The organism is Achromobacter sp. ACM01, from assembly GCF_014851745.1.
Classification (GTDB): Bacteria; Pseudomonadota; Gammaproteobacteria; order Burkholderiales; family Burkholderiaceae_B; genus Achromobacter; species Achromobacter aegrifaciens.
Genome location: NZ_JACVAF010000003.1, coordinates 626,729 through 684,173, shown reverse-complemented (window position 1 = coordinate 684,173; position 57,445 = coordinate 626,729). Strand labels below are relative to the sequence as shown.

The 57,445-nt window shown below is 67.2% G+C and carries 47 protein-coding genes and 1 pseudogene (2 of these 48 cut by a window edge); 27 read left to right on the top strand and 21 right to left on the bottom strand.

Annotation, left to right across the window (positions count from 1 at the left end; translation table 11 throughout):
* From IB268_RS17875 to IB268_RS17865, 4 genes and pseudogenes are all read left to right on the top strand, one after another.
* Positions 1-408: the 3' end of a CaiB/BaiF CoA-transferase family protein gene (locus IB268_RS17875; RefSeq protein ID WP_175213918.1), read on the top strand. 804 nt of this gene lie to the left of the window's left edge; 408 of the gene's 1,212 nt are visible here — the last part of the coding sequence; its start codon lies beyond the left edge, outside the window; it ends in the stop codon at positions 406-408.
* A pseudogene (locus tag IB268_RS31080) lies at positions 405-1,547 on the top strand (acyl-CoA dehydrogenase family protein); the annotation flags it as partial. The gene IB268_RS17875 and the pseudogene IB268_RS31080, both read left to right, overlap by 4 nt.
* Before the next feature lie 60 nt (positions 1,548-1,607).
* The gene (locus IB268_RS31075; protein ID WP_370528709.1) at positions 1,608-2,615 is read left to right on the top strand and encodes an MDR family oxidoreductase; all 1,008 of its coding nucleotides are present in this window, start codon (positions 1,608-1,610) and stop codon (positions 2,613-2,615) included.
* Between the two features lie 44 nt (positions 2,616-2,659).
* Positions 2,660-3,628, top strand: coding sequence for a tripartite tricarboxylate transporter substrate binding protein (locus IB268_RS17865; protein WP_054450406.1), 969 nt, complete (start codon positions 2,660-2,662; stop codon positions 3,626-3,628).
* Positions 3,629-3,679: 51 nt separating this feature from the next.
* On the opposite strand, the gene norR is transcribed toward IB268_RS17865, so the two are convergent.
* On the bottom strand, positions 3,680-5,203 hold the full coding sequence (norR, locus tag IB268_RS17860) for a nitric oxide reductase transcriptional regulator NorR (protein WP_054450408.1): 1,524 nt from the start codon (positions 5,201-5,203) through the stop codon (positions 3,680-3,682).
* Between the two features lie 152 nt (positions 5,204-5,355).
* Between norR and ytfE the strand changes: the two genes are divergently transcribed.
* Positions 5,356-6,036 carry an iron-sulfur cluster repair protein YtfE gene (gene ytfE / locus IB268_RS17855; protein ID WP_054450410.1) on the top strand — a complete coding sequence of 227 codons (681 nt, stop codon included), beginning with the start codon at positions 5,356-5,358 and terminating at the stop codon, positions 6,034-6,036.
* A 25-nt stretch (positions 6,037-6,061) separates the two neighbouring features.
* Here ytfE and IB268_RS17850 read toward each other — a convergent pair whose 3' ends face one another.
* Positions 6,062-6,370, bottom strand: coding sequence for a DUF1272 domain-containing protein (locus IB268_RS17850; RefSeq protein ID WP_119449037.1), 309 nt, complete (start codon positions 6,368-6,370; stop codon positions 6,062-6,064).
* Between the two features lie 171 nt (positions 6,371-6,541).
* Here IB268_RS17850 and IB268_RS17845 point away from each other — a divergent pair, with 171 nt between their 5' ends.
* From IB268_RS17845 to IB268_RS17815, 7 genes are all read left to right on the top strand, one after another.
* Entirely contained in the window at positions 6,542-7,459 is a 918-nt protein-coding gene (locus IB268_RS17845) for a DUF808 domain-containing protein (RefSeq protein ID WP_175159617.1), read from the top strand.
* Positions 7,460-7,664: 205 nt separating this feature from the next.
* Positions 7,665-8,534 (top strand): hydrolase, encoded by an 870-nt coding sequence (locus IB268_RS17840; RefSeq protein WP_054450417.1) that lies wholly within the window; start codon positions 7,665-7,667, stop codon positions 8,532-8,534.
* Between the two features lie 61 nt (positions 8,535-8,595).
* Positions 8,596-9,540 (top strand): ABC transporter permease, encoded by a 945-nt coding sequence (locus IB268_RS17835; RefSeq protein WP_054450419.1) that lies wholly within the window; start codon positions 8,596-8,598, stop codon positions 9,538-9,540.
* Entirely contained in the window at positions 9,537-10,355 is an 819-nt protein-coding gene (locus IB268_RS17830; protein ID WP_054450421.1) for an ABC transporter permease, read from the top strand. Before IB268_RS17835 ends, IB268_RS17830 begins: the two co-directional genes overlap by 4 nt.
* The gene (locus IB268_RS17825; protein ID WP_175181212.1) at positions 10,355-12,010 is read left to right on the top strand and encodes an ABC transporter ATP-binding protein; all 1,656 of its coding nucleotides are present in this window, start codon (positions 10,355-10,357) and stop codon (positions 12,008-12,010) included. The genes IB268_RS17830 and IB268_RS17825 overlap by 1 nt, the downstream gene beginning before the upstream one ends.
* A gap of 91 nt (positions 12,011-12,101) precedes the next feature.
* On the top strand, positions 12,102-12,722 hold the full coding sequence (locus tag IB268_RS17820) for a GntR family transcriptional regulator (RefSeq protein ID WP_054450425.1): 621 nt from the start codon (positions 12,102-12,104) through the stop codon (positions 12,720-12,722).
* 186 nt (positions 12,723-12,908) lie between these two features.
* Positions 12,909-14,468, top strand: coding sequence for an ABC transporter substrate-binding protein (locus IB268_RS17815; RefSeq protein ID WP_082400659.1), 1,560 nt, complete (start codon positions 12,909-12,911; stop codon positions 14,466-14,468).
* 45 nt (positions 14,469-14,513) lie between these two features.
* Here the strand turns inward: IB268_RS17815 and IB268_RS17810 are convergent, their stop codons facing one another.
* From IB268_RS17810 to IB268_RS17770, 9 genes are all read right to left on the bottom strand, one after another.
* Positions 14,514-15,509, bottom strand: a complete 996-nt coding sequence (locus IB268_RS17810) for a tripartite tricarboxylate transporter substrate binding protein (RefSeq protein WP_119449042.1) — start codon at positions 15,507-15,509, stop codon at positions 14,514-14,516.
* Positions 15,510-15,552: 43 nt separating this feature from the next.
* On the bottom strand, positions 15,553-16,479 hold the full coding sequence (locus tag IB268_RS17805) for an allantoinase PuuE (protein ID WP_192354577.1): 927 nt from the start codon (positions 16,477-16,479) through the stop codon (positions 15,553-15,555).
* Between the two features lie 24 nt (positions 16,480-16,503).
* Entirely contained in the window at positions 16,504-17,001 is a 498-nt protein-coding gene (locus tag IB268_RS17800) for an ureidoglycolate lyase (RefSeq protein ID WP_225588993.1), read from the bottom strand.
* Between the two features lies 1 nt (position 17,002).
* Complete coding sequence (locus IB268_RS17795; protein WP_054450430.1) at positions 17,003-17,641, bottom strand: GntR family transcriptional regulator; 639 nt, start codon at positions 17,639-17,641, stop codon at positions 17,003-17,005.
* Positions 17,642-18,227: 586 nt separating this feature from the next.
* Positions 18,228-19,793, bottom strand: a complete 1,566-nt coding sequence (locus IB268_RS17790) for an ABC transporter substrate-binding protein (RefSeq protein ID WP_192354576.1) — start codon at positions 19,791-19,793, stop codon at positions 18,228-18,230.
* Positions 19,794-19,829: 36 nt separating this feature from the next.
* On the bottom strand, positions 19,830-20,966 hold the full coding sequence (locus IB268_RS17785; RefSeq protein WP_054451307.1) for a C45 family peptidase: 1,137 nt from the start codon (positions 20,964-20,966) through the stop codon (positions 19,830-19,832).
* 126 nt (positions 20,967-21,092) lie between these two features.
* Positions 21,093-21,857: a polysaccharide deacetylase family protein gene (locus IB268_RS17780; RefSeq protein WP_125473042.1), complete on the bottom strand. Its 765-nt coding sequence runs from the start codon at positions 21,855-21,857 to the stop codon at positions 21,093-21,095.
* A complete protein-coding gene (locus IB268_RS17775; protein WP_192329896.1) occupies positions 21,854-22,738 on the bottom strand; it encodes a polysaccharide deacetylase family protein in 885 nt (294 codons plus the stop codon). Before IB268_RS17775 ends, IB268_RS17780 begins: the two co-directional genes overlap by 4 nt.
* Positions 22,738-23,751, bottom strand: a complete 1,014-nt coding sequence (locus IB268_RS17770; RefSeq protein WP_054450434.1) for a tripartite tricarboxylate transporter substrate binding protein — start codon at positions 23,749-23,751, stop codon at positions 22,738-22,740. Before IB268_RS17770 ends, IB268_RS17775 begins: the two co-directional genes overlap by 1 nt.
* A gap of 259 nt (positions 23,752-24,010) precedes the next feature.
* Between IB268_RS17770 and IB268_RS17765 the strand changes: the two genes are divergently transcribed.
* Entirely contained in the window at positions 24,011-24,781 is a 771-nt protein-coding gene (locus IB268_RS17765; RefSeq protein ID WP_082400661.1) for an IclR family transcriptional regulator, read from the top strand.
* Positions 24,782-24,848: 67 nt separating this feature from the next.
* Here the strand turns inward: IB268_RS17765 and IB268_RS17760 are convergent, their stop codons facing one another.
* The 3 genes from IB268_RS17760 to IB268_RS17750 are packed head-to-tail and all read right to left on the bottom strand — an operon-like array spanning position 24,849 to position 30,561.
* Positions 24,849-26,294 carry an efflux transporter outer membrane subunit gene (locus IB268_RS17760; protein WP_192354727.1) on the bottom strand — a complete coding sequence of 482 codons (1,446 nt, stop codon included), beginning with the start codon at positions 26,292-26,294 and terminating at the stop codon, positions 24,849-24,851.
* 2 nt (positions 26,295-26,296) lie between these two features.
* Positions 26,297-29,470: an efflux RND transporter permease subunit gene (locus tag IB268_RS17755; RefSeq protein ID WP_175159630.1), complete on the bottom strand. Its 3,174-nt coding sequence runs from the start codon at positions 29,468-29,470 to the stop codon at positions 26,297-26,299.
* The gene (locus tag IB268_RS17750; protein WP_082400744.1) at positions 29,467-30,561 is read right to left on the bottom strand and encodes an efflux RND transporter periplasmic adaptor subunit; all 1,095 of its coding nucleotides are present in this window, start codon (positions 30,559-30,561) and stop codon (positions 29,467-29,469) included. Before IB268_RS17750 ends, IB268_RS17755 begins: the two co-directional genes overlap by 4 nt.
* Positions 30,562-30,793: 232 nt before the next feature.
* On the opposite strand from IB268_RS17750, the gene IB268_RS17745 reads away from it, so the two are divergent.
* Positions 30,794-31,417, top strand: a complete 624-nt coding sequence (locus IB268_RS17745) for a TetR/AcrR family transcriptional regulator (RefSeq protein WP_119449046.1) — start codon at positions 30,794-30,796, stop codon at positions 31,415-31,417.
* Positions 31,418-31,435: 18 nt separating this feature from the next.
* On the opposite strand, the gene IB268_RS17740 is transcribed toward IB268_RS17745, so the two are convergent.
* Positions 31,436-31,816, bottom strand: coding sequence for a VOC family protein (locus tag IB268_RS17740; RefSeq protein WP_054450441.1), 381 nt, complete (start codon positions 31,814-31,816; stop codon positions 31,436-31,438).
* A 146-nt stretch (positions 31,817-31,962) separates the two neighbouring features.
* On the opposite strand from IB268_RS17740, the gene IB268_RS17735 reads away from it, so the two are divergent.
* The 5 genes from IB268_RS17735 to IB268_RS17715 all read left to right on the top strand — a co-directional run bounded on the left by IB268_RS17735 (position 31,963) and on the right by IB268_RS17715 (position 40,530).
* Complete coding sequence (locus IB268_RS17735; protein WP_054450443.1) at positions 31,963-33,933, top strand: choline BCCT transporter BetT; 1,971 nt, start codon at positions 31,963-31,965, stop codon at positions 33,931-33,933.
* Between the two features lie 177 nt (positions 33,934-34,110).
* Positions 34,111-35,238 (top strand): efflux RND transporter periplasmic adaptor subunit, encoded by a 1,128-nt coding sequence (locus tag IB268_RS17730; RefSeq protein ID WP_192352580.1) that lies wholly within the window; start codon positions 34,111-34,113, stop codon positions 35,236-35,238.
* Between the two features lie 16 nt (positions 35,239-35,254).
* Positions 35,255-38,359: a MexW/MexI family multidrug efflux RND transporter permease subunit gene (locus tag IB268_RS17725; RefSeq protein WP_125473049.1), complete on the top strand. Its 3,105-nt coding sequence runs from the start codon at positions 35,255-35,257 to the stop codon at positions 38,357-38,359.
* Positions 38,360-38,374: 15 nt separating this feature from the next.
* Positions 38,375-39,820: an efflux transporter outer membrane subunit gene (locus IB268_RS17720; RefSeq protein ID WP_119449048.1), complete on the top strand. Its 1,446-nt coding sequence runs from the start codon at positions 38,375-38,377 to the stop codon at positions 39,818-39,820.
* Between the two features lie 53 nt (positions 39,821-39,873).
* Positions 39,874-40,530 (top strand): metalloregulator ArsR/SmtB family transcription factor, encoded by a 657-nt coding sequence (locus IB268_RS17715; RefSeq protein WP_054450450.1) that lies wholly within the window; start codon positions 39,874-39,876, stop codon positions 40,528-40,530.
* Positions 40,531-40,534: 4 nt separating this feature from the next.
* Here IB268_RS17715 and oprZ read toward each other — a convergent pair whose 3' ends face one another.
* From oprZ to IB268_RS17700, 3 genes are read right to left on the bottom strand one after another with little or no spacing between them, the layout of a single operon-like run.
* Positions 40,535-41,917: a multidrug efflux RND transporter outer membrane subunit OprZ gene (gene oprZ, locus IB268_RS17710; RefSeq protein WP_192354575.1), complete on the bottom strand. Its 1,383-nt coding sequence runs from the start codon at positions 41,915-41,917 to the stop codon at positions 40,535-40,537.
* The gene (locus tag IB268_RS17705; protein ID WP_192354574.1) at positions 41,914-45,051 is read right to left on the bottom strand and encodes a multidrug efflux RND transporter permease subunit; all 3,138 of its coding nucleotides are present in this window, start codon (positions 45,049-45,051) and stop codon (positions 41,914-41,916) included. Before IB268_RS17705 ends, oprZ begins: the two co-directional genes overlap by 4 nt.
* Before the next feature lie 6 nt (positions 45,052-45,057).
* Positions 45,058-46,269, bottom strand: coding sequence for a MexX/AxyX family multidrug efflux RND transporter periplasmic adaptor subunit (locus IB268_RS17700; protein WP_192354573.1), 1,212 nt, complete (start codon positions 46,267-46,269; stop codon positions 45,058-45,060).
* A gap of 223 nt (positions 46,270-46,492) precedes the next feature.
* Here IB268_RS17700 and axyZ point away from each other — a divergent pair, with 223 nt between their 5' ends.
* From axyZ to IB268_RS17665, 7 genes are all read left to right on the top strand, one after another.
* Positions 46,493-47,131, top strand: a complete 639-nt coding sequence (gene axyZ / locus IB268_RS17695) for a multidrug efflux transcriptional repressor AxyZ (RefSeq protein ID WP_119449053.1) — start codon at positions 46,493-46,495, stop codon at positions 47,129-47,131.
* Positions 47,132-47,206: 75 nt separating this feature from the next.
* Positions 47,207-48,103 carry a LysR family transcriptional regulator gene (locus IB268_RS17690; RefSeq protein ID WP_054450464.1) on the top strand — a complete coding sequence of 299 codons (897 nt, stop codon included), beginning with the start codon at positions 47,207-47,209 and terminating at the stop codon, positions 48,101-48,103.
* Between the two features lie 210 nt (positions 48,104-48,313).
* Positions 48,314-49,816 (top strand): ABC transporter substrate-binding protein, encoded by a 1,503-nt coding sequence (locus IB268_RS17685; RefSeq protein ID WP_119449055.1) that lies wholly within the window; start codon positions 48,314-48,316, stop codon positions 49,814-49,816.
* A gap of 185 nt (positions 49,817-50,001) precedes the next feature.
* Positions 50,002-51,801, top strand: a complete 1,800-nt coding sequence (locus IB268_RS17680) for a gamma-glutamyltransferase family protein (protein ID WP_125472573.1) — start codon at positions 50,002-50,004, stop codon at positions 51,799-51,801.
* 79 nt (positions 51,802-51,880) lie between these two features.
* Positions 51,881-52,855, top strand: a complete 975-nt coding sequence (locus IB268_RS17675) for a diacylglycerol kinase family protein (protein WP_054450469.1) — start codon at positions 51,881-51,883, stop codon at positions 52,853-52,855.
* Positions 52,852-53,634, top strand: a complete 783-nt coding sequence (locus tag IB268_RS17670) for a metallophosphoesterase (protein ID WP_192354572.1) — start codon at positions 52,852-52,854, stop codon at positions 53,632-53,634. Before IB268_RS17675 ends, IB268_RS17670 begins: the two co-directional genes overlap by 4 nt.
* Positions 53,635-53,675: 41 nt before the next feature.
* A complete protein-coding gene (locus IB268_RS17665) occupies positions 53,676-54,443 on the top strand; it encodes a phosphatase PAP2 family protein (protein ID WP_054450473.1) in 768 nt (255 codons plus the stop codon).
* On the opposite strand, the gene IB268_RS17660 is transcribed toward IB268_RS17665, so the two are convergent.
* Genes IB268_RS17660 through IB268_RS17650 form a run of 3 tightly spaced genes read right to left on the bottom strand, consistent with a single transcriptional unit; the run spans position 54,414 to position 55,902 of the window.
* Positions 54,414-54,851, bottom strand: coding sequence for an NAD(P)-binding domain-containing protein (locus IB268_RS17660; RefSeq protein WP_054450475.1), 438 nt, complete (start codon positions 54,849-54,851; stop codon positions 54,414-54,416). The genes IB268_RS17665 and IB268_RS17660 overlap by 30 nt on opposite strands.
* Positions 54,848-55,291 (bottom strand): PaaI family thioesterase, encoded by a 444-nt coding sequence (locus IB268_RS17655; RefSeq protein ID WP_054450477.1) that lies wholly within the window; start codon positions 55,289-55,291, stop codon positions 54,848-54,850. Before IB268_RS17655 ends, IB268_RS17660 begins: the two co-directional genes overlap by 4 nt.
* Positions 55,288-55,902, bottom strand: a complete 615-nt coding sequence (locus tag IB268_RS17650) for a TetR/AcrR family transcriptional regulator (protein WP_054450479.1) — start codon at positions 55,900-55,902, stop codon at positions 55,288-55,290. The genes IB268_RS17655 and IB268_RS17650 overlap by 4 nt, the downstream gene beginning before the upstream one ends.
* Before the next feature lie 478 nt (positions 55,903-56,380).
* On the opposite strand from IB268_RS17650, the gene IB268_RS17645 reads away from it, so the two are divergent.
* Positions 56,381-57,445, top strand: partial view of a porin gene (locus tag IB268_RS17645; RefSeq protein WP_125472577.1) — the 5' portion only. 45 nt of this gene lie beyond the right edge of the window; only the first 1,065 of its 1,110 coding nucleotides appear in the window; the start codon lies at positions 56,381-56,383; its stop codon lies off the right edge, out of view.

The following is a 57,445-nucleotide window of genomic DNA, read 5'->3' as shown; positions in this document are numbered from 1 at the left end:
CGCTACGCCACGCCCGCGGCGCGCGTGGCCAACGTGGATGCGCTGACCGAGGCCTTGTCAGGCGCCATCGGCGCGCGCAGCGCGCAGGAATGGCTGGATATCTTCGAGGCGCGGCGCGTGCCCGCCGCGCTGGTGTTGGGCGTGGACGAGGCGCTGGCGCATCCGTTGGCGGCGTCGCGCGGCATGGTGGAAGAGGTGGCCAGGCCGCAAGGCGGCGAGCCCGTTCGCATGCTCGGCAATCCCTTCAAGTTCGCAGGCCAGCCGCGGCTGGACTATCCGCCGGCCCTGGGGCAGGACACCGAGGCGTTGCTGCGCGCCATGGCGGGTTATGACGACGCCAGCCTGGCCGCCTTGCAGGCGGCGGGCGTGATCCGGACTGGCGCCGCGACAGCGGGAGCAATGCAATGACCGCCGCCGCGGACGAGCGCGACGCAGGCTTGCGCGAGGACGAGCGCGCGCTGCTGCGCGGCCTGGCGTCGTTTGCGCAGGAGGCGGTAGCGCCGCTGGCCGTGGCGGGCAGCGGCGCGCAGGATTGGGCCGGCGTCCAGATCCGCGACGCATGCCGGCGCGGATATGGCGGCATCGAGATCCCGGCGCGGGACGGCGGGCTGGGACTGTCCTACCGCATGCGGGCCCGGGCGGCGGAGACGCTGGCGGCGACGGATTTTGCCTTCGCCTTCGCGTTCATCAATCAGCACAACGTGGCCTTGCGCATTGCCGAACATGGCAGCGCCGCGGCGCGCGAGCGTTACCTGCCGGGGCTGCTGGCGGGCGACCTGATCGGGGGCACCGCCATGTCGGAGCCGCGCGCGGGCAGCGATTTCGCCGCCATCGCCACGCGGGCGCGGCGGCAGGATGGCGGCGGGTGGATCCTGGACGGCGAAAAGGCCTGGGTGGCCAATGCCGCGGGCGGCGAGCTGGCGCTGGTGTTCGCGCAGACCGATCCGGCGCGCGGGCCGGCCGGCATCGCCTGCTTCATCGTCGACCTGCGTGCGCCGCAATGTCTGCGTCTGACGGGCGCGGCGCTGGAAGGCCTGGGGGCGGCCGGCATCGCCGGCATCCGCCTGGAAGGCTATCGGGCCGAGGACAGCGACATGCTGTATGCGCCGGGCCAGGGTTTCCAAATGGCGCTGGCCGGCGTGAACAAGGCGCGCACGCACATCGCGGCGATGGCGGCGGGCCTGCTGGACAGCGCGTTGAGGCTGGCGGTGCGCCACGCGTCCGCGCGCCAGGCTTTCGGCCGCCCCATCATCGAACAGCAGGGTTTGCGCTGGTCGCTGGCGGACGTGTCGATGCGGCTGCAGATCCTGCGCATGTTGACGGACCGCGCCGCGGGCCTGATCGATGCCGGTTCGGACGAGGCGGTCCCGGCCGCGGCCATGGCCAAGAAATACGCCGGCGAGGAATGCCTGGACGGCGTTTCCGCCTGCATCCAGGCGCTGGGCGCAACGGGCTTGCTGCCGGCGCAGGGCATGGGACGGCGGCTGTTGGCGGCCAAGGCATTGTGTTTTGCCGACGGCACCACCGAAATGATGAACGAGCGTATCGCGGCCGGCCTGGCCTTGCGGTTCGCAGGGACGGCGCCTGCCACGGTGGCTGGCGCAACGATGCACAGGGAGGAAGGAATGTCGTATCAGGCCTTGAAGCTGACGCGAGGCGAGGACGGCGGCACGCAGGCGCGCCTGACACAGATCGCGCAAGACGAGCTGCCTGAGGGCGAAGTGCTGGTGGAGGTGGCGTACTCGTCGCTGAACTACAAGGACGCCCTGGCGATCACCGGCAAGTCGCCGGTGGTGCGCAGTTTTCCCATGGTGCCTGGCATCGATTTCGCCGGTACCGTGCGCCGCAGCGCCGATCCGCGCTTCAAGCCGGGCGACGCGGTGCTGCTCAATGGCTGGGGCCTGGGCGAGACGCGCTGGGGCGGATTGGCGCAAGCCGCGCGCGTGCCAGCCGACTGGCTGCTGCCCTTGCCGGCGGGCCTGGATGCCCGCCAGGCCATGGCCATCGGCACGGCGGGCTACACGGCCATGTTGTGCGTGATGGCGCTGGAACGCCACAACGCCACGCCCGAAGGCGGGCCGGTGCTGGTGACAGGCGCCAACGGCGGCGTCGGCACCGTCGCCATCGCGCTGCTGGCGGGCAAGGGATACACGGTCACGGCGAGCACCGGACGTCCGCAGGAAGCGGACTACCTGCGGAGCCTGGGCGCCAGCGGCATCCTGGACCGCGCCGCGTTGTCGGCGCCGGGCAAGCCGCTGCAGAAAGAGGCTTGGGCGGCGGCGGTCGATTGCGTCGGCAGTCACACGCTGGCCAACGTGCTGGCCGGCATGCGGTACGGCGCGCCCGTGGCGGCCTGCGGACTCGCCCAGGGCATGGACCTGCCGGCCACCGTGGCGCCGTTCATCCTGCGCGGGGTGACGCTGATCGGCGTGGACAGCGTGTATGCGCCCATGGCGCTGCGCGCGGAGGCTTGGCGCAGGCTGGCCGATGAATTGCCGCGCGGCATGCTGGAGGCCAATACGCAGGAGCTGGGCCTGTCGGAAATCGCGGCCGCCGCCGCGCCGTTGCTGGAGGGCAGGATACGCGGCCGCATCGTCGTCGACGTGAATCGATAAGGGCCGCAGCATAGCGACCCGCATACCACCAAAGGAGACTGGGCATGATGAAGCAACGATGGCGTTCCGTCATCGCTGCGGCGGCGCTTTGCGCCACCGCTGGCGCGGCATGGGGACAGGGGTATCCGGACAGGCCGGTGCGGCTGATCGTGCCGTTTCCGCCTGGCGGTTCGGTGGATTACGTGGCGCGCAACATCGCGCCCGTGTTGTCGCAGAAGCTGGGCCAGACCGTGGTGGTGGACAACAAGGGCGGCGCGTCCGGCACCATCGGCACCGCCGAGCTGGCGCGCGCGCCGGCCGACGGCTACACGCTGATGCTGGCTTTCGACTCGCACGCGGTTAACGGTTCGCTGTACAAGAATCTGTCGTACGACACGATCAAGTCCTTCGACTACATCAGCCTGATCGGCACCATGCCCGCAGTGCTGCTGACTGCCAAGAAGACCGGCATCACCACCCTGCAGCAGTTCCTGGACTATGCGCGCGCGCATCCGGGGCAGGTGAACTACGGTTCTTCAGGCGTGGGCGGCTCCAATCACCTGAACCTGGCCGCCCTGGCGGCGCGCACGGGCATCAAGGTGACGCACGTGCCTTATCGCGGGGGCGGCCCGATGTTCAACGCGGTGCTGGGCGGCGAGGTGGACGTGGTCATCGCCAGCCTGCCGACCATCGTTGGCTTCGTGCAGGGCGGGCGCCTGAACGCGCTGGCCATCGGCACGGCGCAGCCCGCGCCCGCGCTGCCGGACGTGCCGCCCATCGCCACGCTGGTGCCCGGCTTCGAAGCCTATTCCTGGGTTGGCATGCTGGCGCCGGCGGGCCTGCCGCCCGAGGTGCGCAAGCGTGTGCAGCAGGCGCTGCGCGACACGCTGGCGACCCCGCAGGTCAAAGACAGCATGGAGCAGGGCGGCTTCAACATCGTGTCCAGCTCGCCGGAGGAATTTCAACAGCGCGTGCAGGCCGAATCGCAGCGTTGGGGCAAGCTGATACAGGACACCGGCATAAAGATCGAATAGCGGCCTGGCATGGGCAGGGCTGCGGGGGCTGCCGGCGCCCCACGCCGCGCCTCAGCCCTTCAGCCCGATGCGTCGCGCCAGCTTGTGCAGATTGCTGGAGTCCACGCCCAGCGCGCGCGCCGCATGGGCCCAGTTGCCCTGGTGCGTTTCCAGCGCCCGGCGGATGGCCTGGCGCTGGCAGGCGTCCACCGCCTCGCGCAGCGTCTGGCCTGGACCGGCGGGCGCGTCGGCATCCTCCTGCGGCGCGGCCAGCGGCATGTCGCCGTCGGACAGGTCCAGCAGCTTGGCGCCCAGCGTCACGATTTCATTGCGCGTGGCGCCGTGGCTGACGGCCTTGATCGCGGCGCGGCTGATGACGTGCTCAAGTTCGCGCACATTGCCGGGCCAGCGGTAGCGGCGCAGCATGTCCTCGGCCTCGGGCGACAGCCGCAGGCTGCGCAGGCCCAGCCGCGCGCGGTTCAGTTCCAGGTAGCGGCCCGCCAGCAGCAGCACGTCATTGCCGCGGTCGCGCAGCGGCGGAATGGGGATGGGATAGACCGACAGCCGGTGATAGAGGTCGGCGCGGAAATCACCGGCGCGCACCAGGTCGCGCAGGCTGCGGTTGGTGGCAGCCAGGATGCGCACGTCGACGCGGCGCGGACGGTCGTCGCCCAGGCGCTGGATTTCGCCGTTCTGCAAGGTGCGCAGCAGCTTGGCTTGCACCAGCAGCGGCAGTTCGCCCACTTCGTCCAGGAACAGCGTGCCGCCGTTGGCGGCCTCGAAGCGGCCGGGGCGGTCGGCCACGGCGCCCGAGAAGGCGCCCTTGGCGTGGCCGAACAGTTCGCTCTCGGCCAGCGATTCGGGCAGGGCCGCGCAATTCACGTGCACCAGCGGCTTGTCGCGACGGCGGGAGAGCCGGTGCACGCGATGCGCGAACAGTTCCTTGCCGACGCCAGTCTCGCCTAGAAGCAGGATGGGCAGCTCCGAGTCCGCCACCACCTGGATCTCATGCAGCAGTCGGCCGATGGCTTCGCTTTGTCCCAGGATCTCGTTGTTGTCGGCGACGGCGCTGTCGGCCGGTTCGGCGCCGCGCGCCACGCGCAGCGCGCGGATTTCCGCTTCCAGGCGCGTGGTGCGCAAGGCGGCTTCCAGCAGCACGATGTAGTCGCGCAAGTCCGACTGGGCCTCGGCGTCGAAAGTGCCGACTTCCAGCGCGTCCAGCGTCAGCACACCCCAGGGGCGGCCCTCGATGTGCAGGCTGGTGCCCATGCAGTCGTGCACCGGCAGCGGTTCCCCGGCCATGCCGTTGATCAGGCCGTCATAGGGATCGGGCAGGGTGCTGTCGTGGTGGAAACAGGTGACGCCGCGCCGCGCCAGGATGGCCGCCAGCCGCGGGTGCTGCTGCACGGCGAAGCGGCGGCCCAGGGCATCTTGCGTCAGGCCGTCCACCGCGATGGGGCGCAGATGGTCTTCCTCCAGTTGCAGCAGCGCCACCGCGCCGCAACGGAAATGCGTGCGCAGGCTGGACACCAGCCGCTGCAGGCGGACGGCGGGGGGCAGGTCGGCGACCAGATCGGCAAGCAGGAGGTTTTGCATGGGGTGAATTTTACCGTTCGGGGTGGTTTAAACCTCACGTTTGCAGGGTGATATTCACCCTTTAATTTGCAGTTCATTGATAAATAGCAAGTTTTTCCTGGCACGGATTTCGCATTGCTTTCTGTACCCGTCACGAACTATGGAGAGACGCGATGAGCATGGTTGAGCAATCCCTGGGGCAGTTGGCCCGCAGCATCCCTGGCGCCACGCAGGTGTTTCATGAGTACCAGCTGGACTTCTGCTGTGGCGGCAAGAAGAGCCTGGCCGAGGCGGCGGCCCAGCGCTCGCTGGACGCGGCACAGATCGAGGCGCGCCTGATGGAGCTGGCGCGCAGCCCGTCCCACGAGACGGATTGGGGGCTGGCCTCGCCGGCCGAACTGGTCGATCACATCCTGGCGCGCTACCACGAGGTGCATCGCCAGCAACTGCCCGAGCTGATCCGGCTGGCGCTGAAGGTGGAGCAGGTGCACGCCGACAGCCCGGACTGCCCGACCGGCCTGGCCGATCACCTGCGCGTGATGCAGCAGGAACTGGAAAGCCATATGCAGAAGGAGGAACAGGTGCTGTTCCCGATGCTGGCGCGCGGCCATGGCGCCATGGCCGGCATGCCCATCATGGTCATGCGCGCCGAGCACGACGACCACGGCGTGGCGCTGGAACGGCTGCTGGCGCTGACCCACGACATCACGCTGCCGCGCGCCGCCTGCAACACCTGGCGGGCGCTGTACCTGGGGCTGCGCACCTTCAAGGAAGACCTGATGGCGCACATCCACCTGGAAAACAACATCCTGTTCGAGAACGCGGCCAGTCCGGCGGCGCACGCGCGCAGCTAGTGTCCGCGTCCGGGCGCCGCAACAGCTAGCGGCGTTCCGGCGGAATGCCGTCCAGGCTGCGCCGCAGGGCCTCGTGCGCGGCCAGATCGACCGGGCGGTGCTTGCGCTCGGCGCTGGCTGGGTACTTGCCCAGGAAATTCCCGCCTTTGCGGTCGCTGGCCGGGCGCACGGGCCGGGACGCGAAGCCGCCGCCGCAATTGGGGCAGACATTGCCCAGCAATCCTTCGGCGCAGGCAGCGCAGAAGGTGCATTCAAAGCTGCATATCCGGGCGGCGGTGGAGTCTGGCGGCAGCGCCGCATCGCAGTGTTCGCAGCTGGGTCGCAAGGCAAGCATGTGGCCTCCTGGGGCGAGTGTCGGGTTCTGGCGCCAGGGTAGGCCGGGATGGCCGGCGGCGCCATTGGCATTACGGACAGAAAAGAAGTGAAAACGGCCAGGCTGGTTACGCTTGGCGGGCGGCTGCCGCCTGTACACTCGAAAATCCTTTCGAGGCACAGGGGGTTCTTGATGGCTGGAAGCAGCTTCTTTGCACTGTTCGACGATATCGCGACCATCCTGGACGACGTGTCCGTGATGACCAAGGTCGCGGCCAAGAAGACGGCCGGGGTGCTGGGCGACGACCTGGCATTGAACGCCCAGCAGGTCACGGGCGTGCCGGTCAACCGGGAACTGCCGGTCGTCTGGGCGGTGGCCAAGGGCTCCTTCATCAACAAGCTGATCCTGGTGCCGGCGGCGCTGCTGATCAGCGCCTTCGCGCCCTGGGCCGTGACGCCCCTGCTGATGGTGGGCGGGGCCTTTCTCTGCTACGAAGGCGTGGAGAAGCTGGCGCACAAGTTCCTGCCGCACGGCGATTCGGACGAAGGCAATCACGCCGCGCGGGCCGAAGCCCTGCAGGACGACTCGGTCGATATGGTGGCGTTCGAGCGCGACAAGATCAAAGGCGCAATACGCACGGACTTCATCCTGTCGGCGGAAATCATCGTCATCAGCCTGGGGGCGGTGGCGGATGCGGACTTCACCCGTCAGGTGCTGGTGCTGTCGGTCATCGCCATCGCGATGACGGTCGGGGTCTACGGCCTGGTGGCCGGCATCGTCAAGCTCGACGACCTGGGCCTCTACCTCAGCCAGAAGTCGTCCCAGGCCATGGCCTGGCTGGGCCGGCGCATCGTGGGCGCGGCGCCCTATCTGATGAAGACGCTGTCGGTGGTTGGCACCGCCGCCATGTTCATGGTGGGCGGCGCCATCCTGACTCACGGCATCCCGCCGGTGCAGGCCGCGGTCGATCAGGCCGCCGCAGCGGTCGGCGGGGGCGGGGTGGTGCAGGCGCTTACGGCCACCTTGCTCAACGCCTTGTTCGGCATCGTGGCCGGAGCCGTGGTGCTGGGGGCGGTCAGCCTCGCCAAGCGGTTGTTCAAGAAAGGTTGAAGCGGGCAGGCGTCGTCCCGCCCGGCGGGACGCGCCCCGAGCCATCCAGGGGAGCGCCGCGGCGCTCCCTTTTTACGTTCCTAGGGAATCCCCTGCCTTGTTGGGCCGGAATACGTGCGCCTAAAATTGGCGCCAATTTATGTGATCATTATTTTGACCACCGGCACAGACCATCGGCCTCTGCGGCCATGGAAACGAGGAAATCATGCAGTCCAACGCAGCACTTGCCATCCAGCCCGACGCCGCCCGCGCGCGGGCCATGTACGACCTGGGCCACAGCACCGTCTTCGCCGCCCGCTCCGATCCGCGCTTTTCCTATTGCACCTATGTCCCGCCGCACATCGACAGCGCCAGGCATCCGATGCAGCTGGTGGTGATCATGCACGGCACCGGCCGCGCCTTCGTGGAATACCGCGACGCGTTCGCCGAGTTCGCCCGCTGGAACGACTGCATCGTGCTGTGCCCGCTGTTCCCCGTGAGCCCGCTGGGCGACGGCAATCGCGACGGCTTCAAGCAATTGCGCGAAGGCAACATCCGCTACGACGAGATCCTGCTGGACATGGTGGCGGAAGTGGGCGAGAAGTTCGGCTGCGACTTCAAGAAGTTCGGCCTGTTCGGCTACTCCGGCGGCGGCCAGTTCGTGAATCGATTCGCCTACCTGCACCCGGAAAGCCTGTGGGCCGTGTCGATCGGCGCGCCGGGCTCGGTCACGCTGCTGGATCCCAGCCAGGATTGGTGGGTGGGCGTGCGCGATGCCGAGACCCGTTTCGGCAAGCGCATCGACATCGAAGCGCTCAAGCAGGTGGCGGTCCACATGATCGTGGGCAAGGCCGACCTGGAAACCTGGGAAATCACTCACCGCGAAGGCGGAAAGTTCTTCATGCCCGGCGCCAACTCGGCCGGCAATACCCGCCCGGAGCGCCTGGAGTCGCTGCGCCGTTCGTTCGAGGCGCAAGGCGTGAACGCGGTGCTGGACGTGGTGGAAAACGTGCCGCATGACGGCTTGAAGTGTGTGGGCCAGGTGCAGGACTTCCTGGCCTCCGCCCTGCGCAAGCTGCGACATGAAGACAACTGAGACCGGCGGACGCGGCGCTTGCGGGCATCCGCGAGTCCGTGACCAGGAATAGGAGAGGGGCATGCTGCGTTTCGCGCTATCCCGGATCGTCATGGCCATACCGACGCTGCTGATCGTGGCGGTGGCGGTATTCGTGATGATCCGGCTCATCCCGGGCGACCCCGCCCAACTGCTGCTGGGTGACCTGGCGACGCCAGCCGCGCTGGCTGACCTGCGGGAGCGGCTGGGGCTGGACCAGACCTGGCTTACCCAGTTCGGCATCTGGTTCGGCAACATGCTGCACGGGGACCTGGGGTCGTCCATCAATACCGGCCAGCCGGTGCTGCCGCTGGTGTGGGACCGCTTCCTGATCAGCGGCCGCGTGGTGGTGGTGGCGGTGCTGTTCGCCGCGCTGGTGGCGGTGCCGGCCGGCATGATCGCCGCCTGGAAGCAGAACAAGGCGCCTGACCTGTTCCTGGTCGGCACGGCCACGCTGCTGGTGTCGATTCCGACCTTCTGGCTGGGTTTGCTGCTGCTGATCTTCTTCGGCCTCAAGCTGCAGTGGCTGCCAGTGGTGGGCTACGTGTCCATCGGCGAGGACTGGAAGGCCGGCCTGCTGTACCTGGCCATGCCCATCCTGACGCTGTTCCTGCATGAGATCGGCGTGCTGATGCGCATGGCGCGGGCCAGCACGCTGGAAGTGCTGCGGCTGGACTACATCACCCATGCGCGCGCCAAGGGGCTGTCGGAATCCGCGGTGTTGATGCGCCACGCGTTCCGCAATGCCTTCGGACCCACCTGGACGCTGATCGGCCTGGTGCTGGGCAACCTGCTGGGCGGCATCGCGGTGGTGGAAACGGTATTCACCATCCCCGGCCTGGGGCGCCTGCTGGTGGACTCCATCTTCGCCCGCGACTACCCCGTGATCCAGGGCTGTCTGCTGTTCGTGGGCGTGGTCTACGTGATCGTGAACCTGTTCATCGACCTTTGCTATCCCCTCTTTGACCCGAGAGTGACCGCCGAATGAAAAAGCGAATTGCAGCCAACGCGCTACTGGGCGGCGTCATCGTGGCGCTGATGCTGGTGGCGGCCGTCATGGGCGCCTTCTGGACGCCGCATGACCCGCTCAAGATCAACTTCGTGGCGCGCCTGAAGCCGCCTGGCGGCGAGTTCCTGCTGGGCACGGACGAATTCGGCCGCGACGAGCTGTCGCGCCTGCTGGCGGGGGCTTCCAGCAGCGTCTGGATCAGCCTGCTGACGGTAAGCTTCGCCATCGTCGCGGGCACGATCATCGGCACCCTGACCGGCTTTGTGCGAGGCTGGACCGACCGCATCATCATGGCCTTCAACAATGCCTTGCTGGCCTTTCCCGGCCTGCTGCTGGCGCTGGGCCTGCTGGCCGTGGTGGGCGCCAACAAATACGGCATCATCCTGGCGCTGGGCCTGGCCTACACGCCCTCGGTGACGCGCATCGTGCGCGGCACGGTGCTGTCGCTGCGCGAGAAGGAGTTCATCGAATCCTCGCGCGTGCTGGGCAACTCCGAGCTCTACACCATGTTCCGCCATGTGCTGCCCAATTGCGTGGCGCCGCTGACGGTGCTGGCGACCTCGATGTTCGGCTGGGTGATCCTGGCGGAAAGCGCGCTGTCCTTCCTGGGCCTGGGCGTACCGCCTCCCGCGCCCACCTGGGGCAACATGCTGGCCGCTGCCCGACCGTTCATGGCGCAGGCTTCCTATCTATCCATACTTCCCGGCCTGGCCATCGCGCTCGCGCTGCTGGGAATCAATCTGCTGGGCGACGCGGTGCGTGACCGCCTCGATCCCCGCATGAGGGGCGTGTAATGAGCGCATTGGTATCGGTATCGAATCTGTCGCTGACCGTCGGCCCCGGCGGGCGCGAGATCGTCAGCGGAGTGTCCTTCGAGGTGGCGCCCGGCGAGATGGTCGGCATCGTCGGCGAATCCGGCAGCGGCAAGACGCAGGCCGCGCGCGCCATCATGGGCCTGACGCCGTCGCCGCTGGTGGTGGCTGGCGGCTCCATCAAGTTCGAAGGCGTGGACGTGACGCAGGCGTCGCCGGCTGCGCTGCGCAAGCTGCGCGGCGCGCGCATCGGCATGGTGTTCCAGGAGCCGATGACCTCGCTGAATCCGTCCATGCCAATCGGCCGCCAGCTGGATGAGGGCCTGCGCCTGCATCGCAAGGACCTGTCCGCCGCCGCGCGCCGCGAACGCATCCTGGAAATGCTGCGACGGGTCGGCATCCGCGATCCCAAGGGAGCGATGGAAGCCTGGCCGCACGAGTTCTCCGGCGGCATGCGCCAGCGCATGATGCTGGCATCGGTGATGCTGCTGGAGCCAGCGCTGCTGATCGCCGACGAGCCCACCACCGCGCTGGACGCGGTGGTGCAGCGCGACGTGCTGGAACTGATGGTGGACCTGACCCGCGAACACCATACGGCGGTGCTGATGATCAGCCACGACCTGCCAATGGTCGCGCGCTACACCGAGCGCATGGTGGTGATGCAGCATGGCAAGGTGCTGGAGACCGGCGCCACCGCCAGCATCCTGGAGCGGCCGCAGCATCCCTACACGCGCAAGCTGCTGGACGCCATGCCGCGCCGGCTGCCGGCGCGCCAACTGGGCAAGGAGCCGCCCATCGTCGAGGTCAAGAACCTGGTGGTCGATTACGCCGGCCACCAGCGGCTGTTCTCGCGCACCGGCGCCAAGCGCGCGCTCAACGGCATCGACCTGCATGTCAAGCCGCGCGAAGTGGTGGCGGTGGTGGGCGGCTCGGGTTCAGGCAAGACCACGCTGGGCCGGGCCATTGCCGGACTGCTGGCGCCCACTTCGGGCCAGATCCTGTTCCGTGGCCAACCGGTGAACCGCCGGTCGGCGTCCTGGCGCGACTACCGGCTGAACTGCCAGATGGTGTTCCAGGATCCGTATTCCTCGCTGGACCCGCGCATGACCATCGGCCAACTGGTGGGCGAGGGCCTGCGCATGCTGGACGACATGCCCGCGGCGGAAAAGCGACGCCGGGTGGACGAAGTGCTGGCCGAAGTGGGCCTGGGCTCCGAGTACGCCAAGCGCTATCCGCACGAGATGTCGGGCGGGCAGCGTCAGCGCGTGGCGATCGCCCGCGCCATCGTGCGCCGTCCGGCCTTCGTCATCGCCGATGAGCCGGTGTCCGCGCTGGACGTGACCGTGCGCGCGCAGGTGCTGGACCTGTTTGCCGACCTGCAGGAACGCCACGGCTTTTCCTGCCTGTTCATCAGCCACGACCTGGGCGTGGTGGAGCAGGTGGCCGACCGCGTGGTGGTGATGCGCGACGGCGGCATCGTCGAGCAGGGCTCGCGCGACGCCGTGTTCGACCAGCCGCAAGAGGAATACACCCGCAGCCTGCTGTCGGCGATTCCGGCGTTGGAATCCACCGATACCGGCGGCGTGCGCCTGCGCTGGCGGCTGGACCAACAGGAGCCGTTGCGGGCCAGCGCCTGAGGGCCGGGTATCCCAGGGGGCGACGGCGCCGTACCCCAGGGATACTTACGCATAAAATACGCGCTTCGGATTTGATAGACGGGAGTGGTCCATGCCGAAAGCGGCAACGGCGCAACCCGGCCTGGTTGATCGCATCGCCCACGATATACAGGCGGGCGTTTACGGTCCCGGCGCCTGGCTGAAACAGATCGACCTGCAGGAACGCTACGACGCCAAGCGTCTGGACGTCCGGCGGGCGCTAGACCAATTGGCCGCCAAGCGGCTGATCGCGCACATCCCGAACCGGGGCTATCACGTCTATGCCATGGATCCGGACCAGCATCTGCAGATCCGCGACATCCGCATCCTGCTGGAAACGGGCGCGGCGGCGGACCTGATGCCCAACGTCACCGCGGGCAAAGTCAAGGCACTGCGCACCCTGGCCGAACGCTTCGCCAAGCTGTTGCAGGACGGCACGCTGCTGGAACAGTACGAGGTCAACCTGGCTTTCCACGCGGGCATGTACGACATGTGCCGCAATCGCGAACTGGTCGCGCTGATCCACGAAACGCGCGCCCGCGGCCCGGCGGCGCCAGCCAAGGAATGGGTGACGCGTTCGCGCATCGAGATCTCCGCGCGCGAGCATTTCGACATGGTGGACGCGCTGGAAGCCCGCGACGTCAAGCGTCTGCAAAAAATCATTGCCCAGCACGTGGGGCAGGACATCTCCTGACGCTGCCAGCGTGTCCCGCGCTGCACGCATGCGGCGGCCTTCGGAAAGAAGGCCGCCGTTTTTCATTCCGGCGGCGTCTTCAGGGATACCCCCGATAGCGGAGCGGCGCATTCCGCTCATAATGGGCAGCTAATTTTGGCGCCAATATATGCGTGAATTTTGCGCCGCACGCCGGGGAGTTTTTGCATGCACCACGTTTTCGTACCCAGAGCGCTCGCGCTCAGCCTGGCGCTGGCCGCCGCCGGTTCGGCCCAGGCCGCGCTGCTGACCATCGCCCAGCCCGCCGACATCCGCTCGACCAACCCCGGCGTCAACCGCGACAACACTACTGACGGCGTGGTGCTCAACATCGTGGAAGGTCTGGTCGGCTACCGCGAGAACGGCACTGTGGGCCCTCTGCTGGCGAAGTCGGTGGACCTGTCGGAAGACGGCCTGACCTACACCTTCAAGCTGCGCGACGGCGTCAAGTTTCACAACGGCGCCGCACTGACCTCGGCCGACGTGATCTGGAGCTGGCAGCGCTACATGGATCCCAAGACGGACTGGCGCTGCCGCAGCGACTTCGACGGCCGCAACGGCCTGAAAGTGACGGACGTGTCCGCGCCCGACGCGCAGACCGTGGTGATGAAGGTGGACCGCAAGTCGGCCGTGTTCCTGGATTCGCTGGCCCGCACCGATTGCGGCATGACCGCCATCATCTCCAAGGATTCGGTCGCGGCCGACGGTTCCTGGATCAAGCCGGTGGGCACCGGCCCCTACATGTTCAAGGACTGGAAGCGCGGCGAATACACCTTGCTGACGGCCTACAAGGACTACGTCTCGCCCGCCGGCGACAAACCGGACGGCTACGTGGGGTCCAAGCGTCCGCTGGCCGACGAGGTCAAATTCCTGGTGGTGCCGGATCCTTCCACTTCGAAGGCAGGCCTGCTGTCGGGCGCGATCGACGCCGCGCAGATCACCAACACCGACGTGGGCGAACTGAAGAACGCCAAGAACCTGACGGTGTTCAGCCCGCATGACGCGGTCAAGCACGTGCTGCTGTTCCAGACCGAGGATCCGGTCCTGAAGAATGTGAAGATCCGCCAGGCCATCGCCGCCTCGCTGGATATTCCGCAGGTCGTGGCCGCCGCCTCAGAAGGCCTGGGCCAGCTGAACAATTCCGCCGTCTACGCGGGGTCGGCTTATTACAAGGACGCGGAAAAGCGCGGCTACAAATACGATCCGGCCCGGGCGCAGCAATTGCTGAAGGAAGCCGGCTACAAGGGCGAGCCCGTGGTCATCTACGCCAACAAGCGCGCCCACGTACCGAGCTATCAAGTCGCGGTGATCGCCCAGGCCATGATGCAGGCGGTGGGCATCAACGCCAAGATCGAGGTGCTGGAATGGGCCACGCAGCTGGACCGCTACAACACCGGCAAGTACCAGATCAGCTCGTTCTCGTTCTCTTCGCGCCTGGATCCGTCGCTGAGCTTCGAGCAATTTTCGGGCGACAAGGCCAAGCAGCCGCGCAAGGTCTGGGATGATCCGGCGGCGCAGAAGCTGATCGATGAGAGCTTTCTCGAATCCGATCCGGCCAGGCGCCAGGCGCTGTTCGACCAGCTGCACGCCCTGATGCTGGAACAGACCCCCATGCTGATGCTGTACAACGGCGCGGACGCATGGGCATCCAGCAAGCGCGTGGAAGGATTCTCGGTCTGGGAAGGCAAGCCGCGGGCCTGGGAAACCAAGGTCCGCGACGGCAAGTAAGACGCTTGACGGCGCCGGGCCGCCAGTGCGGCCCGGCCTGAATCGCTAGTCGAGCTTCACGCCCGCCTGCTTGATCACCGCGGCCCAATCGCGCACTTCATTGCCCAGGAACGCACTCAGCTCGGCCTGCGTGGACGGCGCCAGGATCAGGCCCTCGTCGGCAAAACGCTTGCGCAGCTCGGCGTTGGTCAGCACCTTCTCCAGCGCCGGTTGCAGGCGCTGCACCACTTCCGCCGGCACGCCGGCGGGCGCCATCAGGCTGTACCAAGTGGTGGCTTCCAGTCCCTTCACGCCTTGCGATGCGGCGGTCGTGACTTCGGGCAGGGCGGGCGACTTCTCGATACCCGTCACCGCCGCGGCGCCGACCCGGCCGCCCTTGTACTGCGGCAGCATCTCCACCACCTGCGTCACGCCCATGCTCAACTCGCCCGAGGCCACCGCCAGCAGCACGGGCGCGCTGCCCTTGTAAGGCACGTGCACCAGTTTCCCGCCCGTGGCCAGGTTCAGTACTTCGCCGGTCAGGTGGGTGATGCTGCCCGCGCCGGAAGAGCCGAAGGTCAGCTTGCCCGGATCCTTGTTCGCCAGGGCGATCAGCTCGGGCAGGTTCTTCGCCTGCAGGCCCGGATTGACCGCGAATACCAGCGGGCTCTTGCCCACCAGCGTGATCGGCGTGAAGTCCTTGACCGGGTCGTAGTTCAGGTTCGGATACAGGCTGGGCGCGATGGCCAGCGTGGACACGTTGCCCAGCAGCAGCGTGTAGCCGTCGGGCTCCGCTCGCGCCACCGCATTGGTGCCGATGGTGCCGCCCGCGCCGGCGCGGTTTTCCACGATGACCTGCTTGCCCAGCGTGTCGTTCAACTGCTGCGACAGAGCACGCGCCAGGGTGTCGGCCGCGCCGCCGGGCGGGAAGGGCACGACGATGCGGATCGGTTTGCTGGGATAGGCCTCGGCTTGCGCCGCCGGGCTCAGGCCCAGCGCCAGCAACCCGGCCAGGGCCGTGGCCAGCAGGCCGCGGCGATTGATTTTCTGGTACTTCGACATGCTGCTCTCCTGATGAGAAAACGTGGGCGATGCAGAAAATGAATCAGCGCGCGGCGTCCTGGGCGGCCGGATGGTGCGCATGCCAGTGGCGCGCGATGTCGGCGCGCCGGCAGACCCAGACGTCGCCGTGCGCCGCCACGTGGTCCAGGAAGCGCGCCAGGCCCGCCGCGCGGCCCGGCTGGCCGACCAGGCGCAGATGCAGCCCCACGGACATCATCTTGGGAGCCGTGGCGCCTTCCTCGTACAGCATGTCGAACGCGTCGCACAGGTACTCGAACAGGTCCTGCCCCGTGGCCATGCCGCCGCGGATGAACTTGGCGTCGTTGTTGGCCAGGCCGTAGGGCACCAGCAGATGAGGCTTGCCGGCAACTTCGGTCCAGTAGGGCAGCTCGTCGTTGTAGGTGTCGGAGTCGTAGAGAAATCCGCCTTCCTCGGCCAGCAGGGCGCGGGTGTTCAGGCTGGGGCCGTAGCGGCAATACCAGCCCAGCGGCCGCGAGCCCACCGTGCGGGTGATCGATTCCACGGTGCGGCGGATGCGCTCGCGTTCCTCTTCCAGCGTCAGGTTCTGGTGCCGTTCCCAGCGCCAGCCGTGCGCGCACACGTCATAGCCCGCCGCCTTGATGGCCTCGCAGACTTCCGGATTGCGTTCCAGCGCCAGGCCGCAGCCCAGTATCGTGGCCGCCATGCCGCGCTCCTGCAGCAGCCGGTGCACGCGCCAGAAGCCGATCCGGCTGCCATACTCGAACATCGACTCTGCCGCCAGGTCGCGCCCGGCGAAGCCGCCCGCGCCGCCCTCGGTCAGTCCGGTTTCGGATTCAGCGTCGCCGTCCGGCACCGAAGGCTCGCCGCCTTCCTCGTAGTTGATGCAGAGATTCAACGCCAGGCGCGCGCCGCCCGGCCAACGGGGATCGGGCGGGTTGGCGCCGTAGCCGACGAAATCGCGGCGCAAGTGGGGATGATCGGTAGTCATAGCGGGCTAGCCATCGGGATAGAGTCAATCGGAAATCGAAACCAGGGCGTGCGGAGCCGGAGCCTGCCAGAACTCGTCGTCATCGCCGCGGCCGGTCTGGCCCATCAGGACCAGGAACTCCGCCGGCCCCCGCAGCACGGTCAGGCCGTGATGCCAGGCGCCCACGCGGTAGCACACGCCCTGGCTGCCGGTTGCGAGAAACGCTTCCAGCCGCGCCATGTCGGGCAGGTCGTCGGCCCCGGTAGGCGCCACCACCACCAGATAGGGCGAGTCCGTCAGCGGCACGAAACTCTGCGCCGCATAGCGGTGGCGCTCCATCAGCCGGATCTCCACCGGCCCGGGCGGCGCCGCCTGCACCCGGCTGACCCAGCTGGCGTGCCGCACAACTTCGGGGCTGTGCCGCATGGGCTCGGTCAGATGGTGACGGCGCTCCGCGCCCTGGTGCGCGATCACTTCGCCATAAGGCGCGAAGGCCTCCGGCGTGAGCGGCCGCGGGCGGATCACGAGCGGGGAGACATCCATGTCACGCGCCATGGCTCAGATACCCCAGCGAATTCACGTAGCTGCGCCGCACGTTCTCCAGATGCGCCGCCATCGCCTGACGCGCCCGGGTCGATTCCCCCGACAGCAGCGCTTCCACAATCGCCAGATGTTCTTCCCGCGCCTGCACCTGCCGCTGCGGCAGCCGCTCCACATCGCACATCCGCACCTGCCGCCGCGTCGCCGTGATCATCGTCGCCAGATTCCGGTTGCCGCAATACGCCGCCACCAGATCGTGCAGCGCGTTGTCGACCTCCCAATCCGACTTCTCGTCCGGCGTCTTCGCATCCAGCAAAGCCTGCAGCCGCGCCCGCAGCCCTTCCAACGGCTCCGCCGGAATCCGCCCGGTCGCCATCGCCGCGGCTTCGCTCTCCAGCAGGCTGCGGATCTGTAGCAGCTCCAGCAGGTCCGTCACGCCAAACGAGCGCACCACGATGGACCCGTTGGACAGCCGCTCCAGCATCCCTTCACCCAACAACCGGTTCATGGCCGCGCGCAAAGGCGTGCGCGACACCTCCAGCTCATCCGCCAGTCGGCGTTCCTCCAACACTTCCCCCGCCGGAATCCGGCGCGAAACGATCTGGTCCAGCAGGGTTTGATAGGTGCGTTGCGTAGCGTTCATGTGTATTGCAGCGTAAGAAAAAGGCGCGGACGGCAGAGACTCCGAGTTGCCGTCCGGCGCAATGGACGAGAAGGTACCCCACTGGTATCCCAAAGAGATACCAGTAGTATCCCTAATAGGCCGGACTGATGCTGCCAGCCAATCTGAGAGGAGTGAGACGGGGAGAAGAAGAAAAAAGCGGAGGGAAAACTGCGGGGAGAGGAAACTGCGAGTAGAGAAAAAACAAGACCCACGCCAGCGCGCCAGCGCACACCGCCCCGACGCCCCACCACCACGTAAGCTGCTTGCGGCCGCCTGCGCGGCCGCAAGCGGCGGGCCCCGCAAACCTCGCCACTACCCACGGGTCTAACCGCGCAGCGAACCAAGAAACTCGTAGCCCGGCGGCGCGGGCCCTGAGGCTGCGAGCAACCTCGATGCGCCCGAGGGAATCGGAAGGAGCCGCCGCAGGCGGTGACGACGATGACGACGGGGCAGTCCGGAGCGAACGCTCCGGACCGCAATCGTGGGCGCGAGCAGCCTCAGGGCCCGCGCCGCCGGGCGACCTACGAAGACAACGAAGGCACCAACAAAGACAACAAAACCAACATCAAGGCGCCGAAACCCGCTCCACCTCCCAAGCCCGCGGCTTCTTGACCGCCCAAGGCTGATACCCCCTGATATCCGCCCGATAAGCCCCAATATCCAACCCGTTATACAAAGGAATACTAGGCACATCCGCCAGGAACAGCCTATGCAGCTGATCAAACGAAGCCTGCCGCTTCGCATGATCCGTATCCGACGACGCCGCCTCGATCAGCTTCAGCGCCTGCGGATTGTCCCAGACCTTGCGCGGCTGCTTCGCCTTGTCCCCCGTCACCATCTCGTAGTTCAGCGCCGCATCCAGCCGCGCCGAATAGGGGAACGTCATCATCTGGTAAGTGCCCGCGTTATAGCGGTCCAGCTGCGTCGCCCATTCCACCACCGACAACTGCGTCTTGATCCCCACCGCCTGCAGCATCGCCTGGATGATCACCGCCGAGTTGTACGACTGCGGATAGCGCTTGGTCGTCAGGATCGTCAGATCCTGCCCCTTGTAGCCCGCTTCGCCCAGCAGCTTCTGCGCCAGCGCCGGATCGTAGTTCCAGCCCTGCTTCTGCGCCGCGTCATAGTAGGGCGACACCAGCGGAACGATCGAATTGTTGGGCTGAGCCAGGCCTTCCGTCACCGCCGCCGCCAGTTGCTGGTAATCGATCGCGTGCGCCAGCGCCTGCCGCATTTTCGGATTGGCCAGCACCGGATCCTTGGTCTGCATCAGCAATGCCGTCATGCTCATCACCGGCGCATGCGCCACCTTGACGTTCGGCGTGCCTTGCAGCACCGGCACGTCGCTATTGGACACGTCCTCGATGATGTCGATGTTGCCGCGCTGCAGGGCCGCCTTGGCGGTGGAATCGTCCGGCACGATCAGGAAGCGCACCTCGTCCACCAGCGGCCGTTTCGATCCCGTATAACCGTCACGCTTGCCGTCCAGGTTCGAATAGCCCGCGAACTTCGTCAGCCGCACGTACTCGCCGCGCTTCCATTCCGCCAATTCGAACGGCCCGGTGCCGATGGGCTTGTCCCAGGAACCGTCCGCCCGCACCGAATCCTTGGACAGGATGCCAGTGCCGCCGCAGTCGGCGCGCGCCAGCGTCGCCAGGAACAGGCTGCTGGGCTTTTCGATGTGGTAGACCACGGTCTGCGCGTCCGGCGCTTCCACGCCCGTCACCTTGACCGTGCCGCGCCCGTCGAACTCGCTGGCGCAACGCCAGCCCGAATTGGCCGCGGTGTAATGCTGCCAGGTCCACAGCACGTCGGCCGACGTCATCGGCTTGCCGTTGTGGAACTTGATGCCTTCGCGCAGCTTGAAGGTATAGGTCTTGCCGTCCGCGCTGATATCCACCGACTTGGCCAGCAGCGGCCGCACCTCGGCGTCCTCTCCGTAGGCCACCAGGCCCTCGACGATGTGCAGCACCACCGCGTCGCTGTTGCTGTCGCGGTTCACGCCGGGTTCGGTGGAGCGGATATCGGCCGTGAACGAAATGCGCAGCGGCGGGGCGGATTGCGCCCAGGCCGCGCCGGCCATGGAGCCCAGCGCCAGCGCAACCGCGGCGCTCAACAAATGGTTTTTCATCGATACGTTTTCCTGGGGTTGCGCGGGCGCGCCGCTTCAGGCGGCAGCCAGCAGTTCGGGTTCGGCGGTCAGGCTGTAGCGGGTGAAACTGCGGTTCAGCGCCGGCAGCGGCGCCACTTCCATCAGGCCGGCCTCGGGCTCCATGATCACCATCGCCACCGTGGCCGACAGATTGTCGTGGCTGCCGGGGCGCGGCGGACGGCACACGGAATAGGGCGCGCCGAAGTCATCGAACAGCGCGCGCTTCAAGTCTTCGCGCGTCAGCTTGGATTCCTCGTTCAGCAGGCGGCGCACGCGCCAGTCGCGGTAAGCGCTTTCCGGCGTGCTGGCGCGGCCCGTGTCGCGCAGCTTGCTCAGGGCCACTTCGCTGACCCAGTGGTTGGCGTGGACGATGAGATCGTCGCTGCCCGGGTAGATGGGGAAGGCTTCATCGGTGGTGCATTCGTAGTCGACGCCGAAGCCCGCCGCCATGCCGATCATGATGTTGTTCGAGCAGGACTTGGGCGTGGTCGCCACCGCCTTGATCGCCAGCGCGAAGTGTTCCTGTTCCAGCACCTTGCGGCGGATCAACGAAAGCGGCACGCCCAGCTGGCGGAAGTCGCGGTCGGACTCCAGGTAGTTGGCGGTGATCGAGACGCCGGCGCTGTTCAGGCCGCTGCGCGCCAGTCCGCCCGCTTCGACGAAGGTCAGCATGTCGGGGCCGTTGTCGTTGCGCACGCGCAGCACGATGGCGGTCTCGGCGCATTCCGCGCGCCAGTCCCAGTTCTGGCCATGGATCAGGCGGCCGTTGGCCGAGCGGGTCGGCAGGATCAGCGCGCCGGTGCAGCCGTCGCCCGGCTCCAGCTCGGCGGCCTTCTTCTTCTCGGCGCGGGCCTTGGCGATGACTTCGGTGCGCGCGTTCACCATCACGATGTCTTCGAAAGGCACGTCGGCGCCCGCGGCGATGCCGCGCATTTCTTCCAGGTAGTGCGGCGCGAAGTTCTCGATCTCGCGGGCGAAGCCATTGATCAGCTGGGTGCGCGCCATGGCGTCATAGCCCAGGTCGACCAGGGTCTGGCCGTACATCTTGGCGCTCTTGCGCACGCGGTCGGCGGCTTGCTGGCCATACGAGCGGCCGCGGGCCTCGGGCGCGCCCGAAACCGATACGAAGGGAAATTGGGTGATCTGGGTCATGGACTTGGGCGGCGCGCCGCGCCGCAATCTGGGGGTGGGAATTGGATGGCGAAAAAATGTTAGCTTATTTTGGCGCCAATATTGCTCAGGGTTTACCAGTGCAAGCACGCCATGGGCGTCTTGCGTTCAGCGCGTATGGGGGGAGGCGGCCAGCTCGGAGCAGGTCTTGAAGCTGGCGCCTGCGGCGCGGAAGCGCTCCAGCAATTGCTCGACTTTCACCAACCTGGCCGCGCGGCCGACGCCGTTGTCGGCGCGCGGATGCAGGGTCAGGCAGGCATAACCATCGGTCGCCAGCAGCGCATCGCCTTGCTCCACCCAGTGCGCATAGGCACGGTCCTGCGTCACGCGGCGGCTGAAATGGGTGGCGTCGCACAGGCCTTCGCTCCAGGGCAGCTCCACCATGCCGGGGCCGCCGTCCGCGTCCAGCGCGTAGGGGGCGTCGTCGTCGATGGCGCTGCTGTCGTAGCGATAGCCGAGCTGGTGCAGCAGCGGCACGGTATTGGCGGTAAACGCGCTGGCATAGCGAAAGCCTTGCGGGGCGGAGCCGGTCAGTTCGGCCAGCCGGTCGCGGGCCCGTTCCAGCACTTCGCCTTCGCGCTCGCCCAGCGCGGGCAGGTCTTCGTAGGCATTGCCGTGCGAGGCGGCCTCGTGGCCGTCGCGCAGGCTCTGCTCCAGCAGGCCGCGGCAGCGTTCGGCTTCGAATACCGGCCAGAACAGCGTGGCGCGGATGTCCTGGCGGCGCAGCATGTCCAGCACGCGCGCCAGCCCGCCGCCGTAGGTGTAGCGGCCATGCGCGTCGCGCCCGTGCAGCGAGGTTTCGGGCTGGGTCGCGGCTTCGGGGCCGATGCCCTGCACATTGATGGTGACCAGTACGGTTTTGTCGGCGCTCATGCGCTTCTCCAGGCGTCGGGGCGGGCCAGGCAGTGCCGCGCCAGCGCTTCCAGCGTCATGACATGCACATCGGGTTGTGCGGCCAGATAGGCCAGGAAGCGGTCCAGCGCCGCGGCGCGGGCCGGCGTGCCGGAGCCGCCGGCGGCCTTGGGGTGTACGGTCAGGTGCACATAGCCTTCGGCTGCGCGCAGCGCCTCGAATTCCTGCACCCAGTTGTCACAGGCTTCCGCGGCGAGGCTGTGTCCCGAGAAGTAGAACGGATAGTCGTCCAGCGAGACCGTGTTGTTCGGCAGCATGATGAAGTCCGTCGTGTCCGCCGGCAGGTAGGGACGGTCCTGGTCCTTTTCGCTGGCGTCGTAGCAGTAACCCAGCCGCCGCAGCGCGGGCAGGGTGCGATGGCTCTTGCGGCCCGAGGGCGAGCACCAGCCCGCGGGCGTTACGCCCAGCTCGCGCTGGATGATGCGGTGGGTCTTTTCCAGCAGCGCGGGCTCGTCATCGCCCAGGTCCCAGGCTTCATGCAGATAGCCGTGGGCGGCGATCTCGTGGCCCGCGTCCAGGATGTCGTGGAAGGTCGCCGGATAGTGCTCGACGTCATAGCCGCAGGCAAAGAACGTGGCCGGCATGCCGTGGCGCGCCAGGATCTCCAGATGCCGCGCCACGCCGCGGCGGATGGCATAGCGGCCCGCGGTGTGGGGACCGGCCGGGAACTGCTTGCGGCCGACCTCGACGGCGGGGCCGTCGACGTGGACGGTGACGCAGACCACCGCGCGCACCGGCGCGGCGCCCGCGGCGCGCAGGCCCTGCGCGCGCAGCTCGCGGTCCAGCGCCAGCCAGGGATTGGAGTGGGCGTCCACGGGGACGCCATAGGGTATGCGTTGCATCAGGTGGCCTTGATGTTGGCGCTCTTGATCAGCGTGCGCCACTTTTCGCTTTCGGTGGCGACGAAACGGCTCAGTTCTTGCGGGGTGCTGCCGTGCAGCTCCAGCCCGTTCTGCGTCAATTGCTCCAGGGCGGGCTGCTTGAGCGCGCTTTGCACGGCGCCATTGAGCGTCTGGATGATGGCGGCGGACGTGCCCGCGGGCGCGAACACGCCGTTCCAGCCTATGGCCTGATAGCCGGGAAAGCCCGATTCCGCCACGGTCGGCACGTCGGGCAGCGCCTGCGCGCGCTGCGCCGAGGTCACGGCCAGCGGGCGCGACTTGCCGCCGCGGATAAATTGCTGCTGGTTGATCACCACATCCATCAGGATCGGGAACTGTCCGCCCAGGAAGTCGTTGACCGCGGCTGCCGCGCCCTTGTACGGCACGCCGGGCAGGTCCAGGCCGGCCGTGGCCTTGAGCAGTTCCATGGCCAGGTGCGCAGAGCTGCCGTTCTGCGTGATGCCATAGAAGTACTTGCCCGGATTGGCCTTGATGATGGCGACCAGCTCCTGCAGCGTGCGCGCCGGAAACGACGGATGCACCACCAGCACGTTGTTGTAGTAGCAGACCATGGACACCGGTTCGAAGTCCTTGACCGGGTCATAGCCGATGTTCTCGTACAGGCTCTGGTTCACCGTGTGCGTACCGGTGGAGCCCAGCGCGATGGTGTAGCCGTCCGGCGCCGAACGCGCGGCCTGCTGGGTACCGATGTTGCCTGCGGCGCCACCCTTGTTGATGACGACCACGCTTTGTTTGAGCGCTTCGCCGATGCCCTGGGCCAGCGGACGCGCCACCAGGTCGGTGCCGCCGCCAGCGGGGAAGGGCACGATGAACTGGATGGCGCGTTCGGCCGGATAACCGGCCGCCCAGGCGCGGCCGGGCCGCGCCAGCGCCGCGCTGGCCAAGGTGGCGGCCGAAGCCCCCAGGAAATGCCGGCGGCTGATGCCGCCCTTGGTGCCGCAAGACTGCTTCATGGATTTTCCCCTGATGTTTTCCGCAGGTGCAGTGGCGTGTTGGACGTCAATCTGCCCATTGCTTGAATATCATTATTCGATAAAAAATTATCTAATCCAATTAGTTTTTATCTATAAATGATAAAAAATAGAAAAACGATAGTTTGCGTCTGGAGGGGAGTCAGGATCTGGTAGTCAGCGCCTATGGCCCAGGCGCGCCGCGGGCATCCCTGTGATACGCTGCGCCCGATCCCGCGTTGTTCCCCGTCCCACGACCGCCATGTCCACCCTGAAGCGAGCCCTAGCGATACTTGACCTCTTCAGCCTGGAAACCCCGGTGCTGTCGGCGGAAGAGATCATTTCGCGCCTGTCGTATTCGGCGCCCACGGGCTACCGCTACATCCGCGACCTGACGGACCTGGGCTATCTGCTGCGCGTGACCGGCGAAGGCTACAAGCTGGGGCCGCGCATCATCGAACTGGACCACCTCATCATCGACGGCGATCCGGTGCTGGGCGTGGCGCGTCCGATCATGCGCGAGGTGGTGGATCAGGTGGGCGGCGACGTATTGCTCAGCGTGATCCACGGCCTGCGCATCCTCAACATCCACCACGAGCGCGGACCCGACGAACTGGGCATTCCGCACGGCCGCGGCCGCGCCCATCCGCTGTTCCGCGGCGCCACGGCCAAGACCATCGTGGCTTTCCTGCCGCGCAAGGATCAGCGCCGCCTGTACGAGGCCCATGCGGACGAGATCCGCGACCTGGGCCTGGGGGCGACGCAGGCCGAATTCACCGGCAAGCTGGACCGGATCCGGGTGCAGGGTTTTTATCTGGGAGTGGGCGAGATCTCGCCAGAACGGGCGGGCATCGCGGTGCCGGTGTTCCAGGAAGACCGGCGCGTGTTCGGCGCGCTGACCGTCACCTTTCTTGCGGCTCGGCTCAACACTATCGCGCAGGACAAGACCACGGCCTTGCTGCAGTCGGCCGCCCGCCGCATCGAATCGCTGGCGCTGGCCACGCGCATGAAGGAACAAGCCCCCGCGCCGTGAGCGCGAGGGTTTGCTTGCCGATCCGCCGCGGCCATGGCCGCGTGTCGCCGGATGTGGCCGGATGCGCCTATTGCTGCGCGGCGCGGGCCGGCGACCCCATGGCCTGGAACAGCGCCGCCGTTTCGGTCAGGCGCGCATTGGCGTATTCGATCTCGCGCAGGCGGGCCGCCACGTAGTACTGCTCGGCGGCGTACTCGGTATATGGCGCCAGCGCGCCCAGCCGCACGCGGCTGGCGGTGTTGCGGTAGGACTGCTCCGCGGCGCGGCGCGACGCTTCGGCGGAGGCCAGCGCCTGCCCGTCGGCGTCCAGCCGCGACAGCGTGTCGGCCACGTCGCGGAAGGCGGTCAGCACGGTCTGCTTGTATTGCAGCAACGCGGCTTCGTAGCGTTCCTTGGCCGCGCTGCGCTCGGCCAGTAGCGCCCCGCCATGGAAGATAGGCTGCGTGAGCGAAGCGCCGATGGCCCAGACGGCGCCGGCGCCCGACATCGCAGCGGGCCAATTGAAGCCGCTCTTGCCCATGGACGCGGACAAGGACAGGCTGGGGAACAGCTGCGCGGTGGCCAAGCCCACGTCGGCCGCCGCGGCCTGCACCACCGCATCGGCGAACAGGATGTCCGGGCGCGCGGCCAGCAGTTCGGACGGCACCACCACCGGCACTTGTTGCGGCACGGCCAGCATGCTGAAGGCGAGATCGGGCGGAGCCTGGTCCGGATTGCGGCCCAGCAGCACCGCCAGCGCATGGCGCGTCGCATGCCAGCGCGCGCGCAGGCCGGGTAGCGACGCTTCCAGCGTGGCGGCGTCCTGGTCCGCGTCCAGCGCGTCGTTCTGCGAGGCCGAGCCCAGTTCGTAGCGGCGCTGCGTGTCGCGCGCGACCTGCCGCGCCAGCACCACCTGCTTCTCCGTCAACGCCACGCGTTCGGCCAGCGCCGCAGCAGTGATGGCGCCTGTGACGATGTTGCTGGCGAGCGAACGGCGGGCCGACTCCAGCTGAAAGGCCTGCTGCTCGACCTGGGCCGCGAGCGAGGCGTTGGCAAAACGCGCCGCGCCGAACAGGTCCAGGTCGTACTTGGCGTGGACCTGGCCGGTGAAGACGTTGTATTGCGCCGTCGGTTCGGGCAGGTTCGGCATGGTCAGCGCGCGCCGGCGGGAGGCATCGGCGCCCGCGTCCACCGAAGGCAGTAACGATGAATTCACCTGGCCGCGCAGCTGTTCGCGCGCGCCGGCCAGGTTGCGTTCGGCGGCGGCAAGGTCCGGGCTGTTGGCGAGACCTTCGGCCACCAGCGCGTTCAGCGCCTCCGATTCATAGCGCTTCCACCATTCGGGCACGGGCCGCGCGCCTTGCTCGAAGCGCTGCGCAACGCCCTGGGCGGCGGCGCTCGCGGGGGGCGTGGCTTCGACGCCGTACTGCGTCGGTTGCGCGACTGCGGGCGGCTTGCTGCTGGGCGCGAAGGCGCAGGCGCCCAGCGCCAGCATCAAGGGCAGGGCGGCCACGCGCAAGGAAAGTTGGGTCATCGTCATGCTCCCCGTTCCACCGTGTCGCCGGCGTTGGCGCCCGGCGGCACGCCTTCGGGTTCGTCGCGCTCGTCGTGGCGGACGCGGAACCACGCGGCATACAGGGCCGGCAGGAAGAACAGCGTCAGCACGGTGGCGATGGTGATGCCGCCCATCAGGGCGGTGGCCATGGGGCCGAAGAAGTTGCTGCGCAACAGCGGAATCAGCGCCAGCACGGCGGCCGCGGCCGTCAGCGTGATCGGGCGGAAACGCCGCACCGTGGCGCCGACGATGGCGTCCACGCGCTTGTGGCCGGCGCCGATGTCCTGTTCGATCTGATCCACCAGGATGACCGAATTGCGCATGATGATGCCGAACATGGCGATCACGCCCAGCATGGCCACGAAGCCGAAGGGCTTGCCGAACAGCAGCAACGCCGCGACCACGCCTATCAGCCCCAGCGGCGCGGTCAGCACCACCATCAGCACGCGGGCGAAGCTTTGCAGCTGCAGCATCAGCAGGGTCAGCACGGCCACCGCCATCAGCGGCATCTGGGCATTGATCGAGGACTGGCCTTTTGCGCTTTCCTCCACCGGGCCGCCCACCTCGATGCGGTAGCCGACGGGCAACCCGGCGCGCAGGGTGTTGAGCTTGGCATCGATGGCGCGGGTGACGTCTATGCCTTGCGCGCCCGCCGCGACGTCCGCCTGCACCGTGATGGTGGGCTGGCGGTCGCGTTCCCAGATGACGCCATACTCCAGGTCATAGCGCACGTGGCCCAGGCTGCCCAGCGGCACCGCGCCGTTGGGCGTGGGCATGGCCAGGGTGGCCAGGCGCGCGGGATCGATCCGCTCCTCTTGCGGCGCGCGCAGGCTCACGGTGATCAGCTTGTCGCGTTCGCGGTATTGCGTGACCGCGTAGCCCGACAGGGTCATGGCCAGGAAGTCCGAGATATCGCTGGAACTGACGCCCAGCTCGCGCGCCTTTTGCTGGTCGATCTCGAAGCGCACCGAACGTTCGGACGGTTCGTCCCAGTCGAACTGCACATTGGTCGAGCGCGGATCGGCGCGGACCTCGGCGGCCACTTGCTCGGCCACGGCGCGCACGTCGGCGATCCTGTCGCCGCTCACGCGGAACTGCACCTGGAAGCCCACGGGCGGGCCGTTCTCCAGGCGCGACAGGCGGCTGCGTATGGCCGGGAACTGCTCGCGCAGCACCGGCTGCAACCATTGCGCGAGCTTCTCGCGGTCCTCCACCGAATGCGTGGTGATGACCAGCTGGGCAAAGTTCGGGGTGGCGAGCTGCTGGTCCAGCGGCAGGTAGAAGCGCGGTGCGCCGGTGCCAACGAAGCTGACCGAGTGATCGATTTCCGGACGGCCCTCCAGCGCCTTTTCCAGCCGCTCGACCTGGCGCAGCGTAGCCGCGAACGAGGCGCCTTCCTGCAGGCGCACGTCCACCAGCAGTTCGCTGCGGTCGGAACTGGGGAAGAACTGTTGTGGCACGAAGCGGAAGCAGGCCATGGACACGACGAAGATCAGCGCCGTGGCGCCCAGCACCAGGTAGCGGCGGTCCACGCACCAGCCCACCCAGCCGCGCAGGCGCTGATAAAAGCGGGTGTTGTAGATGTCGTGTTCGTGGTCGTCGGGCAGATGGGCTTCGCGCTTGCGTTCCGGCAGCATGCGGTAGCCCAGCAAAGGGATCAGCACCACGGCGGCGAACCACGAGGTGATCAGCGCGATGGCGGACACCTGGAAGATGGAACGGGTGTATTCGCCCGTGCTGGACTTGGCCAGCGCGATCGGCAGGAAGCCCGCCACCGTGACCAGCGTGCCGGTCAGCATGGGAAAGGCAGTGCTGGTGTAGGCGAATGCGGCGGCGCGCGCGCGGCTCCAGCCCTGTTCAAGCTTTACCGCCATCATCTCGACCGCGATGATGGCGTCGTCCACCAGCAGGCCCAGCGCCAGCACCAGCGTGCCCAGCGATACCTTGTGCAGGCCGATGCCGAACATGTCCATGAACAGCGCCGTGACCGCCAGCACCACCGGGATCGAGATGACCACCACCATGCCGGTGCGCAGGCCCAGGGACACCAGGCTCACCGCCAGCACGATGGCCACGGCTTCGGCCACGGAGCGCAGGAAGTCGTCGACCGAATGCGATACCGCCTTGGGCATGCTGGAGACTTCCTTCAGCGTCAGCCCGGCGGGCAACTGGGCCTGGAGTTCCTCGAACTTGGCGCTCAAAGCCTTGCCCAGATGGACCACGTCGCGCCCCGGCTGCATGGTGATGCCTATGCCCAGTACGGCGTTGCCGCCCAGCCGCATCTGCTCGATGGCCGGATCCTGGTAGCCGCGGCGGATGGTGGCGATGTCGCCCAGCCGGATCGATTTGCCGTTGACCCGGATCAGCGTGTCGGCCAGGACGCGGCTGTTGGCGTACTGGCCGCTGGGCCGCACGAAGATGCGGTCGTCGGCGGTGGTCAGCGTGCCCGCGCTCGTCACGGCGTTCTGGCTGTTGATGGCCTGGGCGATCTGCTGCGGCGACACGCCCAGCCGCGTGAGCTGGGTGTTGGAGATCTCGACGTAGATGTGCTCAGGCTGATCGCCGAAGTAGTCCACCTTGGCCACGCCCGGCACGCGCAGCAGCACGGTGCGCAGCCGGTCGGCGTAGTCATGCAGCTGCGCGGGCGAAAAGCCGTCGCCCTGCAGCGTGTAGATGTTGGTATAGACGTCGCCGAATTCGTCGTTGAAGAAGGGGCCTTGCACGCCCGGTGGCAGCGTGGCTGCGATGTCGCCGACCTTCTTGCGCACCTGGTACCACTGTTCGGCCACGGTGCTGGCGGGCGCGGAGTCCTTCATGGTGTAGAAGATCAGCGATTCGCCCGGCCGCGAGTAGCTGCGCATGAAGTCCGTGTTGGGGGCTTCCTGCAGCTTCTTGGCGATGCGGTCGGTGACCTGCTCCTGCACCTGCTGCGCAGTGGCGCCGGGCCATAGCGTCTTGATGACCATGACGCGGAAGGTGAAAGGCGGATCTTCCGATTGCGCCAGCTTCGAGTACGACAGGACGCCGAACAGCGTGATCAGCGTGATGATGAAGATGACCAGCGGCTGGTGCCGCAGCGCCCATGCCGACAGGTTGAACCGGCCTTCCTCGTGGCGATGCGCCTGCACGGAAGCGTCATGCTGCGGGCCGCTCATGAGGCGAAATCCTCGGGATGCAGCGGCGGCACGGCGCGGACTTTCTCGCCGGCGGCCACCGCATGCACGCCTTGCCAGACCACGCGTTCGCCCGCCTGCAGGCCCTTGGACAGGGTGACGGTGCGGGCGTCGTAGCGCAGCACCTCGACGCGGCGCAGCTCCAGCGTGTCGGCGTCCGGCTTGACGATCCACACGGCGGGCGCGGGGCCGTCATGGAACAGCGCGGTGGCCGGCACGGTGTAGGTCGTCAGGTTTTCGCCAGAGCGGTTGTCGAAGCTGATATTGGCCGTCATGCCCAGGCGCACGTCCGGGGTCGGGGATTCCAGCGTGAGCTTGGCGCGATAGGTGCGGCTTTGCGGATCCGCGGCCGGCGCGATCTCGCGCAGCACCGCGGAGAACGTCTGGCCGGGCAGCGGGCCGAGCGTGACGCTGGCGCGTTGGCCGATGGCCAGGCCCGCCAGCACGCTTTCCGGCACGTCGCAGATGGCGTCGATGTCGCCGGACCAGGCCAGGCTGTAGACCGGTTCGCCGGCGGCCACGTTCTGTCCGGTGTCCGCCTGCTCCGCGGTGATGACGCCAGCATGGTCGGCCTGCAACGTGGTGTATTTGAGCTGGTCGGCCGCCAACGCCGCCTGCTGTTGAGCTTGGTCGCGTTGCGCCAATGCCGCGGCGTAGGCGTTGCGGGTCTGTTCCAGCTGGGTCGCGGCGATCAGGTTTTCGCGGGCTTGGGCGCGGTCGCGGTCCAGCTGCTGGCGCGCGTAGTCCAGCTGGTGCTGGGCCGCCGACAGCTGCGCGCGGGCGCTGGCCGCGTTCTTGGCGGCGTCGGCCGGATCCAGTTTGGCGACGATCTGCCCGGGGGTGACGGCATCGCCCAGCCGGACCTGGCGCTCGATGATCTTGCCATTGACCCGGAACGACAGCGGGGTGCTGTAGCGCGCCTGCACTTCGCCAGGCAGCGTCCAGGCCGGCAGGCGTTCATCGGCCTGGGCGGGCATGGCGACCACAGGGCGCGGCGCGGGCGGCGGCGCTTCATTGCGGCCGCAGGCAGCGAGCAGCAGAGCGAGTGACGCGGCGGCAGGCAGCGACCACAGGCGCGGCCAATGGCGGGAGCGGTTGGAGGGTGAAAGCGGCGCCGCAGAGGCGGCCGCGGCGGCGCGCGCGGCAAAGCGCGCGGCAGGGCCAGGGCAAGTCACGGAACACCTCGCGGCGCGGAGATTCGGGAATAAGGGCCGGTTTCGACCCGATACGGCCTGGATTCTAATACAGGTATGAATTCGAATTCAATATTGAATCTGAAATGCTCCCCAGTGCTAAACTCCCGCCATGTCAAAAGTCCGCCTTACGCGAGAGCAAAGCCGTGACCAGACGCGCCAGCGTCTGCTCGACGCTGCGCAATCGATCTTTCTTGCCAAGGGATTCGTGGCTGCCAGCGTGGAGGACATCGCCGAGCAGGCGGGGTACACGCGCGGGGCCTTTTATTCCAACTTCACCAGCAAGTCTGAACTGTTCCTGCAACTGCTCAGGCGCGATCACGAGAGCGTGATGAGCGACATGCGCGCCATCTTCGAGGACGGCGAATCGCGTCCGCAGATGGAAGCCCGCGTGCTGGAGTACTACTCCACGCATTACCGCGAGAACGACTGTTTCCTGCTGTGGATGGAAGGCAAGTTGCAGGCGGCGCGCGATCCGGATTTCCGGGCTGGCTTCGTGGCTTGCATGCGGGAATTGCGCGAAGCCACCACGGAATACATCCGCCAGTTTTCCGCGCGGGTCGGCACGCCGCTACGCATGCCGCCGGAACAGATGGCACTGGGCCTGCTGGCCCTGTCGGACGGCATGCAGTTCAGCTATGCCTTCGACCCGCAGGCCGTCACGCCGGAAATGACCGAGGCCGTGCTGGCCGGTTTCTTCCGCAGCGTGGTCTTCGGCGAACCGAAGACCGACTAAGGCGGCCGGTTCCCGGCCTCAGGCCAGCAATTCCGAGATTTCGATGAGATTCAGGTCCGGGTCGCGCAGGTAGACCGAGCGGATCTTGCCGGTGGCGCCAGTGCGCGGCACGGGGCCTTCGATGATCCGGGCGCCTTCGCGGTTCAGATGCGCGATCACGTCTTCCAGCGGGCGATCGGCGATGAAGCACAGGTCCAGCGCGCCCGGTACGGGCAGGTGGGCCTTGGGTTCGAACTCATGGCCGCGCACGTGCAGGTTGATCTTCTGGTTGCCGAAGCGCAGCGCCTGGCGGCCTTCGCCAAAGGTTTCCAGGCGCATGCCCAGGATCCGGGTATAGAAGTCCACCGTGGCGTCGGGGTCGGTACAGGTCAGGACCAGATGGTCCAGGTGATCGATCATGGGATATCTCTCCTCTGGCCGGCCCGGCTTGCGGTTTCAGATTGTCAGACGGCCTTAGGCCGTGATAGTAATACTTGCGGCGCGCGGCCGGACTGAGGGGGGACGCGCGCTGGAATTTCCAACCCTCGGGCGAAAGGAGCGGCAGCATGACTTCAGAAACCCGACCATCCACCATCAATCGCCCAGTGTTCTTTCCGGCGGCCGTGTTCACGCTGCTGCTGGTGGGGTTCGCGATCCTGGCGCCCAAGGTCGCGCAAAGCCTGTTCGAGTCCGTGCAGGGCTGGATATTGGGCAACGCCAGCTGGTTCTATATCCTGGTCGTGGCCATCATCCTGATCGCGGTGGTATTCCTGGCGGTCAGCCGGTATGGCGACATCAAGCTGGGACCCGACCACAGTGAACCCGATTACCGCAACTTCACCTGGTTCGCGATGCTGTTCTCCGCGGGCATGGGGATCGGCCTGATGTTCTTCGGCGTGGCCGAGCCCGTGATGCACTTCATCGCGCCGCCCGTGGGCGAGGGGGGCACCGCCCTTGCGGCCCGTGAAGCCATGAAGATCACCTTCTTCCACTGGGGCCTGCATGCCTGGGCCATCTACGCGGTGGTGGCGCTGATCCTGGCATTCTTCAGCTATCGGCACGGGCTGCCGCTGACCCTGCGTTCGGCGCTGTATCCGCTGATCGGCAACCGCATCCACGGGCCCATCGGGCATGCCGTCGACATCTTTGCCATCATCGGCACGGTGCTGGGCGTGGCGACTTCGCTGGGCCTGGGCGTGGCGCAGATCAACAGCGGCCTGAACCATCTGTTCGGCATTCCGGTGGGCGTGACCACGCAGATCATCCTGGTCATCGTCACCTGCGGCCTGGCGACCTTATCGGTGGCCAGCGGCCTGGACAAGGGGATCCGCATCCTGTCCGAGACCAATCTGGTGCTGGCGGCGGTGCTGCTGCTGTTCGTGCTGGTGGTCGGCCCGACGGTGTTCCTGTTTCAGACCTTTGTTCAGAACACCGGCGCCTACCTGTCTGACATCGTCAACAAGACCTTCAACCTGTATGCCTACGAACCCACCGACTGGATCGGCGGCTGGACGCTGTTCTACTGGGGCTGGTGGATTGCGTGGTCGCCCTTTGTGGGCCTGTTCATCGCGCGCATCTCGCGCGGCCGCACCATCCGCGAATTCGTCACCGGCGTGCTGCTGGTGCCGGCCGGCTTCACGCTGTTCTGGATGACGGTGTTCGGCGATACCGCCATCCACATGATCCTGGTCGACAAGGTGCAGGGCCTGGCGGAAGTGGTGCAGGCCGATTCTTCCTTGGCGCTGTTCGCCTTCCTGGAACAATTGCCCTGGAGCGGGGTGCTGTCCGTCGTCGCGATCGCGATGGTGGCGGTGTTCTTCGTGACCTCGGCCGACTCGGGCGCGCTGGTGGTCGACCTGCTGGCCTCCGGCGGTTCGGACCGCACGCCCGTGTGGCAACGCATCTTCTGGTCGGTGCTGATGGGGGCGGTGGCGATCGCGCTGCTGCTGGCCGATGGCCTCACGGCCCTGCAAACCGCGACCATCGCCAGCGCGCTGCCTTTCTCCATCATTCTGCTGCTGTCGCTGTGGGGCCTGTTCAAGGCGCTCAAGCTGGACGCGACCAAGCGCGGCATCCGCTACCAGTCGCTGACCTTGTCACGCCCCGCGCGCGGCGGACAGTCATGGGAGCGGCGCCTGCGCAACATGGTCATGATGCCGCGCCGCGCCCATGTGCAGCGCTTCATCAGCGACGTGGTGCGGCCCGCCATGGAAGACGTGGCGGACGAACTGCGCAAGCAGGGCTACCAAGTGGAAGTGCGCGAACACGGCAACGACGAGGGCGTGATCATGGAAGTCTCCCATGGCGAGCACCTGGACTTTTCCTACGCGGTGCAGCCCGAGGCTTTCGTGCGTCCCAGCCTCACGCCCGAGGAAGCGGCCGACGAGGACGAGCGCAAGTACTTCCGCGCCGAGGTCCACCTGCGCGAAGGCGGGCAGGATTACGACATCATGGGCTGGAGCCGCGACGCCGTCATCGGCGACATTCTGGACCAGTACGAACGGCATCGCCACTATCTGCACATGGTGCGGACCTAGCCGCGTTGCGCTCCACGAAACCGCCAGCCTGCTGGCGGTTTTTTTTTGCCCACACGGCCCGCAGGGGCTTGCGCGCCATAGTCCGCCGCTATGCAGGGGATTGGATTAACCCTTTTGACGAAATGCCCGATATCGTGGATTATCCAAGAACATTCTTTGATAAATAGCGAGTCAATCATGAAGGCGAAATCAGGAGCGTGGGCGGCCGGGGTCGTGGCGCTGGCGCTGGCGGGCGGCGGACTGTACTGGAAGTACGGCGGCGCGCAGCAAAAGGGCGGCTGGGCCATGGCGCCGGCCAAGGTCGCGGTGGCCGCCGCGCGGCAGGCGGACTTCCCTGTCACGCTGAGCGGCATCGGCTCGCTGGAGGCGGCGCGCCAGGTGCAGGTGGCGGCCGAAGTGGACGGCCGGGTCGACCGTATCCTGTTCGCCTCGGGCGCGCAGGTCCAGGCCGGCCAGTTGCTGGTGCAATTGAACGACGCGCCCGAGCAGGGCGAACTGGCCCGGCTGCAGGCCCAGGCGCGCAATGCGCGCGCCTTGCTGGACCGCACCCGCCGCCTGCTGCCGCAACAGGCCGCCACGCGCGAACAACTGGACCAGGCGCAGGCCGACTACGACCAGGCCGCGGGCGACATCAAGCGGGTGCAGGCGCTGATCGAGCAAAAGCGCGTCAAGGCGCCGTTTGACGGCGTGCTGGGCGTGCGCCGCGTGAACCTGGGGCAATTCGCCCGCGCCGGCGATCCGCTGGTATCGCTGACCGACGCTTCCGCCATGTACGCCAACATCACCCTGCCCGAGCAGGCCATGGGCGCGTTGCGCGCGGGCCAGCCGGTGGCGGTGACCGTGGACGCCCATGCGGGACGCGTCTTCGAAGGTCAGATCACCACCGTGGAGCCGCAAGTGGACGCAGGGTCGCGCACCGTGCGCGTGCAGGCGACCCTGCCTAACGCCGACGGCGCGCTCGCGGCCGGCATGTATGCCCAGGGCCAGATCGGCCTGCCCGCGCGTCCCGGCGTGATCACCGTGCCGGAAACCGCGGTCAGTTACAGCGCCTATGGCGATTCCGTCTACGTGCTGAACCCGCCCAAGGCGGGCGAGGCGTCCGCCGGCCCGACGGTCCGCCAGGCCTATGTGAAGACGGCCGAGCGCGTGCGCGGCCGCGTGGTCGTGACCGAAGGCTTGCAGGCGGGCGACCAGGTCGTGACCTCAGGCCAGCTGCGCCTGCACAACGGCGCGGCGGTCGAGGTTGGCGCCGAGGACACCGTGGCGTTGGACGCCGCGCAGCAGACCGTGGCGCAAGTCCGGTAAGGGCGCGGAGCAGAACATGAAATTCACCGATCTCTTCGTGCGCCGGCCAGTGCTGGCGCTGGTGGTCAGCACGCTGATCCTGCTGCTGGGCATCAAGGCCCTGAGCGGCCTGCCGGTGCGGCAGTATCCGCTGACCGAAAGTACCACCATCACCATCACCACCCAGTATCCGGGCGCTTCGCCCGACCTCATGCAAGGCTTCGTCACCCAGCCCATCGCGCAGTCCGTGGCCACGGTGGAAGGCATCGACTACCTGTCGTCTTCCTCCACGCAAGGCCGTAGCGTGATCACGGTGCGGATGAAGCTGAACGCCGACTCCAACAAGGCCATGACGGAGGTGATGGCCAAGGTCAACGAGGTCAAGTACCGCCTGCCGCAGGACGTCTACGACCCCGTGCTGGTCAAGTCCGCCGGCGAGGCGACCGCCGTGGCCTATGTCGGCTTTTCCAGCAGCACCTTGTCGCTGGCGTCCCTGACGGATTATCTGTCGCGCGTGGTGCAGCCGCAGCTCTCGTCCATCGACGGCGTGGCCAGCGTGGAACTCTACGGCGGGCAAAAACTGGCCATGAGGGTGTGGCTGGACCCGAACCGGATGGCGGCGCGCGGCATTTCCGCGGGCGAACTGGCCGACGCGCTGCGCGACAACAACGTGCAGGCGGCGCCGGGGCAGGCCAAGGGCCTGTACGTGGTGTCCAACATCCAGGTCAACACGGACCTGGTCAACGTCGCGGAATTCCGCGACATGGTGGTCAAGCGCGAGGGCGACGCGATCGTGCGCCTGGGCGACGTGGCCACGGTGGAACTGGGCGCGGCATCCACCGATTCCAGCGGCCTGATGGACGGCGAGCCGGCGGTGTACTTCGGCCTTAACGCCACGCCGGTGGGCAATCCGCTGGTGATCGTCAAACGCCTGAACGAGTTGCTGCCCAACATCAAGCAGAACCTGCCGCCCGGCACCAGCGTACAGGTGCCGTTCGAGCTGGCCCGCTTCATCAGCGCTTCCATCGATGGCGTGGTGCATACGCTGATCGAGGCCATCGCCATCGTGGTGGTGGTGATCTTCCTGTGCCTGGGTTCCTTGCGCGCCGTGCTGATTCCGGTGCTGACCATTCCCCTGTCCATGCTGGGCGGGGCTGCCATCATGGCGCTGTTCGGCTTCAGCGTGAACCTGCTGACCTTGCTGGCCATGGTGCTGGCTATCGGCCTGGTGGTGGACGACGCCATCGTGGTCGTGGAAAACGTGCACCGCCACATCGAAGAGGGCAAGTCGCCGGTGCGCGCGGCCCTCATCGGCGCGCGCGAAGTGGCGGGGCCTGTGATCGCGATGACCATCACGCTGGCCGCGGTCTACGCGCCGATCGGCCTGATGGGCGGGCTTACTGGTTCGCTCTTCAAGGAGTTCGCCTTCACCCTGGCCGGGTCCGTGGTCGTGTCGGGCGTCATTGCGCTGACCTTGTCGCCCGTGATGAGCTCGTTCCTGCTCAACAGCCGGGTCTCCGAGGGCTGGATGGCGCGCCGCGCCGAGCATTTCTTCGGACGCCTGGGCGATGCCTATGGCCGCGTGCTGGACGTCTCGCTGCATCACCGATGGGTGACCGGGCTGATTGCCGTGGCGGTACTGGCGAGCCTGCCGTTCCTCTACAACGCCGCGCAGCGCGAGCTGGCGCCGGTCGAAGACCAGTCGACAGTGCTGACCGCGATCAAGTCGCCGCAGCACGCCAATATCGACTACGTGGAGAAATTCGGCCGCAAGTGGGACGACGTCATGAAGACCCTGCCGGAACAGCAGGGGCGCTGGCTGATCAACGGTTCCGACGGCGTCTCCAACAGCATCGGCGGCGTGGACTTCGTGCCTTGGGAAAAGCGCGAGCGTTCGGCCGACCAGATCCAGGCCGACATGCAGGCCATGGTGAACCAGGTCGAGGGCAGCAATATCTTCGCCTTCCAGCTGCCGTCCCTGCCGGGCTCCACCGGCGGGCTGCCGGTACAGATGGTCATCATGAGCGCGTCCGACTATCCGGTGGTCTATGAGGCCATGGAGGGCCTGAAGAAGGCGGCGCGTGAAAGCGGCTTGTTCATGGTGGTCGACAGCGACCTGGACTACAACAATCCGGTGGTGCAACTGAAGGTGGACCGCGCCAAGGCCAACAGCCTGGGTGTCACCATGAAGGCCATCGGCGACACGCTGGCCGTGCTGGTGGGCGAGAACTACGTGAACCGCTTCGGCATGGACGGCCGTTCCTACGACGTTATTCCGCAGAGCCTGCGCGAACAGCGTATTTCGCCGGAGTCGCTGGCGCGCTACTACGTCAAGAGCGCCAGCGGCGCGCAGGTGCCGCTGTCCAACCTTGTGACCGTGTCCATGGGGGTGGAGCCCAACAAGCTGACGCAGTTCAACCAGCTCAACGCGGCCACCTTCCAGGCCATTCCGATGCCGGGTGTGACCATGGGCGATGCGGTGCAGTTCCTGACCCGGCAAGCCCAGTTCCTGCCTGCGGGCTTCAGCTACGACTGGCAGTCGGACGCGCGCCAGTACAGCCAGGAAGGCTCGGCGCTGATGATCACCTTCATCTTCGCCATCATCGTGATCTACCTGGTGCTGGCGGCGCAATACGAGAGCCTGCGCGACCCCTTCATCATCCTGGTGAGCGTGCCCATGTCGATCTGCGGCGCGCTGATACCGCTGGCGCTGGGCATGGCTACCGTCAACATCTATACCCAGATCGGGCTGGTGACGCTGATCGGCCTGATCAGCAAGCACGGCATCCTGATGGTGGAGTTCGCCAATGAAATGCAGGTCAGCCACGGGCTGGACCGGCGCACCGCGATGGAGCAGGCCGCCCGCATCCGGCTGCGTCCCATCCTGATGACGACCGCCGCCATGGTCATGGGCCTGATCCCGTTGCTGTTCGCCAGCGGCGCGGGCGCGCACAGCCGCTACAGCCTGGGCCTGGTCATCGTGGTGGGCCTGCTGGTGGGCACGCTGTTTACGTTGTTCGTGCTGCCCACCGTCTACACCGTATTCGCCCGCGACCACCGCGCAGCGCACGACACGCCGCGCGCCCGGGAACTGGCGCTGGCCCAGGCCGAGGACGCCGCGGCGCCCGGCGCCTCCGCCTAGCCGAAGGAAACCATCATGAAGCACTCACAACTTTCCATACGCATGCGCCGCGGCGCGGCCGTGCTGCTGGCCGCGCTGGCCACGGCCGGCTGCGCCGTCGGACCCGACTACCAGAAACCCCAGGCTGCTCCGGTGGCGTTGGCCAGCCCTGAACAGGCCCTGTTCTCAACCGATCAATTGCAGCGCGACTGGTGGAAGCAATTGCAGGACCCCCAGCTGGACCGGCTGATCGATCTGGCGCTGTCGCGCAATCTGGATATCCGCATGGCGCAGGCGCGCCTGGCCGAGTCGCGCGCGGTGCTGGACGAGAAGGAACTGGACCAGTTGCCGGCGGTCACGCTGGGCGGCGGCTATGAACGCAGTCTGTCGCAGGCCAATGCCGGCGTCGCGGGCCAGCGCAATCTGGCCGAGAGCTACCGGGCGGGCTTTGACGCCACCTGGGAGCTGGACCTGTTCGGCCGGCTGCGCCGGGCGGCCGAGGGCGCGGCCGCGCGCAGCGAGGCGCAGGCCGCGGACCTGGCCCAGACCCGCATCGTCGTGGCCGCCGAAGTGGCGCGCAATTACTTCGAGCTGCGCGGCGCGGAACAGCGCCTGGCCGTGGCGCGCGCCAACCTGGAAAGCCAGCGCGACAGCCTGCGCGTGATCCAGGCCATGGTGTCGGCCGGCCGCGGCGACGAAGGCGACCTGGCCAGCGCCCGCGCCGAACTGGAGACCGTGCAGGCCAGCGTGCCGTTGCAGATCGCGGCCCGACGGCTGGCGCAGTACCGGATCGCGGTGTTGGCGGGCCTGCGGCCGGTGGAGCTGGGCGAGCTCGATGCGGGCAAGGCGCTGGCGCCCCTGGATACCCGCCTGCCGATCGGAGACGTGAGCGCCTTGCTGTCGCGCCGCCCGGACGTGCTGGCGGCCGAACGCGGCATGGCTGCGGCCAACGCCGATGTGGGCGTGGCGACTGCGGAGCTCTATCCGCGCATCGACCTGGGCGGGTTCCTGGGTTTCGTCGCCCTGCGCGGCGCGGATTTCGGCTCATCGGCCAGCCGCGCGTTCAGCGTGGCGGCCACGGCCAACTGGCCTGCCTTCCATCTGCCCACGGCGCTGGCGCGCAAGCGTGGCGCGGTGGCGCGCGCGGACGGCGCCGTCGCCAGCTACGAGCTGACCGTGCTGCGCGCGGTCGAGGAACTGGAATCGGCGCTGACGGAGTACGGCCAGACCCAGCAGCGCCTGGGCAGCCTGGCGCAGGCGGCCGCGCATAGCGGCAGGGCGGCGGAACTGGCGCAGCTGCGCTACCGCGAGGGCAGTACGCCGTATTTGACGGTGCTGGACGCGCAGCGTACGCTTTTGCGCGCCCAGGACGCCGTGGCCGTGGCCGAAACCGAGTCCTACACCCGTCTGATCGCGCTGTACAAAGCCTTGGGGGGCGGATGGGAGGCGCCCTCGATGGATCCGCCGGCCGCTTCGGGCTGACCGGCAGGCCAGGTTCATGGCACCATAGGCAAACAACCGGAGTATGCACATCCATGTCTGACAGTCCGTCCCATCCCGTGGTCTGGGAGCATCAGCCCGCCGATCGCGTGCTCATGACCCTGAAGACGCGGGGCCCGCAATCCGTCGCCGTCATTGCCAAGGCCCTGGACGTGACGGCCGAGGCCGTGCGTCAGCAGATGACGCGCCTGCATGCGGAAGGACTGGTGGATTCCGAAAGCCACAGCGCGGGCCGGGGCCGGCCCACGCAGATCTGGTTCCTGACCGATGCCGGAAACGGGCGCTTCCCGGACACGCATGCCGAAATGACGGTGCAGATGCTGGGCGCGGTGCGCCAGGTGTTTGGCGAAGAGGGCATCGAAAAGCTGATCCAGGCGCGCGAAGCCGCCATGCTCAGCAGCTACCGCCAGGCCATGCAGGGCGCCCGCAGCCTGAAGGAAAGGCTGGAGCGGCTGGTGGAAGTCCGCTCTGCCGAAGGCTACATGGCCGAGCTGCGCAAGGATGGCGCGGACTTCCTGTTCATCGAGAACCACTGCCCGATCTGCTCCGCGGCCAAAGCCTGTATGGGCTTTTGCCGCAGCGAGCTGGAGCTCTTCCACAAGGTGCTAGGAGCAGAAGTCCGGGTGCGCCGCGAAGAACACATCCTCGCGGGCGCCCGCCGCTGCGCCTACCGCATCGACAAGGCTGGCTGACCAGTCATGAGCGGGGCTGCTCCCAGCCGCCCAGCGCCTTGTACAACTCCACCGCATTGACCAGCCGGCGCTGCTGCAGCCGGATGAACTCCTGTTCGGATTCGAACAGGCTGCGCTGCGCTTCCAGCATTTCCAGGTAGCTCGCCACGCCGCGTTCGTAGCGCCTTTCGGTCAGCCGCTGGCGGTCGCGGTCGGCGTCGCGGACCTTGCGCTGGGCGTCGATCTGGGCGCGCAGCGTGTCGCGCGCGGACAGCGCGTCGGCCACTTCGCGGAAGGCCTGCTGGATGCTGCCCTCGTACTGGGCCACCGCGATGTCCTTGCGCGCTTCCGCCAGCGACAGGTTGGCGCTGTTGCGTCCGGCGTTGAAGATGGGCAGCGTCAGCTTGGGCGCGAAGGTCCAGGTGCCCGTGCCCGAACCGAACAGGTCCGAGAAGCTGCCCGCCGTGGTGCCGATGTCGGTCGTCAGCTGCACCGACGGGAAGAACGCCGCGCGCGCCGCGCCGATGTCGGCGTTGGCGGCCCGCAGCATGTCCTCGGCCTGGCGCAAGTCCGGGCGACGGACCAGCAGGGTTGAAGGCAGGCCCGCGGCCAGCGGTGTCAGGCTCTGGCTTTCCAGCGTGACGGCATCGGTGTCGGGCGGCAGCGAAAAATCGCCCGCCAGCAGGCCCAGCGTGTGCACCGACTGCCGGTATTCCCGGCTCAGTTCGGCATGCGTGGCGCGCGAGGATTCCACCAGCATCTGCGCGGTACGCAGCCCCACGGCCGTTTCCAGCCCGGCGTCGTAACGGCGCTGGGTCAGTTTGAGCGAGGCCTCGCGTAGCGCCAGCGTGCTTTCGGTCAGGCGCAGCTGTTCGGCCAGTGAGCGCTGGTTGAAGTAGGCCGTGGCCGTTTCTGACACCAGCGACAGCGTGGCAGCGCGGTGCGCTTCCTCGCTGGCCAGGTAGCGCGACAGCGCCGCGTCGCTCAGGCTCTTCACGCGGCCGAAGAAATCCAGTTCGAACGCGGCGATGCCGACCGCGGCGCGGTAGCGGTCGGCCACCGGCATGCGCGGCTGGCCGGGCTCCGCGCCGCGTCCGCGGCTGAACTCGCCCGTGCCGTCGATGGACGGCAGGCGGTCGGCCTGCTGTACGCCGTACAGCGCCCGCGCTTCCTGGATGCGCAGCGCCGCCACCCGCAGGTTGCGGTTGTTCTCGAGCGCGGCGGCGATCCAGGCCTGCAGCGCCGGGTCGTTGAAGTAATCGCGCCAGTCCTGCGGCATCGCCGCCAGTCCGTCCGCGGCGACCGTGTCATAGGCCAGGGGGACCGGCGCTGCCGGTCGCTCATAGGTGGGGGCCAGCGAGCAGCCGGCCAGGGCCAGCGCAAGCAGGGTCATTGCCATAGCCTTCATGGCGTGGTCTCCAGCGTTTCGCGGCCTTGCGGACGCGAGGGGCGCACGCGCATGCCCAGCGCGCGGCCCACGATCAAAAAGAAGAGCGGCACCAGGAAGATGGCCAGCACCGTCGCCGTGACGATGCCGCCCAGCACGCCCGTGCCGATCGCGGCCTGGGCGCCCGAGGCCGCGCCGGTGGCCAGCGCCAGGGGCAGCACGCCCACGCCGAAGGCCAGCGAGGTCATCACGATGGGCCGCAGCCGCAGCCTGGCGGCCTCCAGCGTGGCGGACACGATGCCCTGGCCGTCGCGCACCAGGTCCTTGGCCACTTCCACGATCAGGATCGCGTTCTTGGCCGACAGCCCGATGGTGGCGATGAGGCCGACCTTGAAGTAGATGTCGTTGGGCATGCCGCGCAGCGTCACGCCCAGCACCGCGCCGATCACGCCCAGCGGCACCACCAGGATCACCGCCAGCGGTATCGACCAGCTTTCATACAGCGCGGCCAGGGCCAGGAACACGACCAGCACCGACAGCGCGAACAGCACGGGCGCCTGGTTGCCGGACAGCCGTTCCTCGTAGGACTGCCCCGACCAGTCGAAGCCGATGCCGCGCGGCAGTTCGGCCGCCAGCGCCTCCATGGCGCGCATGGCCTCGCCGCTGCTGTGCCCGGGCGCGGCCGAGCCGTTGATGGTGAACGACGGGAAGCCGTTGTAGCGGTTGAGCTGCGGCGGTCCCATCGACCATTTCAGGGTGGCGAAGGCCGACAGCGGCACCATCTGGCCCTGCAGGTTGCGTACATGCAGGCGCGACACGTCTTCCATGTCGACACGGCTCTTGCCGTCGGCCTGCACGGTCACGCGCCGCACCTGGCCATTGAGCATGAAGTCGCCGATATAGTCCGAACCGTACATTACCGCCAGGGCGGTGTTGATCTCGTCCAGTGGCACGCCCATGGCCTGCGCCTTGTCGCGGTCGACGCGCAGCTCCAGCTGCGGCGCTTCTTCCTGGCCGGCGAAGACAACCTCCGTCAGCGCGGGATGCTTGGCCGCCGCTGCCAGCAATTGCCGGCGTGCCTGCTCCAGGGCCTCGTAGCCCAGGCCGCCCCGGTCCTGCAGGCGGAAGTCGAAGCCCGAGGTGGAGCCCAGGTCCGGCAACGGCGGGGAGTTCAGCGCGTGCACCATGACGTTCTTGCGGCCGGCGAAGGCGGCGTTGATGCGTTCCACCACCGCGTTCACGTGCAGGTCGGCGCCGCCGCGCTGCTTCCAGTCCTTTAGCGTGACGAAGAACATGGCCGAGTTCGGTCCGCTGCCGTAGTTGCTGAAGCCGTTGACCGAATACACATATTCGACGGGCTCATGCTCCATCATGTAGCGCTCGACCTCTTTCACCATCGCCATGGTTTCGGCTTGCGGCGAGCCCTGGGGCAGGATGACCATGGCCATGAAGCTGCCCTGGTCTTCGTCCGGCAGGAAGGAAGAGGGCAGCCGGGCGAACAGCAGCGCCACCGCGGCGATCACCGCCAGATAGGCCAGGCCGAAGCGCACCGGACGGGCCAGCACGCCCGACACCCGGGCGGTGTAGCGCGCCGTCAGGCGCGCGAAGGCCCGGTTGAACCAGCCGAAGAAGCCGCGCTTCTCGTGGTGGCCGGCGGCGATCGGCTTGAGCATGCTGGCGCACAGCGCCGGCGTCAGCGACAGCGCCAGGAAGGCCGAGAAGGCAATCGACACGGCCAGCGTCACGGCGAACTGGCGGTAGATGTTGCCCACCGCGCCGTCAAAGAAGGCCATCGGCACGAACACCGACACCAGCACCACCGTGATGCCCACGATGGCGCCGCTGATCTGGCCCATGGCCTTGACCGTGGCCTCGCGCGGCGACAAGCCTTCCTCGGCCATGATGCGCTCGACGTTTTCCACCACCACGATGGCGTCGTCGACCAGGATGCCGATGGCCAGCACCATGCCGAACATCGTCAGCACGTTGATGGAATAGCCCAGCCCCAGCATCACGCCCAGCGTGCCCAGCAGCGCCACCGGCACGACCAGCGTCGGAATCAGCGTGGCGCGGAAGTTCTGCATGAACAGGTACATCACGCAGAACACCAGGGCTACGGCTTCCAGCAGGGTCATCAGCACCTTCTTGATCGAGATTTCGACGAAGGTGGATGTCTCGTACGGAATGTCCCAGGTCACGCCCGGCGGGAAATACTGGGCCAGCTCCTGCATGGTCGCGCGGATGCGCTTGGTGGTTTCGACCGCGTTCGAACCCGGCGCCAGCTTGATGCCCAGGCCTGTGCCGGTCATGCCGTTCACGCGCGACAGGTACATGTAGTCGGTGCCGCCCAACTCGACCCGCGCCACATCCTTCAGGCGCAAAGTGGCACCGTCCGGCTGCGCGCGCAGCGGAATGTTGCCGAATTGCTCGGGCGTGCGCAGGGACTCGCCCGCGACGATGCTGGCGTTCAGCGGGGCGTCCTTGGGCACGGCCTGGTTGCCCAGCTCGCCGATGGTGACGCGGGCGTTGTGGCTGCGCAGGGCCGAGACGATGTCGCCCGGGGTCAGGGACATGGCCGTCAGCTTGGCCGGATCCGGCCAGATGCGCATGGCGGCTTCCGCGCCGAACGACTGCACCTTGCCCACGCCTTCCACGCGGCGCAACGCCTGCAGCACGTTGGAGGCTGCCAGTTCGCCCAGCTGGATGTCATCCAGCCCGCCATCCGACTTCAGCGACACCACCAGCTGGATGTTGTCGGCCGCCTTCTCCACGCGCACGCCGTCGCGGCGCACCGATTCCGGCAGGCGCGGCTCCACCGCCTTCAGGCGGTTCTGCACTTCCACGGCCGCCAGGTCCGGGTTGGTGCCTTGCTTGAAAGTCAGGTTGATGCTGGCCCAGCCCGTCGAGTCGCTGCTGGACGAGGTGTACATCAGTCCCGGCGCGCCGTTCATCTCGCGTTCGATGATGGCGGTGACGGCCTCTTCGACCACCTTGGCCGAGGCGCCGGGGTAGCTGGCGCCGACATTGACCACGGGCGGAGCGATGTCCGGATATTGGGCCACCGGCAGCGCACGGCTCGACAGGATGCCGACCAGCACGATCAGCAGCGAGATCACCCAGGCGAAGACGGGGCGATCGATAAAAAAACGCGCCATTGCGGTTTATCCTTTTTGGCCCGGCGCGGACGTCCTAGCCTGGACGCCGGCCTCCGGGTTGCCGGCGGCGGTGGCCTGCGCACTGGGCGCGGCCCGCTCCACCGGTTTGATTTTCTGTCCCGCCGCCATATGTGCGGCGTTCTCGACGACGATGCGTTCGCCGCCTGCCAATCCCTGCGTGACGATCCAGTTCGGACCCTGCAGCCGCTCTGCGGTGACGGCGATCTTCTTCAGCTCTCCGTCTGCACCCGCGGCCAGCACGTGCGCGCCTTCGGCATTGCGCAGCAGGGCGTTGCGCGGCACCAGATAGGTGTCGCGGTTGATCGCCTGCTCCAGCCGCACCCGCACATACATGCCCGGCAGCAGATCGCGGCCCGGGTTCTCGAACAGCGCCCGCATGGTGACGTTGTCCGTGCCGGGATCCACCGCCAGATCGGCGAACGACAGCGTGCCGCCGCGCCCGTACTCCGAGCCGTCGGGCAGCAGCAGCCGCACCCGCACCTGGTCCGGCGCCACGCCTTCCAGGGCGCCCGCGCGGATCTGCTTCTGCAACTGCATCACCTCGGCCGCCGGCTGGGCGAAGTTCACGTAGATGGGATCGATCTGCTGCACCACCGTCAGCGGCGTGGCCTGGCCTTCGCCCACCAGTGCGCCTTCGGTCACCAGCGCGCGCCGCGCCCGGCCGTCGATGGGCGAAGTGACGCGCGCGTAATCCAGCTTCAGCTTGGCGCTCTGCAGGTTGGCGCGGGCCAGGGCGACCTCGGCCCGCGCTTGGCGTTCCTGCGCCACGCTTTCGGCGTGGTCGCGTTCGCTGATGGCGCGGTCCGACACCAGGTCAGCGTAGCGGCGCAGCTTGTCGGCGGCGGCGGAAAGATTGGCCTGCGCGCGCGCCAGGTTCGCGGCTTCCGAATCGTAGGCGGCCTGCAACGGCGCGGGATCGATCTGGAACAGGGCGGCGCCGCGCGTCACATCCTGGCCTTCTTCGTACAGGCGCGCGGTGACGATGCCGGCCACGCGCGCGCGCACTTCGGCTTCGCGGTAGGGCTCCAGCCGGCCCGGCAATTCGGTCGCGACGCTGGTGGGCGTGGCTTGGGCAACGATGACGCCGACTTCGGCGGGAGCCTCGGTGGCTTGTTGGGCTTCCGGTTTCGAGCAACCGGTAATAAGAATTAGTACGGAAGAAAGGGCGAGCGTGCGTAGAGAGACTCTTTGCTTCATTTTTAAAATTTCTGATGGGCCCGCAGAGGGCTGAGGTGGGGAAAGGCGCCGACTTTCCCGCGTGGGGAAGCGAGTCTATCATTTAATCCGTCACGCTTGATTAATTATTTTGTTCGGAAGTATGCTCCCCGCTTCACACTTATTCACAGTGACGAAAGAGGCGGCTTCTTGTTTTGAAGCCGCCGTTTTTTTGCAGCCGGTTTTTAAGAAGGAGGTCCCCCGCATGGCCCGCAAGACGAAAGAAGAGTCCCAACGCACCCGCGACCGCATCCTGGATGCCGCGGAGCACGTGTTCCTGTCCAAGGGGGTGGCCGCCACCACCATGAGCGACATCGCCGACCACGCAGGGGTGTCCCGGGGCGCCGTCTACGGCCATTACAAAAACAAGATCGACGTCTGCATCGCCATGTGCGACCGCGCGCTGGGCGAGGCTGCTCCCCTGACTCATGTCTCGACCGACGGCGAGGCGCTGGAATCGCTCTACACCTCCATGCGGCAATACATCCAGATCTACGCGCAGGAAGGCTCGGTGCAGCGCGTGCTGGAAATCCTGTACCTCAAATGCGAACGCAGCGACGAGAACGCGCCGCTGCTGCGCCGCCGTGACTTGTGGGAGCGCCACGCCCTGCGCACCTCGGAGAAACTGCTGCGCGCCGCGGTCAAGCGCGAGGACCTGCCGCGCGCGCTGGACGTGCGCCTGTCCAATCTTTATCTGCACGCCCTGGTCGACGGGGTGTTTGACAGCATCTGCTGGTCCGATCGCCTCAAGGGCGACATGTGGCCGCGCGTCGAGCGCATGCTCCGCGCCGCCATCGATACCCTCCGGTTTTCCGCGCACCTGCTGACGCCGAAAGCCGCCTGATTCCGCGGCGGGCGCTTTTCAACGGGATGCTCCTGAACTGAGCATCCCCATGCCGGACGCCCCTACAATCCGCGCATGACCCTCAAGCAACTCGAAGCCTTCTACTGGGCCGCCACCTGCGCAAGTTTCGCCGTGGCGGCCGAGCGCCTGCATCTGTCGGTATCGTCGTTGTCCAAGCGCATCACCGAGCTCGAGGAAGGCCTGGGCCAGTCCTTGTTCGATCGCAGCGGCCACAAGGCGGTGCTGACCGACGCCGGCCAGCGCCTGCTGCCGCAGGCGCGCGACCTGCTGGCCTCGGCGGAGCAGATACGGGCGTCGCTGGCGCAAAGCGCGGGGCTCAGCGGTCGCTGCCGCTTCGGCGTGGGCGAGCTGACCGCGCTCACCTGGCTGCCGCGGCTGATCCGGGGCGTGCGCGCCGCCTATCCGGACCTGGTGCTGGAACCCTATGTGGACATCGGCCAGGTGCTGGAGCAGCGCGTGGCCGACGGCGAACTGGACTTTGCCGTGATCGCCGGCCGTTCCTCTCGGCCCAATATCGCTTCCACGGCCATAGGCCAGGCCGACTTTTCCTGGGTCGCCGCGCCGGCGCTGCTGGACGGCGCCACGCGCATGACGCCGGAGCTGCTTGCCCGCCTGCCGCTGGTCACGCTGCCGGCGGGGGCCGGCACCACGCGCATCATCGACGACTGGCTGGCGGGCCGCGATGCCGGCGGCGAACGCCTCTGCTGCAACAACTGGGGGGCGGTGGTCGGCCTTCTGATAGAAGGCACCGGGGTCGGCCTGCTGCCCAGCCATTGGGCCCGCGCCTTGCAGGCCGAGGGCAGCCTGCGCGTGCTGGAAGGCGATACGCCGCTGGCGGCCATGCCTTATGCATTCCAGTACCGCCGCGATGATGCCCGGCCGCTGGTCGCCAAGCTGCGCGCCGAGGTCCAGGCCGCCGTGGACTTCGCGGCCCCTTGCCGCATCCCCTGAGGGTGCGTCCGCAAGGCGGCCGTCCGGCGCGCATTTAGGCTTACGACAGCCGCCGCTCTATACAATCGCCGCGCGCCTGGCGCAGAATCCAACAAGAACGTGCGCAGCGGGGGATGGACCCGGATGCAGCACGGCTCGGGTCTGTTCCCTCATGCCGGGCGGCGCGTCCGCGTGGGGAACCAGGCCGACCTGAACCGACGGAGATCTTTCATGCGTAAACTTTGCCTCGCCATGGCCATGGCGGGAATGCTGGCCAGCGGATTGGCGCAAGCGCAATCCACCCTGCGTATCGGCTTGCAGGACGACCCCGACGTGCTGGACCCGGTGCGCGCGCGCACCTTCGTGGGCCGCATCGTCTTCGCTTCCCTCTGCGACAAGCTGGTGGAGATCACGCCGGACCTGAAGATCGTGCCGCAGCTGGCGCAATCCTGGACCTTCAGCCCCGACAACAAGGTCCTGACCTTCAAGCTGCGCACCGACGCCGTTTTCCATGACGGCACGCCGGTGAACGCCGCCGCCGTCAAGGCCAACCTGGACCGCGCCCGCACCTTGCCTGACAGCAACCGCAAGAGCGAGTTGGCCACCGTCGCCAGCGTCGAGGCCCCGGACGCCAGCACCGTGGTGCTGACGCTGTCCGAACCCGATGCCTCGCTGCTGTCGCAGCTGTCCGACCGCGCCGGGATGATGATGTCTCCCGCCAGCTTCGACAAGGACCCTGGCGGCAAGCCGGTGTGCTCCGGCCCCTACCAGTTCAAGGAGCGCGTGCAGAACGACCGCATCGTGCTCGAGAAATTTCCCAAGTACTGGGACGCCGCCAACTATCACTTCGACCGTCTGGTCTACACCCCGATTCCCGACAACACCGTGCGCCTGAACAACCTGCGCGCCGGCGACCTGGACATCATCGAGCGCGTCGCGCCCAGCGATGCCAAGGCGGTGAAGGACGACAAGAACCTGACCCTGGCGCCGGTGACCGGCCTGGGCTTCCAGGCCATTTCGGTGAACCTGGCCAATGGCGCGCGCGCCAACAACCCCCTGGCCAAGGACAAGCGCGTGCGTCAGGCGCTGGACCTCGCGATCGACCGTGACGTGCTCAATCAGGTGATCGGCGAAGGCATGTTCCAGCCCGCCTATCAGCCGTTCCCGCCGGCCAGCTTCGCCTACAACACCGCCTTCGAGCACAAGGGCCGCGACCCCAAGAAGGCGCAGGCGCTGTTGAAGGAAGCGGGCTATGACCGCGTCAAGTTCGAGATCACCTTTGGCAACAACACCACCATGCAACAGGTGTTCGAGCTGGTACAGGCCATGGGCGCCGAAGCGGGCTTCGACATCACGCTGCGTCCGGTGGAGTTCGCGTCCCTGCAATCCTCGCTCGCGCGCGGCGACTTCGAAGTAGGGCAGAGCGGCTGGTCGGGCCGCGTCGATCCCAGCGGCAACATCCACCAGTACCTGAGCTGCAAGGGCAACCTGAACGACGGCAAGTTCTGCGACGCCGCCGTGGACAAGCTGCTCAACGACGCCCGCGCCGAATCGGACACCGCCAAGCGCCGCGCCATGTATGACCAGGTGCTGACGGCGATGCAGGACCAGCGCCCGATCGTCTATCTGTTCTACCTGCCGTGGACCTTTGGCGTGCAGAAGAAGGTGGAGGGCTTTGTGCCTTACCCCGACGGCCTGATCCGCCTGAAGGGCGTCACTGTGGCAAAAAAGTAGGCTCCCCCCTACCCGTTGGCGCGGGCCCCCCAGGGGGCGGCGCTGGCGGACCGGCGGAGCCGGATCCGCGGTGCCCCGGCTGGCGGCGTCCGCCGGCCTCTCCAGCGTGCCTGTTCTTTTGATCGCCAGGCGCCCGCCGTGCAGGAAGTGTTCCGCGTTTCAGCGGCAGCCCTATAGGAATCATCATGTTTACCACTCGCCCGGAAATCCTTGGCACCTTCGGTGTCGTGACCTCCACCCATTGGCTGGCCAGCGCCGCCGGCATGTCGCTGCTGGAGCGCGGCGGCAACGCCTTCGACGCCTGCGTGGCCTCAGCCTTCGTGCTGCAGGTGGTCGAACCCCATCTGGTGGGCCCGGCCGGCGAAGTGCCCGCGGTGTTCTATTCCGCGCGCACCGGCCGCGTCGAAGTGCTGTGCGGCCAGGGCACCACGCCCGCTGCCGCCACGCTCGAACGCTACCGCGCCGAAGGCCTCAAGCTCATTCCCGGCAACGGCCTGCTGGCCACTGTCATCCCTGGCGCCTTCGACGCCTGGATGCTGCTCCTGCGTGATCACGGCAGCATGCGCGTGCGCGACGTGCTGGAGCCCGCCATCTATTACGCGGAGCACGGCCACGCGCTCATGCCGCGCATCTCCAACACCATCGCCGGCCTGAAGGACTTCTTCCAGACCCATTGGCCCACGACGGCCGCGGTCTACGTACCGGGCGGCCAGGTGCCCGAGGCCCGCAAACTGTTCCGCAATCCGGCGCTGGCTCGCACCTGGACCCGCGTGCTGAAGCAGGCCGAAAGCGCCGGCGCAGACCGCGAGCGCCAGATCGAAGCGGCGCGCGACGCCTTCTACCGTGGCTTCATTGCGGAGGAAATCGACAAGTTTGCGCGCAACACCGATGTCATGGACGAGAGCGGGTCCACCCACCGCGGCGTCATTACCGCCGAGGACCTGGCGGGCTGGTCGGCCAGCTACGACACGCCGGTCACCTACGACTATCACGGCTACACCGTGGCGAAAGCCGGCTCCTGGAGTCAAGGTCCGGTCTTCCTGCAGACCCTGGCGCTGCTCAAGGAGATGGATCTGGCAGGCGTGAGCCCGACCAGCGCCGAATTCGTGCACCGCGTGACCGAGGCCATGAAGCTGGCCTTCGCCGACCGCGAGGCCTATTACGGCGATCCGGCCTTCGTCGACGTGCCGCTGGACCATCTGCTGTCCGACGCCTATAACGCCGAACGCCGCGCGTTGATCGGCGAGTCGGCTTCGCAAGATCTGCTGCCCGGCCAAGTGCCGGGTTTCGAGGCGCAAGTGAAGCGCGTCATGGACACGCTGGAGCGCCTGTCCAAGGTATCCGCGCCCGGCAGCGCCACCAATGAACCCACGCTTGCCGACATGCGCGCCTCCGCCAAACGCGGCGACACGACGCACGTGGACGTCATCGACCGCTGGGGCAACATGATCTCGGCCACGCCTTCGGGCGGATGGTTCCAGTCTTCGCCGGTGATCCCGGAACTCGGCTTCGGCCTGAACACCCGCGCGCAGATGTTCTGGCTGGAAGAAGGGCTGCCTGGCACGCTGGCGCCCGGCAAGCGTCCGCGCACCACGCTGACGCCCTCGCTGGCGCTGCGCGATGGCAAGCCCTACCTGGCCTTCGGCACGCCGGGCGGCGACCAGCAGGAGCAATGGCAACTGTTGTTCTTCCTGCGTCACGTGCACCACGGCCTGAACCTGCAGGAAGCGATCGACCTGCCCATGTCCCACACCATGCATTTCCCCACGTCCTTCTATCCGCGCGACCGCAAGCCGGGGCATCTGGCGGTGGAGGCGAGCTTCGGCGCCGAGGTCATCGCGGCGCTGCGCCAGCGCGGGCACCAGATCGAGGAAGTGCCAGAGTGGTCGGTGGGCAGGTTGACCGCGGCTTCGCGCGATGCCGACGGCCTGCTGCACGCGGCAGCCACGCCGCGCCTGATGCAGGCTTACGCCATCGGCCGCTGAACGGCGGCGGCGGGCGCGCCTGGCGCGTCCGCCGCCAGCCTTGTTGCGGCGCTTTGCCGGCATGGGGTATGTTTGTCGCATGACGCCAACCCAGCATAAACCGGCAACAGCGGCCCATTCCCTGACGGGACAAGAACCCCTCTTCATCGTCCTCAATACCGGATCGGGACGCGGCGACGCGCAGATCCTCCAAGACACGATCCGTCGCATACTCGACGAGGCCGGGCGCCGTTACGAATTGATGCCCGTGCAGGATCCGTCGCGCCTGACCGCCACGGCCGAGGCCGCGGTCACGCGCGCGCAGGAACAGCAGGGCGTGGTCATCGCGGCAGGCGGCGATGGCACGCTCAATGCGGTCGCGGGTGTGGTGCTTGGCAAAGGAGTGCCGTTCGGCATCCTGCCCCAGGGCACGTTCAATTACTTCGGGCGCAGCTACGGCATCTCGCAAGATACCGAGGTGGCTTTGCGCGGCTTTCTGCAAGGCCAGCCCAGGCCGGTGCAAGTCGGCATGCTCAACGGCCGGCTGTTCCTGGTCAATGCCAGCCTGGGTCTGTATCCGCAATTGCTCGAGGACCGCGAAGCCTATAAACAGAAGTACGGCCGCAGCCGGATGGTGGCGCTGTGGTCCGGCCTGGTCACCCTGCTGCGCGCGCCGCGCCAGTTGAGCCTGCTGCTGGATCATGGCGGGCAGGCCCGCAATCTGCGCTCGCCCACCCTGGTGGTGGGCAACAACAAGCTCCAGCTGGAGCACATCGGCATCGAATCGGCGGAGCTGGATCAGAACCGCCTGATCGCCATGGCGGCGCGGCCGGTCGGCACCTTGGCGCTCTATGGCCTGCTGTTGCGCGGCTTGTTCAGCCGCCTGGGCGAAGCCGAGCATGTGGTGAGTTTCGCCTTCGACCGTCTGACGGTGGCCGTGCGCGGGCGCCGCCGCGTCAAGGTGGCGATGGACGGCGAAATCTCCTGGATGGATACGCCGCTGGAATTCAAAGTGGCCGACGAACGGCTGCCGCTGGTGGTGCCGGCGGACTCGCAATATCTGGACCGTTCATGACCCGTATCCTGCATTTTTCCGATACCCACTTCGGCACGGAACGCAAACCCGTGGTCGAAGCCGCGCTGGACCTGGCCTGCACGCTTGCGCCTGACCTGGTGGTGCTTAGCGGTGACATCACGCAACGCGCGCGGCGCGGCCAGTTCGCCGCCGCCCGCAGGTTCATCGAGCGCCTGTCGCTGCCGGTGCTGACCGTGCCGGGCAATCACGACATTCCGCTGTTCAACGTGTTTGCGCGCGCGCTCAATCCTTACGGCAACTACAAGCGGGCTTTGGGGCCAGTGCTCGAACCCGTGTTCGAGAACGCCGGCCTGCTCGCCATCGGCGTCAACACGACACGCCCGCGCCGCCGCAAGGATGGCGAGATATCCGGCGCGCAGATAGCCCGGGTCGCCGAGAGGCTGCGCCAGGCCAGGCCCGGGCAGTTGCGCGTCGTGGTGGCGCACCATCCCGTGCGCGCCAAGGTCGAGTCGGACCTGTCCAATCTGCTGAACGGGCGCGAACGGGCTCTCGAAGCCTGGACGCAGGCGGGCGTGGACCTGATTCTGGGGGGGCATATCCATCTGCCCTATGTGCTGCCCGCGAACCCGGCGGCGCCTTCCGGCGGCTGGGTCGTCCAGGCCGGAACCACCTGCTCGCGCCGCGTGCGCGGCAATGTGCCCAATTCGGTCAATGTCATCACCTGCGAGGGGGCAGGCGAGTGCCATATCGAGCGTTGGGACTACGCCGCCGGGGCGCATGCTTTTGCACCGGTAGACGGGACCTTGGTCGCGCTGTAATTGAGAAGGATCGGGAGTTTCATCGTGGCGGGCTCTTATTCATGACGGACGCGTACGCGGCATGGGCCGCGGCCCATGCCTTGCAGTTGTTCATCGCGCTGCCGTTGCTGGCCGGCGGGGTGGCGCTCGTGTTTGCGCGCTGCGGCCTGAGTCTGCGCGGCCGTCGCCGCGACGCCCTCTTCATGACGGGTACGTGCGCCGCGCTCGTACTCTTCCTGGTCCTGGCTTTCGCGATAGAAAGCGAGGGGAGGGTAGTGGCGTTCGACCGGGCCCTGGCCAATTCCCTGAGCATGTCCATGTCCACGCCGTTGCTGTGGCTGCTGTCCTGGTTCACCTACCTGGGCGACCGGAAATTCCTGACCGGGGTCAGCGTGCTGATGACGCTGTTCCTGTTGTGGCGCGGAGAATGGCGGCTGGCCCTGGTCTGCGCCGTCGCCACCGGCGTGGGCGGCGCGCTCAACTGGCTGCTCAAGCACGCCTTCGAACGGGTGCGGCCGGAGCACGATCATGGCTACGCCAGCGTGGCGGGATGGAGCTTTCCCAGCGGCCACTCCTCTGCCGCGATGGCCGTCTACGGCATGGCCTGCTATCTGTTGTGGCGTCTGGCGCCGCCTGCCTGGCGCCTGCCCGGCATTGCGCTGCTGGCGGCGCTCATCATGGCGATCGGACTCAGCCGCATCCTGCTGCAGGTCCATTTCGCTAGCGACGTGCTGGCGGGCTTCGCGGTCAGCCTGGCCTGGTTGGCGCTGTGCGTGGCGGCGGCGCAGCGCCTGCGGCCCTCATGCGCCGCGGGCCAGCGCGTTCAGTAAGCGCGTCTCGGCGAGCGGAGCGTCCACCGCCGCGGCCAGGGGCGCGCAGGTGTAGCGGCCGCCCGCCGCGACGATGGCCTGGTCCAGGCTGCGCGCGCGTTCGGCGCAAGGCGGCTCCAGATCCACGATCAGCTTGCCTGCCACCGGCGCCGTCACGTTGCCGTCGCTGAAACGCTCCAGCGTGCGGTCGATCTCGCGTTCGCGTGGCAGGGCCAGCACGATGGTGTCGGATTCTTCCAGCGCTTCCCGCGCGGAGGTGGCCAGCGTCGCGCTGCCGCGGAAGTCTTCGCAACGCCCGGGCTCGATGTCGTAGAGGGTCAGCGCGATGTCCGGCTCGGCCGCCAGGAGGCGCTGTGCGGCCTGCGTGCCGATCCTGCCCATGCCGACGATGCTCACGCGCATGCTCATGGCTTGGGCACGGACCACGTGCTCACGATATGGGCAAGAGGTTCGTCCGAACCCTCGCCGGTCAGGATGACTTCCCCCGCGGACAGCCGGCCCACTTTCAGCAACCGGGCGTCGGCATAGATGGCGCCCGCGGGGCTCTTGCGCAGGAAATTGATCGTCAGGCTGGCAGTCACAGCGTGCGCCTGTCCGGTGGCGCCCACCACCGCCGCGTACATGGTCAGGTCGGCCAGGCCCATCAGCATGGGGCCGGCAACGATGCCGCCCAGCCGCTGGTGGGCGTCGCGCGCCGGCAGCACCGCGCGCGCCGTGCCGCGGCCGATGCGTATTACGTCTATGCCCAACAGCATGGAAAACGGATGTTGGTCGGCCAGCAATATATGGAAGTCGGCCAGGCTGATCAGCGGGGCGTCGGCCGGGGTGTCCAGGTCGGTTGCGGTCATCGTTGCTCCAGGGCGAGGCAGTAGTTGTCCAGCAGCGTTTCCGCTTGCTGGCCCAGGGATTTCAGGCGGCGGGTGTGCAGCAGCAGCAGCAACCCCATCAAATAGGTGAAGAGATTCATCTGTTCGACGGCGACGGTCGCGGCCTCCCAGGACTTGGTCCGGGCCAGCGCCACGCCCAGCAGATCTATGCACTGGCGCAGGCGGGCGTTGAGCCGTTCGTCCATTTCCCGGCCCAGGCCGCGCGGCCCCAGCCCCTGGAACAGGTACATGCCCAGCGAAAAGTCGGTCCGCCGCTCTGCGTAGTACCCGAAGAACGCATGGATCGCAGTGCGCGCCGCGGCCGGCGCCGGCCCGCTGGAGGCCGCCTCGGCCAGATGCGCATGCAGGCGTTCCAGCGATTCCTCCAGCAGTGCGCCATAAATGGTTTCCTTGCCGGCGAACCACGGATAGATGGCGCCGGTGGTGCAGCCGGCCTCCTTGGCGATCGCGCGGATCGTGGTCTTCTCCAGGCCGTCGCGCTCGAACACGCGCTGGGCGGCGTCCAGAACCAGCTGGCGGCGCAACGCATTCAGTCTTTCGGAACGGTCGGCGCGGGACGTGGGCGTAGGCATATGGCTGAATGGTGAGACGACGATTCGATCATATCGGCGATTTTTATAAATAACAATGTTATTGATAGTGGACGAGTCGGCGCATTCCTGCTGTGGGGGCCTTATGGCGAAGGTGCGATTCCGATGGCTGGTTGGAGGCCGCGGCGACGCGGAAACAGGGCTCGGAAGGGAGCTGTATTTGATGGCGAGGATGGTATCCGGAGCATCCGGATAATTAGGGGCAGGGCTGAAAGTCGCATGAATAGGTGCTTGGCCTAAAAACCAAGGGTAAGCCCTAGCGTGTCCGGCCAGGCTTCGCTGAGTTGTTGCAATATCCCAACAAGCCTGTCGTAAACCTGCACTTTTCTGGCGCCGACCATAGCCAGCCCCCCTGATTTTTGATGCAATAGCGTCAACTTCCCTTCGCGGAGTTAGGGGGGCGGCAGGCTGGTTTGCTGGATTGCTGCTCTTGTCACTCAAATCAACGGAGATTTCTTAAATGAAAAAGACTCTGCTCGCTGCCGCCCTGCTCGCCGGTTTTGCCGGTGTCGCCCAGGCAGAAACGTCTGTCACCCTGTACGGTATCATCGACACGGGTATCGGCTACAACAAGATCAGCGGTGGTCCCGATGCCATGAACGGCAGCCGTTTCGGCATGATCAACGGCGTCCAGAACGGTTCGCGCTGGGGTCTGCGTGGTTCGGAAGACCTGGGTGACGGCCTGCGCGCTGTTTTCCAACTGGAATCCGGCTTTGATTCGGGTAACGGCAAGTCGGCCCAAGGTGGCCGCCTGTTCGGTCGTCAAGCCACCATCGGTCTGGCCAGCGACAGCTGGGGTCAACTGGACTTCGGTCGTCAAACCAACATCGCGTCGAAGTACTTCGGCTCGATCGATCCGTTCGGCGCTGGCTTCGGTCAAGCCAACATCGGCGTTTCGATGAGCGCTGCCAACACGCAACGCTACGACAACATGGTCATGTATCAGACCCCGTCGTTCAGCGGCTTCCAGTTCGGCGTTGGCTACTCGTTCAACGCTGACGACAACAACGCTGATCAAACCGGCTGGCGCACGGCTGACAACACCCGCGCCATCACGACCGGTCTGCGTTACGTGAACGGCCCCCTGAACGTGGCCCTCACGTACGACCAGCTGAACGCTTCGAACAAGTCGGTGTTTGCTGATCAAGACGCGACCCCGCGTATGTACGCCATCGGCGGTTCGTACGACTTCGAAGTCGTGAAGCTGGCCTTGGCCTACGCTCGCACGACCGACGGCTGGTTCGCTGGCCAAGGCGTGAACACCGGTTCGGGCTCCCTGAGCATCGGCACCAACATCTTTGCTGACGGCTTCAAGGCCAACTCGTACATGGTCGGCCTGTCCGCCCCGATCGGCGGCGCAAGCAAGCTGTTCGGTTCGTGGCAAATGGTTGACCCCAGCAACGACCGTATCAACGGTGCTGAGACGATGAACGTCTTCTCGCTGGGCTACACCTACGACCTGTCCAAGCGCACCAACCTGTACGCTTACGGTTCGTACGCCAAGAACTACGCCTTCATCGAAGAC

Bases quoted from the DNA above. Each gene is read 5' to 3' on its own strand.
- IB268_RS17685 (WP_119449055.1), top strand. From the start codon at position 48,314: ATGCGTAAACTTTGCCTCGCCATGGCCATGGCGGGAATGCTGGCCAGC.
- IB268_RS17765 (WP_082400661.1), top strand. From the start codon at position 24,011: ATGTCCACCCTGAAGCGAGCCCTAGCGATACTTGACCTCTTCAGCCTG.
- IB268_RS17660 (WP_054450475.1), bottom strand. From the start codon at position 54,851: ATGAGCATGCGCGTGAGCATCGTCGGCATGGGCAGGATCGGCACGCAG.
- IB268_RS31075 (WP_370528709.1), top strand. From the start codon at position 1,608: ATGCACAGGGAGGAAGGAATGTCGTATCAGGCCTTGAAGCTGACGCGA.
- oprZ (WP_192354575.1), bottom strand. From the start codon at position 41,917: ATGAAGGCTATGGCAATGACCCTGCTTGCGCTGGCCCTGGCCGGCTGC.
- IB268_RS17745 (WP_119449046.1), top strand. From the start codon at position 30,794: ATGTCAAAAGTCCGCCTTACGCGAGAGCAAAGCCGTGACCAGACGCGC.
- IB268_RS17730 (WP_192352580.1), top strand. From the start codon at position 34,111: ATGAAGGCGAAATCAGGAGCGTGGGCGGCCGGGGTCGTGGCGCTGGCG.
- IB268_RS17650 (WP_054450479.1), bottom strand. From the start codon at position 55,902: ATGCCTACGCCCACGTCCCGCGCCGACCGTTCCGAAAGACTGAATGCG.
- IB268_RS17825 (WP_175181212.1), top strand. From the start codon at position 10,355: ATGAGCGCATTGGTATCGGTATCGAATCTGTCGCTGACCGTCGGCCCC.
- IB268_RS17790 (WP_192354576.1), bottom strand. From the start codon at position 19,793: ATGAAAAACCATTTGTTGAGCGCCGCGGTTGCGCTGGCGCTGGGCTCC.
- ytfE (WP_054450410.1), top strand. From the start codon at position 5,356: ATGAGCATGGTTGAGCAATCCCTGGGGCAGTTGGCCCGCAGCATCCCT.
- IB268_RS17795 (WP_054450430.1), bottom strand. From the start codon at position 17,641: ATGAACGCTACGCAACGCACCTATCAAACCCTGCTGGACCAGATCGTT.
- norR (WP_054450408.1), bottom strand. From the start codon at position 5,203: ATGCAAAACCTCCTGCTTGCCGATCTGGTCGCCGACCTGCCCCCCGCC.
- IB268_RS17785 (WP_054451307.1), bottom strand. From the start codon at position 20,966: ATGACCCAGATCACCCAATTTCCCTTCGTATCGGTTTCGGGCGCGCCC.
- axyZ (WP_119449053.1), top strand. From the start codon at position 46,493: ATGGCCCGCAAGACGAAAGAAGAGTCCCAACGCACCCGCGACCGCATC.
- IB268_RS17815 (WP_082400659.1), top strand. From the start codon at position 12,909: ATGCACCACGTTTTCGTACCCAGAGCGCTCGCGCTCAGCCTGGCGCTG.
- IB268_RS17775 (WP_192329896.1), bottom strand. From the start codon at position 22,738: ATGCAACGCATACCCTATGGCGTCCCCGTGGACGCCCACTCCAATCCC.
- IB268_RS17780 (WP_125473042.1), bottom strand. From the start codon at position 21,857: ATGAGCGCCGACAAAACCGTACTGGTCACCATCAATGTGCAGGGCATC.
- IB268_RS17715 (WP_054450450.1), top strand. From the start codon at position 39,874: ATGTCTGACAGTCCGTCCCATCCCGTGGTCTGGGAGCATCAGCCCGCC.
- IB268_RS17725 (WP_125473049.1), top strand. From the start codon at position 35,255: ATGAAATTCACCGATCTCTTCGTGCGCCGGCCAGTGCTGGCGCTGGTG.
- IB268_RS17655 (WP_054450477.1), bottom strand. From the start codon at position 55,291: ATGACCGCAACCGACCTGGACACCCCGGCCGACGCCCCGCTGATCAGC.
- IB268_RS17840 (WP_054450417.1), top strand. From the start codon at position 7,665: ATGCAGTCCAACGCAGCACTTGCCATCCAGCCCGACGCCGCCCGCGCG.
- IB268_RS17845 (WP_175159617.1), top strand. From the start codon at position 6,542: ATGGCTGGAAGCAGCTTCTTTGCACTGTTCGACGATATCGCGACCATC.
- IB268_RS17760 (WP_192354727.1), bottom strand. From the start codon at position 26,294: ATGACCCAACTTTCCTTGCGCGTGGCCGCCCTGCCCTTGATGCTGGCG.
- IB268_RS17835 (WP_054450419.1), top strand. From the start codon at position 8,596: ATGCTGCGTTTCGCGCTATCCCGGATCGTCATGGCCATACCGACGCTG.
- IB268_RS17690 (WP_054450464.1), top strand. From the start codon at position 47,207: ATGACCCTCAAGCAACTCGAAGCCTTCTACTGGGCCGCCACCTGCGCA.
- IB268_RS17770 (WP_054450434.1), bottom strand. From the start codon at position 23,751: ATGAAGCAGTCTTGCGGCACCAAGGGCGGCATCAGCCGCCGGCATTTC.
- IB268_RS17805 (WP_192354577.1), bottom strand. From the start codon at position 16,479: ATGACTACCGATCATCCCCACTTGCGCCGCGATTTCGTCGGCTACGGC.
- IB268_RS17810 (WP_119449042.1), bottom strand. From the start codon at position 15,509: ATGTCGAAGTACCAGAAAATCAATCGCCGCGGCCTGCTGGCCACGGCC.
- IB268_RS17800 (WP_225588993.1), bottom strand. From the start codon at position 17,001: ATGGATGTCTCCCCGCTCGTGATCCGCCCGCGGCCGCTCACGCCGGAG.
- IB268_RS17865 (WP_054450406.1), top strand. From the start codon at position 2,660: ATGATGAAGCAACGATGGCGTTCCGTCATCGCTGCGGCGGCGCTTTGC.
- IB268_RS17675 (WP_054450469.1), top strand. From the start codon at position 51,881: ATGACGCCAACCCAGCATAAACCGGCAACAGCGGCCCATTCCCTGACG.
- IB268_RS17705 (WP_192354574.1), bottom strand. From the start codon at position 45,051: ATGGCGCGTTTTTTTATCGATCGCCCCGTCTTCGCCTGGGTGATCTCG.
- IB268_RS17735 (WP_054450443.1), top strand. From the start codon at position 31,963: ATGACTTCAGAAACCCGACCATCCACCATCAATCGCCCAGTGTTCTTT.
- IB268_RS17740 (WP_054450441.1), bottom strand. From the start codon at position 31,816: ATGATCGATCACCTGGACCATCTGGTCCTGACCTGTACCGACCCCGAC.
- IB268_RS17850 (WP_119449037.1), bottom strand. From the start codon at position 6,370: ATGCTTGCCTTGCGACCCAGCTGCGAACACTGCGATGCGGCGCTGCCG.
- IB268_RS17700 (WP_192354573.1), bottom strand. From the start codon at position 46,269: ATGAAGCAAAGAGTCTCTCTACGCACGCTCGCCCTTTCTTCCGTACTA.
- IB268_RS17755 (WP_175159630.1), bottom strand. From the start codon at position 29,470: ATGAGCGGCCCGCAGCATGACGCTTCCGTGCAGGCGCATCGCCACGAG.
- IB268_RS17670 (WP_192354572.1), top strand. From the start codon at position 52,852: ATGACCCGTATCCTGCATTTTTCCGATACCCACTTCGGCACGGAACGC.
- IB268_RS17830 (WP_054450421.1), top strand. From the start codon at position 9,537: ATGAAAAAGCGAATTGCAGCCAACGCGCTACTGGGCGGCGTCATCGTG.
- IB268_RS17820 (WP_054450425.1), top strand. From the start codon at position 12,102: ATGCCGAAAGCGGCAACGGCGCAACCCGGCCTGGTTGATCGCATCGCC.
- IB268_RS17665 (WP_054450473.1), top strand. From the start codon at position 53,676: ATGACGGACGCGTACGCGGCATGGGCCGCGGCCCATGCCTTGCAGTTG.
- IB268_RS17720 (WP_119449048.1), top strand. From the start codon at position 38,375: ATGAAGCACTCACAACTTTCCATACGCATGCGCCGCGGCGCGGCCGTG.
- IB268_RS17680 (WP_125472573.1), top strand. From the start codon at position 50,002: ATGTTTACCACTCGCCCGGAAATCCTTGGCACCTTCGGTGTCGTGACC.